Raw genomic sequence first — 54,070 nt, 5'->3', positions numbered from 1 at the left:
GCAGGTCTGACCGACGATCAGTTGACTTCTACCAGTTCGTCGCGATCAACCCTGATGTTGAACTGGCCGAGGACGCCCCGACCGATACGTTCCACATCCCGGCCAACGCTTCGAACAAGGAAGCCGCGCGCGAGTTCCTGCGCTTCGTCGTGTCTCCGGACGTTCAGACCGAAATCAACAACGGTTCCAACCTGGGCCAGCTTCCGGTCAACGCACAATCCTCGGTTGATGACGACAAGTTCCTGCAGCAAGGTTTCACCATGCTGTCCTCGAACAGCCCCGGCGGTGTCGCCCAGTTCTGGGATCGTGACGCTCCAGCGGAAATGGCCAAGGTCTCGATGGAAGGCTTCCAGGAATTCATGGTCAAGCCAGACAATCTGGACAAAATTCTGGCCAAGCTGGAACGCGCTCGTAGCCGTATCTACGACAACTGATCTGGCAGGGGCCGGGTAAAAACCCGGCCTACGCCTTCCTCAAATGCAAGGCGAGCTTCAACTCGCCTTCGCCCCAGATCCGAGATAGCCCATGTCAGCCGTCGACACACTGGAACAGGAAAGCTGGTTCCATCGCAACCAACAACGCATCGCGCCCTGGCTTTTCCTTGCGCCGGGCCTGTTGTTCTTCATGGTCTATGTGATCATCCCGGTCTTTCAGTCCTTCAACCTGTCACTATACGAATGGGATGGGCTTGGCGCCGCAGAATAGGGTTCCGCAACTACGAGGACCTGTACTGGGAGTGGGTTGACCGCGACGCGTTCTACATCTCACTCAAGAACAACCTGATCTGGTTGATCCTGTATTTGGCAGCGATCCCGGCGGGCCTGTTCATCGCCCTGTTCCTGAACCAGACGGTCTGGGGCATTCGACTCTACAAGTCTCTATTTTTCTTTCCGTTCGTGATCTCTCAGGTCGTCGTCGGGCTGGTTTTCACATGGTTCTACGATCCGACATTCGGGTTGCTGAACGAATTCCTGGGTTTCTTTGGTCTTGGTCCGCTGAATGTGCTGGGGGATGAAAAACTGGTCACATACGGCATCATCGTCGCCGGCCTGTGGCCGCAGACGGCCTATTGCATGATCCTGTATCTGACCGGCCTGAACGCCGTGGACCCCGAACAGATCGAGGCCGGACGTCTGGACGGCGCAAAAGGCGGGCGGATGCTGTGGCACATCATCCTGCCGCAACTGCGCCCGGCGACGTTTATCGCCTTTGTCGTGACGATCATTGGCGCGCTGCGGTCCTTCGACCTGATCTCCATCATGACGCAGGGTGGGCCGTTCGGGTCGTCCCGTGCTGGCCTACTACATGTTCGAGGTCGCCCTGTCCGAATACGGCTTCCGCATGGGATATGGCGCCGCCATCGCTGTGATCCTGTTCCTCATCATGCTGTGCTTCATCGCCTACTTCCTGTGGTCGATGTACCGCGAAGAAAGGGGGCACTGAGATGTTTCCCAAACCCATCGAAAAACAACCCCGCGCGGCGCAGATCACCTATCAGGCCATGCTGCCCATTGCCCTGCTGCTGTGGCTCGGCCCTTGCTTGCTGTCGCCTTGTTCTCAATCAAGCCCGAGGCGGATTTCACCAACGCAAACTACTGGGGCCTGCCGTCCCGGTTTGAAGGCGCGGTCAATTACGGGCAGGTCTTCTTCAACTCGGACATGCCGCGATATCTGCTGAACTCATTCATGATCACCATCCCGACAGTGATCGGAGCGGTCGCGCTCAGCTGTATGACCGGGTTCGCGCTGGGGATCTACAAATTCAAGTCGAACCTGTGGATTTTCTTCATGTTCGTAGCGGGCAACTTTGTCCCGTTCCAGATCCTCATGGTTCCGGTCCGCGACCTGACTTTGGAGCTTGGCCTCTACAATACCAAAACCGGGCTAGTCCTGTTCCACATCGCGTTCCAGACCGGGTTCTGCACGCTGTTCATGCGCAACTTCATCCGAGCGCTGCCTTTTGAGCTGATCGAAGCTGCACGCGTTGAGGGCATCAGTGAGGTCCGTATCTTCTGGTACGTGGTCCTGCCCCTGATGAAACCCGCCATCGCGGCCCTGAGCGTGCTGATCTTCACCTTCATCTGGAACGACTATTTCTGGGCCGTGGTCCTGACCCAAGGGGCTGAAAGCCAACCTGTGACGGCCGGGATCACCAGCTTCAACGCTCAGTACCGCGCGGCATATCAACTGATGAGCGCGGGTTCCCTCGTTGCCGCCTTGCCGCCTGTGGCCATGTTTTTCCTGATGCAGAAACACTTCATCGCGGGTTTGACCCTTGGAGCTGTTAAATAACGCCAAACGAGAGTTTTGCAAAATGACCAAAATCACCTTTATCGGCGCGGGTTCCACGATCTTCATGCGCAATATCGTGGGCGATGCGCTGCTGACACCGGCGCTGGCCGACAGCCATTTTGCGTTGATGGATATCGACCCGCAGCGCCTGGCCGAAAGCGAAACCGTAGCGCGAGCCATGATCCGTTCAGTCGGCACCGGAGCTACGGTGACCACCCACACCGACCGCCGCGCGTTGGAGGGGCTGATTTCGTCATCACCGCCTTTCAGGTCGGCGGGTATGAACCCTGCACGGTGACGGATTTCGAGATCCCCAAGCAATACGGGTTGCGCCAGACAATTGCAGACACGCTCGGGATCGGAGGGATAATGCGCGGGCTGCGCACCGTCCCAGTACTGTGGGGCGTGGCACAGGATATGATGCAGCTCTGCCCCAACGCGACGCTGTTGCAATATGTGAACCCGATGGCGATCAACACCTGGGCTCTGGCCGAGCAATTCCCGGACCTGAAACATGTCGGCCTGTGCCATTCGGTCCAGAATACAGTCGAAGAACTTGCCCATGATCTGGACCTGCCCAAGGATGAGATCCGCTACAAGGTCGCAGGCGTGAACCATGTGGCCTTCTTCCTGCGGCTGGATCATCAGGGCCGCGACCTCTACCCGGCCTTACGCCGGGGCTACGCGCACGGTACTCTGCCGAAACCACCTCTGTTGATGCCACGCTGCCCCAACAAGGTTCGGTACGAAGTGATGGACCATCTGGGCTATTTCTGCACCGAAAGTTCGGAACATCTGGCCGAATATGTGCCGTGGTTCATCAAGGACGGTCGGCAAGACCTGATCGAACAGTTCTCGATTCCGCTGGATGAATACCCAACCCGCTGTGTCGAGCAGGTCGCGGATTGGAAAGAACAGGCCAAAACACTGACAGACGGGCGCGATGTCTCGGTTATTCGCAGCCACGAATTCGCAGCGGATCTGATGAATGCCGTCGTCACGGACACGCCCTATACGGCCTATGGAAACCTGCCCAACACGGGTCAGATCCCACAATTGCCCTTGGGCGCTGCGGTGGAAACCCCCTGTTTGGTCGACTCAAACGGCCTTCAGCCCTCAGTCGTTGCCGACATTCCGCCGCAACTGGTGGCGCTGATGCGCACCCAGATCAACGTGCAAGAGCTAACCGTCCGGGCGCTGACCGAGCAAAACGCCGAGTACATCTACCATGCCGCCATGATGGACCCGCACACTGCTGCGGAACTGGACCTGCGCCAAATCCGAAGCCTTGTCACGGACCTTCTGACCGCACATTCGGACTGGCTGCCCGACTGGTGCCGCCCGCTCCGCGCCGCATGATCTTCAATTTATCACGAACCTCAATTCCAGCCCCAGCCAAAGAACCAAAGCCAGAATGACAAAGAAACGCCGCTCATCGCATTGGTACGGAAAACTCGACAAAGACGGGTTCATCCACCGTTCCTGGATGAAAAACCAAGGCTTCCCAGATCATGCCTTTGATGGGCGGCCCATCATTGGCATCTGCAACACCTGGTCGGAACTGACGCCCTGCAACTCGGGCCTGCGTGATCTGGCCGAAGGCGTGAAACGAGGCGTGTGGGAGGCAGGAGGCTTCCCGGTCGAATTCCCGGTCATGTCGCTGGGCGAGACCCAAATGAAACCCACAGCCATGCTGTTCCGCAATCTGCTGGCCATGGATGTCGAAGAATCCATCCGCGCCTATGGCATTGACGGCGTAGTTCTGCTGGGCGGATGTGACAAGACCACGCCGGGGCAGCTGATGGGCGCGGCCTCGGTCGATCTGCCCTCAATCGTGGTCAGTTCCGGGCCGATGCTGAACGGCAAGTTCAAGGGCAAGGATATCGGATCGGGCACCGATGTCTGGAAGTTCTCGGAAGAGGTCCGTGCGGGCGAGATGACCCTGCAGGATTTCATGAACGCTGAATCCGGAATGTCGCGCAGCGCCGGGGTTTGCATGACGATGGGCACGGCCTCGACCATGGCCTCGCTGGTCGAAGCGATGGGCATGTCCCTGCCCACCAACGCCGCCCTGCCCGCCGTTGACGCACGGCGCATGGCACTGGCACACCTGACCGGCAAACGGATTGTCGAGATGGTAGACGAAGACCTCAAACCCTCGGACATCCTGACCAAGGAAGCATTTGAGAATGCCATTCTGGCCAATGCCGCTGTGGGTGGCTCGACCAACGCCGTAGTCCACCTGCTGGCGCTGGCGGGTCGAGTTGGTGTCGATCTGACGCTAAAAGACTTTGAGATCGGATCTGAAATTCCCCTGCTGGTCAACTGCATGCCTTCTGGCAAATACTTGATGGAGGATTTCTGCTATGCCGGTGGCGTGCCCGCGGTGCTGAATGAACTCAAGTCTTTATTGCGCCCTGCCAAAACGGTTCTGAACAAAGATATCTTGGCCCACTACGACGGGACAGAGTGCTACAATCGCGACGTGATCCGCCCCTTCGAAGATCCTGTGAAGTCCGCAGCCGGTCTGCGTGTTCTGCATGGTAACCTGGCGCCGAACGGGGCGATCGTAAAACCTTCGGCAGCAACGGGTGAGTTGCTGGAAACCGAAGCCGAAGCCTTTGTTTTCGAAAGCATCGAAGACCTGAAGGCCAATATCGACCGCGAAGACCTGCCTGTGACGCCCGAGACCATTCTGGTTCTCAAAGGCTGCGGACCCAGGGGCTATCCCGGCATGCCCGAGGTCGGTAACATGCCGATACCGGCGAAACTGGTGAAAGAAGGCGTGCGCGACATGATCCGCATTTCGGACGCGCGCATGTCCGGCACAGCCTTCGGTACAGTCATTCTGCATATCAGCCCCGAGGCGCAGGCTGGAGGCACACTGGCGCTGGTCAAGACCGGCGACCGCATCCGCGTCTCCGCAAGTAAGGGAGAGCTTGAGCTGCTGGTTGACCAGGCGGAACTCGACACCCGCCGCGCGGCCTGGCAACCGGAGGCGCCGCATTACACGCGCGGTTACGCCCGACTTTACATCGACCACGTGCTGCAAGCCGATCAGGGCGCTGACCTTGATTTCCTTGTCGGCAAAGACACACGCCTCGTTACAAGAGAGAGCCACTAATGGACCAACCTGCTGTATTCCAGGACCTGAAAGGGGCCTCAGTCTATATCACCGGCGGCGGCTCGGGCGTTGGCGCTTCGCTGACCGACGGGTTCATGGCGCAAGGGGCCAACGTGGCCTTCATCGGCCGCTCGGACGCAAGTGCCTTCGTGGAAGAAATGCGTGCCAAACACGGTCGCGCGCCCTTGTTCATGCAGGGCGATATGACCGATACGGAACTGTTGCACGCCACCATGCAAAAGGCCGCCGAGGCCCATGGGCCAATCAAAGTGCTGGTCAATAACGCCGCCAACGATCAGCGCCACTCTCTGGAAGAGACAACCTCTGAATTCTGGGACTGGATGATCGAGGTGAACCTCAAGGCCTATTTTTTCGCCTGTCAGGAAGCGGCGCGGCAGATGGAGAATGGCGGCTCGATCATCAATTTCAGCTCGATCAGCTACATGATGGGCAACGCGGGCTATCCGATCTATACGACCTCGAACGCGGGCATCACCGGCATGACCCGCTCGCTGGCGCGCGAGCTTGGACCGAAAGGTATCCGCGTCAACGCGCTGGCCCCCGGTTGGGTTCTGACGCAAAAGCAGATGGACATGTGGGCCACGCCCGAAGACCTGGCGGCACATTTGGATCGCCAATGCCTGAAAGAACATCTAAAGCCCGACGACATGATCGGACCCACCTTGTTTCTGGCCTCGGACGCCAGCCGCGCCATGACCGGACAGTGCATGGTTGCCGATGGTGGCGTCGTGGTAACGGGGTAGAGTTATGAAACCAGAATGGATCGCAGCAGACTGGGGCACCTCGCACTTGCGCGTCTGGGCGATGGAGGGGTCGACCCCTGTTGACCACGCCCAGTCAGACATGGGCATGGCGCGCGTCTCCAAAGGCGGGTTTGAGGACGCCCTGTTGGCATTGATCGAAGGCTGGTTGGGCAGTGCCCCTGTCGACGTCGTCGCCTGCGGCATGGTCGGTGCTCGTCAAGGGTGGGTCGAGGCGCCCTATGCCGCCGTTCCAAGCGCGCCTGTGCAGGGCGTTCCGATCCGCGTGCCCGCCACCGACCCTAGGATCCGTGCTTTTGTCGTGCCTGGTTTGAAACAGGTGTCCCCGCCGGATGTGATGCGCGGCGAAGAAACGCAGATCGCGGGATTTCTGGATACGCACCCCAACTGGGATGGTGTAATCTGCTTGCCCGGCACTCACACAAAATGGGTGCAGGTCAGCGCGAACGAGGTCGTCAGCTTCCGCACATTCATGACCGGAGAACTGTTCGACCTGCTGAGCGGTCAATCGGTCCTTCGACACTCGGTACGCGAAGGTTGGGATGAGGCCGCATTTGCTGAGGCTGTCGAAGATACTCTGTCCAAACCCGAACAGCTTGCCGCCCGCCTGTTCAGTCTGCGTGCTGCAGATCTGCTGCACGGGCAGGATGGCAGCACGGCCCGCGCGCGTCTGTCCGGGCTATTGATTGGGGCCGAACTTGCGGCCTCACGCCCCTATTGGCTGGGTCAGCAGATCGCGATCATCGGGGCCGAGGGGCTATCGGCCGCCTACGCGCAAGCGCTGCAACCGCAAGGCGCGTTTGTCGAGATGGCCGACGCCACCACATCCACTCTGGCCGGGTTGAACAAAGCCCGCAATATGACAAGAGAAACCGTATGAGCCGCCCTATCATTGCCATTCTGCGAGGTTTGACCCCCTCGCACGCCGAGAAAGTCGGTCGCCTTCTGATCGAAACCGGGATCGACCGTATCGAGGTGCCGCTGAATTCTCCGGATCCTCTTGAGAGCATTGGCATTCTGGTCGAGGCATTCGGCGATCGCGCCCTGATCGGCGCGGGTACGGTGCTGACGCCTGAACAGGTTGAGGCCGTTCGGGATGTGGGCGGCAAGCTGATCGTCTCGCCCAATGCCGATCCTGATGTGATCCGGCGCAGTCGCGAACTGGGGCTGCAATCCTGGCCGGGCATCTTCACCCCGACCGAGGCCTTTTCGGCCCTCAAAGCGGGTGCAACCGGTTTGAAGCTGTTCCCCGGCTCCTTGGCAGGCCCCGCCGGGTATCTGCCTTACGGGCCGTCTTGCCGGCTGGCACGCAGGTCTTCGCGGTTGGCGGCGCGGGTACAGACAATTTCGACGATTGGATCGCAGCCAGCGCTGACGGCTTCGGCATCGGTTCGGCCCTGTTCAAACCGGACATGGAGATCGCGGAAATCTCGGAACGCGCCATCCGCATCGTCGCCGCCTATGACGAGGCTGTTGCATGAGCGTCACTTTCGACGACCGCCCGTGTATGCTCGGCGAAGGTCCCCTCTGGCATCCAGAGCGGAAGCAGTTGTTCTGGTTTGATATCCTCGGCAAACACCTACTGACCCGCGAAGGCGAGGCGCAGAAAAGCTGGGATTTCGACGAATATGTCTCGGCCGCAGGCTGGGTGGACCGTGATACTCTGCTGATGGCCTCAGAAACCGGGTTGTGGCGATTTTCGCTGGCCACGGGCGAGAAATCATTGATTGCCCCGCTAGAGGCTGAAAATCCCGTCACCCGCTCGAATGACGGTCGCGCCGACCCGTGGGGCGGGTTCTGGATCGGGACGATGGGCAAAAGCGCGGAGCTCGGTGCTGGTTCAATCTACCGGTTCTACAAGGGCGAGCTGCGCCGTTTGGTGCCGGGTATCTCCATCTCAAACGCGATCTGTTTCGCTCCGGACCGGTCCTCCGCTTACTACGCAGACACCGCGACACGACAGGTAATGCGGTGGGGCCTGAACACTGAGACCGGCTGGCCCGAAGGGGAGCCTTCGGTCTTTCTGGATCTGAACGAAGACGGTTTGAACCCGGATGGCGCGGTGGTTGATACCGCCGGGAACGTCTGGATCGCTCAATGGGGCGCGAGCCGGGTCGCGGCCTATGATCCGACGGGCAAGTTCCTGCGCGCGGTCACCATTGACGCCGCCCATACATCCTGCCCCGCCTTTGGCGGAGACGACCTGACGACACTGTTCTGCACAACTGCCCGCCAAGGGCTGAGCGCGGAAACGCTTGAAACCCAACCCACGAACGGAATGACCTTTGCCGAACTGAACGCAGGCCAGGGCCAACCGGAACACAGAGTCCTTCTATGACCCCGAACTCGGCGTTTGCTACTACCCCGAACACTGGCCCGAGGCTGTTTGGGCCGAAGATGCCGCGCGCATGGTCGAAACGGGCCTGAGCTGGGTGCGCATCGCCGAATTCGCCTGGAGCCGTTTGGAACCCTCCCCCGGCGATCTGCAATTCGACTGGCTGGATCGCGCGGTCGAGGTCCTGGGATCGGCCGGTTTGAAGGTGGTTATGGGGACACCCACAGCGACGCCTCCACGCTGGATGCTGGACAAACACCCCGATATGCTGGCCGTCGACGCCCAAGGTCAACCGCGCAAATTCGGGTCACGTCGGCACTATTGCTTCAGCCATGCGGGCTATGTCGACGAGTGCGTCCGCATCGCCCGGATCTTTGGTGAACGATATGGACGAAACCCGCATGTCGCTGCTTGGCAAATCGACAATGAATATGGCTGCCATGACACCACGATCAGCTACAGCGCACCGGCGCTCGCAGCGTTTCGGCTGTGGCTGGCCGATCAATATGGCAGCATCGACGCCCTGAACGAGGCTTGGGGCAATGTGTTCTGGTCGATGGAATACGACCACTTTGACCAGATCGACCTGCCAAACTTGACCGTGACCGAGCCGAACCCGGCCCATGTTCTGGCCTTCCGCCGCTTTAGTTCAGACCAGGTGGCGGCGTTCAGCAAGGCTCAAGCCGAAGTGTTGCGCCCGCTGACCGATGCGCCGCTGTCGCACAACTACATGGGGCGCGTGCTTGAGTTCGACCATTTCGATGTTGGTGCGGACCTCGATATCGCCACCTGGGATAGCTATCCGATCGGCTTCTTGTCCGACCGATTGGAAGATGATGCCGAACACAAGGCCAAATTCCTGCAACAGGGCGATCCGGATATGCAGGGCTTTCACCACGATCTCTATCGCGCAGTTGGCCGTGGTCGTTGGTGGGTGATGGAGCAACAGCCCGGCCCTGTGAACTGGGCCCCTTACAACCCAGCCCCCCTGCCCGGCATGGTCCGGCTGTGGTCACTTGAGGCCGTGGCCCATGGGGCCGAGGTGGTGAGCTATTTCCGCTGGCGCCAAGCGCCGTTTGCGCAGGAACAGATGCACGCCGGATTGCTGACACCAGACAGCCGCGCGGCCCCCGGTCTGGCCGAGGCACGCCGGACGGCGGAGGAATTGAAGGCCATCGGTCCGGTGCACCAGAAACAGGCGCAGGTTGCGATCCTGTTTGACTATGCCTCAGATTGGGCGTGGACCACGCAGCCGCAGGGCGCAGGTTTTGACTATTTCCGGCTGGTATTCTCGGCCTACCGCGCTCTGCGTCGCGCCGGGCTTTCGGTGGACATCGTTTCACCAAAGGACCTGCCGAAGGGATACGCGGTGATCATTGCGCCAGGTCTAGCCACTATCGATGCCGAGTTGGAAACGCGTTTGGCTGAGGCCTGCGAGCTTGCCATCCTTGGCCCGCGCAGCGGCGCAATCACCCGCGATTTCCAAATCCCTCTGTCGGGTCGCCCGGGCCTTGATACCGTCGATTGCCATGTCGATCTGGTTGAAACCCTGCCGCCGAATGTCAAACGCCCGGTCGCAGGAGGCGGCGCGGCGCAACACTGGATAGATCGCCTGTCCGGAGACGGTGCAGACCTCTTGCAATTTGCTGATGGGACTCCTGCCGTGAAAACGGGGGACGGCGTTTGGTATCTGGCGGGTTTCCCCGACGAGGCGCTCTGGGATCGTCTTATCGGTCTGGCAGCGCACCACACGGGACTGACGTTGCAGCCGATGCCCGAGGGCTTGCGGCTTCGGGAAACGGCCGAGCATACGTTCCTGATCAACTACAATGCCGATCCGGTTGAGTGGAACGGGCAAACCATTGCGGGCTGCGGCGTTGTAATCCTCGAAAACAGTGCGGGCTCGGAGGGCTGATCCGGGCGCACTATTCCGTCCAGACCGCAAGGCTGTGGGGGGCGACCGGGTCTTCTCCGACCAGAAACGTGCGCTTTGAGTTCACTTGCAATGGTTGATCTTGATCGCCGAAATTGAAGGCAAAGCGCAGGTCCCCGCGTTGGGTCAGCCTCAGGTCCTGATGCGTTTCGGTGACCTCCAGCCCCGCCCATTCCAACACGTCGCGCAAGATGTTTTGTAACAACGCGCCGCTCGGGACCATCGCAAGATAGGTCGCCCTGTCCGAGCGAATGACCGCCGGGCTGCCATTCTGGTATCGGCTGGCGAAACGGCCGATAACTTCTGCGCTCGTCTCGACAATTTCGCGCCAACCTGTGAAAGGCAGCGGGTTTTGCTCACCCAACTGCACGGCTTCGTCCGCAAGGTCGGGCAAGGACTCGACTCGCAAAACGCGAACACCTGTCAAATCGCTCAACACCCCCGGCGCTAGGCTATCCGGGCTGTGCATACCTGGCGTCTTGCTGCCCGACCGCGCCCCGATCAACAGTTTCGCTGAGGTCGTCTTAAGTCTTGAGGCCAACCCGTCGCTGACGATCATGCTCTGCGGTAAAACGATCAAAGCATAGCCATTCAGATCATCCTCCGGCCCGACAAAATCCAGATCGACGCCGAAACCGCGCAATCCCGCGTACCAGTCTCGTAGGATGTTCGCATTAGGAAATGCGTCGTCATGCGGCAGGATATCCGCCGCCCAGATCGACGTATAGTCGATCAGAATTGCAACTTGGGCCTTCTGCCTATTGGCCGGCGGCAAAACCGCCCGATCCTTCACCACCTGCGCCAGCTCGACCGCTGCCTGATCCGGGCTGCCGTCAGATCGTAAAAGCGCGGTGTGGAACTGTTCCTGAGCAAACCTCGCCTGCCGCCAGCGAAAGAACATCACCGCCTGCGCACCATGAGCATAGGCTGCCCATGTCCATAGCCGAACCATGCCATCTGCGGGCGACGGGTTCTTTTCCGCCCAATCCACTGGGCCGGGTTGTTGTTCCAACACCCACATGCGCCCGCGTCCCTGCGAACGATAGAGATCGCAGTGAAACCCCTGATAATCCGGTGCCCCGGTTCGCAAGTAGCGGTGCTTGTCCTGATCAGACAGGGACGATCCCAGCAGATTGCCCAGCGGGTAACTGTCGAAGCCAACGATATCCAAGTCGGCGGCCACCGCGTGGTGATCATACTCGAAACTGCCCGCCATGAAGTTATGCGTGATGTCCCTGCCCGGAGAATGTGCCCGAAGAATATCCACCTGAGCCTTGTTGAACAGTCGGACCCGGTCCGAGGAATAACGCGCAAAATCCAAAGATTGCGTCGGGTTCGCGGCCGCGACCAAGCCGTTTGGTAGCTCGATCTGGTCAAAACTTGAATACTGCGTGCCCCAGAAAACCGCACCCCATCTCTGGTTCAATTCTTCAATCGTGCCATAGCGCTCTTGCAGCCATCGGCGAAACCCATGGCGAGCCGGGTCGGAGTAGCTGAGGACGGTGTCATGGTCATTGTATTCATTGTCGATCTGCCACGCGTGAACATGCGGGTTTTGCCCATAGCGCCGGGCATATTCGGTGGCGATCCGTTTGGCCTCCTCCAGATAGACATCGCTGGAGAAGCAATAGTGCCGTCGCGATCCAAAGCCGCGCACGCGACCGTCAGGACCCACGGGCAGAATCTCTGGATACTCGTCGATCAGCCATTTGGGTGGCGAAGCCGTTGGAGTAGACATCATGACCCGCAGGCCAGCCTCACCCAATATCCCGATCACCTCATCCAACCAACCCCACTCGAAGTGACCGCGCCGGGGCTCGATCAGGCCCCAGGTGAACTCTGCAATCCGCACCCAATCGAGGCCCATTTCGACCATACGCGCAGCATCGTCTCGCCATTGGGACGGGCCCCATTGCTCGGGATAGTAGCAAACCCCCAGTTCAAGTTTGCTCATCTGGTGTCCTTCGCAGTTCGCCGCTCGATCCATTTCAGGAAGCTGGCGCAACCCAGAGTAATCACTACATAGAGGATCGCCGCCGTGTTGAAGGGTGCAAATGGCAGGAAACTGGAAGCCTGAAACTCGCGCATGCGTTGGGTCATGTCGCGCACCGACAGGATCGACAGCAACGAGGTGTCCTTGATCATCGCGATGAATTCGTTGCCCAAGGGCGGTGTGACGATCCGCAAGGCCTGCGGCAGCACGATCAGCCGTGCTGTTTGCCAGCGTGACAGACCCAGCGAACTGCCGGCCTCGAGCTGGCCTTTCGGTATCGCTTCGATGCCGGATCGGAAGATCTCGGCCATATAGGCGGAATATCCAACCGAAATGGCGATGATCCCGCGGGTCATGTTGGTCATGTCAATCCCGCCACCAGTGGCATCCTTGACCGCGCCCGCCAGAGGAAGGCCGATATAGAGGATGATCACCAGCATCGGAATGCCTCGGATCGTATCCACGAAAAACTCGGCCCCGACCGCAAGTGGGTGCAGTTTGTGCTGGGATCCACCGACCGTAAGGGTCAGCAAAAGGAAACCGAAAACGGCAAAAGCGAGCCCCGGATTTCGAAACTTGTCTGGCAGAAAGCTGGTCTGCCAGATTACCGGATAGCCCTGTGTATGGGCCTCAACCGGAACAAATGCGCCTGAGACGCTTTCTACGGTCTCAATCTGCTCAATCGCTGATGCCGCGTCCGGAGCGCTTCGGATGCGGATTTGCTGATCGCCGCCACCCTCGAATTCACCGAAGCGGATCACATCGGCTTGCGCCTGAGGGGTGCCGCGCACAATGGCAATGCGGCCCTCGGCATTGCCGACAAGGACATAGCTGACCTGAGGCTGCATGAAAAAAAAGGTGGATACCGCAAGCAACGCCAGACTGATCGCGCCATAGACCATCGTTGTCCGGGCCTTTGGCTTGAATGACTGAAGCCCGACCCAGATCAGGCCAAGGATCGCTGCGAAGATATAAGCAAAGATCGCCGCGCGGAACGTAATCGCGACGCCTGTTGCGAATTGCCAATGGGCCATAAACATCAGGTAGAACAGCGCGGCGCCCGTCAGAATTTCGAACCCAAACTGCACGCGCCCACGTAAAGGTTTGGCCAAACGGCCCGAGATCAGGCAGAGCGCGATGATCACAGTATAGACGGCCAGTAGTATCAGCAGGCCGCTCTGAACTTGTGCAACCACTTCGGGAAACAGAACCCACGTTTGGTTGGAGCGGTCAATCAGGGTCGAAGTGTTCTGACTGAGCGCATGAAAGAAGACGGACTCGGCGAAGGGCATCAGGACATGCGGGGCGACAAAAGCCAGAATGGATAGGCCAACCGCCGCCGGAAACGCCGCCAAAGCGGAAATGCGAAGCCATGCGGGCGCTTGCGCTTCGAACCGGGTGTGGCGGGCGCAAAGATAGCCGAGGATCGCAGTCGCAAGGACCAGCAGGAACCCCACGAATATCGGCCCTGCATTGTTACCGATCCCAAGAATGGCGACCAGAGATCGCAGGTATTTTGACGAGGTGGCAAACAGATAGATGATAAACGGCGCGGCTGCGAGCAACACGAGGTTGCTCGGGCGGATCGAGCTGAGGCGCGACATGGTGTTCTCCGCTAAGTCAAAGCCCCGGCGGCAGAACCCGCCGGGGCTGGAGGGGGTTCAAAGGGTCAGTTGGTGCCCCAGTATTTGGCTTTCAGCTCATCCAACGTCCCGTCTTGCTGAATTGCGGCCAGACCTTCGTTGATCGCATCGACGGTCGGATCACCTTCCTGAAACACGATGCCCAGAGGGTCGGATTGCAGGCCGGTAATGCCCACGGTTAACTCGCCCGCGAACTCCTGCTCATACGCGGTGGCCGAAGTTCCGTCGATGATCACGCCTTCGACGTCAGCATTCTGCAACGCCAGAATGGCGGCAGAGAAGTTGTCATAGAGGCTGACATTCTCGCGCCCGACCAGCTCTTCCGCCAACTGCGCGTTGGTTGTTCCGGTTTGAGCGGCCAGTTTCAGACCTCCGGCCTTGAAGTCATCCAAGGTCGTGTCGCCCTTGTCGACTTGCAGCAGGATGGCCTGGCTGACCACGATATACGGTTCCGAGAAATCCATGGTCTCTTCCCGTTCCGGCGTGATCGACACGCCCGAGATGACCAGATCGAACTCACCTTGCTGAAGGGCTGCGAAGATGCCGTCCCACGCGGTGTTGACGAAATTCGGCACGCAGTTCACGCGTTCGCAAATGGCGTTCATCACGTCGACGTCAAAGCCCACGATCTCGCCCGTTGTCTCATCGACGGTCTCCATTGGCGGATAGGTTGCATCTGTTCCGATCTTCAGAACGCGGCCTTCCAAATCGGCGGCAAAAGCGGCCGGGACCGTCATCGTGGCAACGGCTGCAGCGGCAAGTAGATGTTTGAACATGTTTGGTTTCTCCTTTGTTGGGTCAGGTCAAATCGCCGGGTTCGGCGGAGGTGTGTCAGGTTGCCGCTCGATTAACGTGGCCCTGATCTTCTTTTGAATTTCAGACGGATCGACCCCGTCCAATGATTTTAACATGAACGCGCCCAGCAACCGGCTGGTCTCGTCAATCGGCACGTAGTAGGCGCTGGGCGCGGGCACGAAATACTTGCTGAGTTGGAGGTCATCGGTCGAAATGACCACAACATCGCGCCCGACCCTGATGCCATCTTCGGCGGCGGCGGACAAAACGCCCAATGTCATCGCCTCATTGGCGCAAATGATACCGGTCGGGCGGTCTTTGCGCTGCATCAGGCTGCGAAAAGCCTCTTGGCCGCTTTGCGCCGTTGTGGGGCCGTTGTAGATCAGATCGGGTTGAACGGGCACGCCCGCCGTCTGTAGCGCGGCGGCATAACCAGTCTGACGCTGTCCGGTGTAAACCAAATCGGCGGGTGGGTTGATAAGCGCAATCCGCCGATGACCTAAACGCAACAACCGCTCTGTGGCGTCGTGCGCCGCGCTTTCGCTGTCGAAATCGACATAGGGATGAGGTTCAGAACTGTCGCTCATGCCATAGGTCACAAAGGGGAAGTTCTGGTTTTGTAGATAGGCGATACGCGGGTCGTTATGTCGAGTGCCCGAAAAGATCACCCCATCCGCCGAGCGTTCCTGTACGATCGCGCGCAGGGCGGCCATCGCTTCGTCCAAATCGGCCACGCTGCACACGCTCAGCTCATAACGTGACCCCTGCAAGGCGGTTGAGATGCCAGCCACAATTCGGGTGAACTCGACACCCTCCCACTCCTCGGTTGCGTCGGTGGAGACGCCCACCAGTACCGCGATCCGGTAGGACTTGTTCGTGCGCAATTTCAGCCCGGCAAGGTTTACTTTGTAACCCTGCTCCACGGCCACTTTCTGTATCTCTTCACGGGTTTCGCGTTTGACCGAGTCCTCTCCGCGCAAGGCATTGGAAACGGTCCCGACGGGTAGCCTGTCTGCTTGGCGATAGACTTGATCGTTGCGCGGGCCATTTAGTTGCGACCTTTCAAAAGGTCGGTCAGAAAGCGCCTGCCTATTGTCAGCGTCGTCGCCGGACTCGGCGACTCGTCATGCTCAACGAACAGATCCGAACACGCGGTACGATGCAGCGCGTCAAGAACTGCGTTCCAGTCAATATCGCCCTGCCCCAGATCCCGCCACCGGGCGTCGCCCTCTTGGCTGGGGTCCACGTCCTTGGCATGGACCGAGACCACACGGTCGGCATAGCGCCCAATTATCTCGGCAGGGTCCAAGTTCGCCGCCCCCAGCCAACCGATATCGGGCTGCCAAAAGACGTTCCCTGTTTCCAGGAACATCTCCAACGGCGTCTGCGAGGGATAACCGACCAGATCGAAATCGTGGTTGTGATAGGCCAGCCGAACGCCCGAGCCGGACAATTGCGCAGCCCATTGTGTTAACTGGCCCGACACAGCCTTCCATCCCTCGGCGGTGTCGGGCCGCGCCTCTGGTGCCAGCCAAGGCATGACGGCAACCGGGCACTCCAATCGTTCCAGAAGGTCCTGAATTTCGGGTAAACGCCCCTCGTACTCTTCCCAGTCGAAATGCGCCGAACGCACCCGTAGGCCAGATTGCGCAACGATCCGGGCCATCTGAGGCGCCGTCAGATCGTGCAACCCTATCGTTTCGACATCTCCATAGCCACAGGCCACCGCCAATTGCAGTTGATCGCCGAGATCACCACAATTCCGGACTGTGTATAGCTGCGCAGAAACCCGCATTCGCCACCATTGAAACGTTTCAATAATGGTTGAACGGGGTTGTATGAGTTGTCAAGCGGCTTGAAGCAGCGCGCGCCAAGTCACTTGCGCATGGACAGGCCGTTATGGAACAGATGCACTTTTTCCGGCCGTGCTGTGACCGAAACCTGCTGCCCGCGAAGGTTCCGTTGAATACCGGGCAGTTTGGCGATGACCTGATCCGCGCCGTTGGATTTGGCAAAATAGAGCAGAGTCACTTCACCCAACGCTTCGGTGAAATCAACCTCGCCGCTCAGGATCGGGTCGCTATCCGTCAAAGTGAAATCTTCGGGCCGGACGCCGATGTTTACCTGCTTGCCTTCATCCTCGGGCCCGGTCGGGATCGCGGAAATCGCCATGCCTCCGCCCTCCAAGGCTATCGTCGTCATCTGCCCAGTGCCAGTGATCGTTCCGGGTAACAGGTTCATCGAAGGCGAGCCGATGAACTGGGCAACGAACTCATTGTCCGGGGTTTCATACAGCTCAAGCGGGGTGCCAACCTGGGCGATGCCTTTGTTGGCCAGCACAACGATGCGGCTGGCCAAGGTCATCGCTTCGACCTGGTCATGGGTCACATAGATCATGGTGCTGTCGGGCATCGCCTCTTTGAGGCGCGCAATCTCAATCCGCGTGGCGACGCGCAGCGCTGCATCGAGATTCGAGAGCGGCTCATCAAACAGATAGACCTTGGGGTCCCGCACAATCGCCCGCCCGATCGCGACGCGCTGGCGTTGACCACCAGAAAGGGCTTTGGGTAGGCGATCAAGATATGGGTCCAATTGCAGAATTTGAGCCGCGCGCTCAACAGCAGCGTCAATCTCTGCGGCGGGTCGCTTGGCGATCTTAAGCGCAAAAGACATATTCTCGCGCACGGTCAAATGCGGATAGAGGGCATAGGACTGGAACACCATCGCGATGCCGCGCTGCGCGGGCGGCACGTCATTCATGACCTGACCTTCGATCTCCAGCGTGCCGCCGGTGATCTTCTCCAGCCCCGCAATCATCCGGAGCAGAGTGGATTTTCCGCATCCGGACGGGCCGACAAAGACGATCAACTCGCCCTGCTCGATATCCAGATCAATGTGTTTCAGGACATCAACTGGTCCATAGGATTTCGCCACATCTGTGAGTTTGAGTTCCGACATGACTTACCCCTTGTCCCTGCGCATCAGGCAGAATTCGGCAGGTTGCAGCGTGACGCGACCTTCACCCGTGACACTGCCAATGTCCTCACCAATTGCCTGCCAGCTGCCCGAGGGCAGATCGACCTGCCCCGCCCCTCGTCCCAGATTAAAGGCGCAAAACACCTCCTCGCTGGCGTTTTCGCGGCGGAACATCAGGATCGGGCCGACTTGCACCATCTCTGATTGCGCCCCCGCAGCCAGCGCCGGATGCGCATGTCGCAGAGCAATCGCGCGGCGATAGTGGTGCAGCATGGATTGGTCGTCCGCCTCCATACGATCAACCGCACGTTCGGACTGCGTATCACTAACAGGCAACCATGGCTCGCCGGTGCTAAAGCCCGATTGTTCATCCTGAGTTGCCCAGACCATTGGCGTCCGGCATCCGTCACGGCCTTTGAACTCAGGCCAGAATTCAACGCCATAGGGGTCTTGCAAGCGTTCGAAGGGCACGTCGGCCTCAGGTAGGCCCAATTCCTCGCCCTGATACAAACAGGCCGAACCGCGCAGGCACATCATCAGAACCGCGTGCTGACGCGTTGCCGCATCGCTGAGGTTCCAGCGGGAGGCATGGCGTTGAACATCATGGTTCGAGAACGCCCAGCAAGGCCAGGCATCTCCGGCCTTGGCCTGAAGCTGGTCAAACACCTGCTTCGCGTAAGACGCTGTCAACGCGCGTTTTTCCAGGAACTCGAACGCATAGCACATGTGCATACGCGCATCACCCGAGGTGTACTCCCCCATGATCTCAAGCCCGCGCTGCGCGTCGCCGACCTCACCCAGACAGGCGCGTCCTTCGTATTCGTTTGTCAGCGCCCTCAGCCGCTCCAGGAAGGCGATGTTTTCCGGCTGACTTTTGGAATAGAGATGGTTCTGGTGGTTGTATGGATTCACTGCGGGTGCAATCGAGGCATTGCGCTCCTCAACCGGCAGCGCGGGGTTATCGCGCAACTGCTTGTCGTGGAAATAGAAGTTGATCGTGTCCAGACGGAAGCCATCGACCCCAATCTCCAGCCAGAACCGGGCCACGTCCAGCAGCGCGTCCTGTACCTGTACGCAGTGGAAGTTCAGGTCCGGCTGCGACGTCAGGAAGTTGTGCAGGTAGTATTGCAGGCGGCGCGGGTCCCACTGCCAGGCAGACCCTCCGAAGATCGACAACCAGTTGTTCGGCGGCGTCCCATCTGGTTTGGGGTCAGCCCAGACGTACCAATCGGACTTCGGATTTTCCGTTGAAGCACGGCTTTCGGTGAACCACGGGTGTTGATCCGAAGTGTGTGACAGCACCAGATCAATCATCACTTTCAAACCCTTGGCGTGGGCCTGATCCAATAGTTCTTGGAAATCCTCAAGCGAGCCGAACATCGGATCGACATCACGATAATCGCTCACGTCATAGCCGAAATCCTTCATCGGCGACTTGAAGAAAGGCGAAATCCAGATCGCATCGACGCCGAGCGAGGCGATATAGTCGAGCCGTTGGGTGATCCCCTTCAGGTCACCAATCCCGTCGCCATTGCTGTCCTGAAAGCTGCGCGGATAGATCTGGTAGATCACGCCGCCCCGCCACCAGTCTGACGGCGCTCTGGTTGAGTTGGATAGGTCTACGGTGTTTTGCACGTTCATCAGACGCCTCTATTTGACGGATCCGGCCAGTAGGCCCCGGACCAGGTATTTTTGCATTGCGAAGAACACGACCAGTGGCACAAAGATCGATACGAAGGCCGCCGTCGCGAGGATTTCCCAGTTGCCGCCTCTTGTGCCCAAAAGCTCGACGATGCGGTTGGTCATAACGGTGGTCTGGCCGGTCGCATCGATCAGGAATACCTTGGCGACCAGAAGGTCGTTCCATGTCCACAGGAACTGGAAGATCGCAAAGGATGCGAGTGCCGGGAAGCTGAGCGGCAGGATCAGCTTAGTGAAGATCTGGAACTCGGTCGCGCCATCGACGCGAGCATTCTCGATCAGATCCCGTGGCAACCCGGCCATGTAGTTGCGCAGCAGGTAAATCGCCAGTGGCATACCAAAGCCTGTATGGGCCAGCCAGACGCCCAGATAGCCTTTCCCGATCCCGATATTCAGGTGGAATTTCAACAGCGGTATCAACGCCAATTGCAATGGCACAACCAAAAGCCCAACGACGGCCGCGATCAGCAGCGCACGGCCTGGAAACTCCATCCAGGCCAGTGCATAGGCTGCGAAGGCCGCGACGAGGATCGGGATGATTGTTGCCGGGATTGTCACCGTCAACGTGTTGAAGAACGCTTTGGCCATACTGTCCGAACTGCTCTGATCCAGCAGGACTTTTCGGTAGTTGTCCAACGTGAATTCCGGCGGCAATTCGGCCGTGACGAACACACGGACACCTCGGTTTCCGGTGAACTCCTCAGTGTTCTCCATCCTGTAGGCGCCGTCCGCATCAACGGTGATCGTGCCGCCTCGACGCAGTTCAGCGGTGTCGCCGGGAACAAAGGCGTCAACCTCACGAGCACTGATACCCCAGTTCGAGATCTTCACCTGCTCGTCATCCCCGAAAAGCTGACCTTCGATTACGTAGAGGCCGTTCTTCAGCACCTGCGTTTCAGGTGCGGCGCTGCGCAGGGTCAGGTTCTGCTCGGACGGAAAAACCGACCGCCACCAACCACTGCCCGAGATCTGATCCGCAGTCCGGAAAGATGAGATCAGCAGACCGAGGGTCGGAATCACCCAAAGCACCACCAGAAAAACAACCGAGGCATGGACAACCCAGCGCAGTGCCGGTTTGGTTCCTGCAATATCGCTCATGGCCTACTCCATTTCCTTGCGCGCGTTGCGCACGTTCCAGATCAGGATCGGAGTGACCAACAGCATGATCACCATGGCCGAGGCCGACCCCACCCCCCAATCATTGGCGCGGAACAGCTTGTCGTACATGTAGTTGGCCAGCACCTGCGTCTCCCATTGGCCATTGGTCATGGCAAAGACGATGTCGAAGACCTTGAGGACAGTGATCGTGATCGTCGTCCAGACCACCAGAATGGTTGTTTTGATCTGAGGTACTTTGATCTTGAAGAAAATCTGGAACGGGTTTGCCCCGTCCAGAATAGCGGCCTCGACCGTTTCCTCGGGGATGCCACGTAAGGCCGCCGACAGGATCACCATGGCAAATCCGGTCTGAATCCAGACCAAAACGATCATCAGAAAGAAACTGTTCCAAAACGGAACGGTCAGCCATGTCTGCGGTTCAGTCCCGCCGAAGAAGATGTACAGGGCGTTAAGAATACCGATCTGATCCTGTTCCGCCGGCCGCGCGTCATAGACCAGTTTCCAGATCACCGAGGCCCCCACGAAGGAAATCGCCATCGGCATGAAGATCAGCGATTTGGCAAAATTGCCCCAGCGGATGCGATCGGTCAGCTGCGCTACGAGCAGACCAAAACCCGTTGACATCGCGGGCACCACGATTAGCCAGAACATGTTGTTGCGCATGGCTTCCCAGAATTTCGGCTCTGCCGCCATCTGGGTGTAGTTGTCCAGACCAACCCATCTGTACCCGCCGCCAGGCACGCGCTCCGTGAGTGAAAGGCGCAGCGTCTCAACAACCGGATAAGCCAGATAGAGGCCAAGCGCCGCCAGCGCAGGGAACAGGAACAGCCAGGGCCGGATCATGTTCGCGCGGTTGATATTGCGCCCTGCGTTCGGCCCGCGCGGCGGGAACAGGACTTTGTCCAGAAATTGGTTCGAGAGGTAGAAGTAGCCCACGCAACCCGACACACCGATGATGATGGTCAGCAGGCCCTGAAGTGCCGGTGTCATGATGCCCTCGTCGGTTTGGAAACGGGGCAGCCTAATAGCCGCCCCGAAGCGTCAGTTACTTCGCGGCATCCCACGACGACTGGATTTCACCCGCAACAGTGGCCGCGTCCTTCGCGCCCGAGGAATAGTCGACCATGCCGGTCCAAAACGTCCCCGCGCCGACCGCACCCGGCATCAGGTCTGAGCCGTCAAAGCGGAACGTGGTGGCGTTGGTCAGAATCTCACCCTGACCGCGTTGCGTGTCATTGGCATAGTTCTCGGGGTTTGCCCCCAGATGCGGCGTCAGGAACCCGTCCTGAGACATCATGATCTCATGCGCAAATGGAGTTTTGAGGAATTCCATAAACACTTCAGTCGCCGGGCTTGGGTTTGTGATAGTGAACAAGGTGCCCGCGCCCAGAACCGGTGTGCCCAGATCTTTCTCAGCGTAGGCCGGGAAATAGAAGAAATCGGCATCCACGCCCAGCTCTGTCCCTTCCGGGAAATAGGCCGGTATGAACGAGGCCTGGCGGTGCATCATGCAGGCAGGCGGACTGTCGAACAAGCCCTTGGGGCTGTCGCGAAAATCGATCGCGGCCGTGTCGTCTGCGTTCCCAACCACATAGTCGTCATTGCGGGTAAAGCTGCCATATTCCTCAATCGCGGCAATCACGCGCGGGTCGTCGAACTTCATCTCATTCGATACCCACTGGTCGTAAACCTCTGGCGATTGCGTGCGCAGCATCAGGTCCTCAACCCAATCCGTCGCAGGCCAACCCGTCGCGCCACCGGATGCTAGGCCGACGCAGAGCGGGGTCTCACCGTCTTCGACCATCTGATCCATAAGCGCTTTGAACTCTTCCATGGTCTCAGGGACCTCGTAGCCGAAGTCCTCGAAGTTCTCAGGGATGTACCAAACCAGAGACTTGACGTTCACGTTGAAGAAGAAACCGTAGAAATCCTTGGCTCCGTCTGCGTTCTCAAAAGTTCCCAGATCGACCCAGGACTGACCGGCTGCGAAATTGTTCTTGATCCAGTCCGCCGATCCATCAGCAAGCGGCGTCAAATAGCCGTTCTTGGCCATGTTCGCCGCAAGGCCGGGCTGCGGGAAAACCGTCAGGTTTGGCGCTGATCCGGCTGCTGCGTCGATCAAAATCTGCTGTTCCAGCGAGTCCGAGCCGACATAGCTGGAGCTTGCGCCTGTTGCCTCATCGAAATAGGCGACCAGATTTTCGAAGGATTGTCCCTCACCCGCAAGCCAGGGGCCGAAAATGGTCAGGTCCTGACCGCTCAGATCATGAGCGTCTGCAAAAGCCTGGAACCCATCCCAGTCAAAGCCGCCCTCTCCAACGGGGTGGATCATTTGACCCTGTGCGTGAACAACCCCGGCAGTCAGGGCAAACGTGGCCACACCTGCGTACAGCGTGCGTTTCATGAAATCTCCTCCCAATACTCTCCAGCGCCTTCGCTTCACGTTTTTCAAAGCGCTTTGAATGATTATTGTTATCCGCTAACATTTTTACTCTGTCAATGAGTCGTATTTTCGAATAAGTCAGAAAAACATGCTTGTCTGTTATCACAACAGGTTGGCCGGCGCACAAAACAGGACCTCACCAGTAAAGCCTTCGATTTGAAGGCGCTTTGACTACCTATGAACCTCAAGCAGCTCTCTGAAACACTGGGTCTTTCGCAAACCACGGTCAGCCGGGCACTAAACGGCTATCCTGAGGTCAACGCTGAAACACGTCTGCGGGTCGAGGCTGCAGCGGCCAAACATGGCTACCGCCCCAACAGCCGCGCCAAGGGGTTGGCGACGGGCAAGTCCATGGTCATCGGTCACGTCATCCCCAGCTCATCAAGGCATGAAATGGTGAACCCGATCTTCGGAGATTTCGTTGCCGGAGCGTCAAAAACCTATGCCGAGCATGGCTATGACATGATGTTTACTAACGCCGATGACACATCGATCGAGGCGGCCTATCGCAACCTGTTTCAACGCGGGGCGGTCGATGGCGTCGTGCTTCAAGGCCCAAAGGTCAACGAGCCAAGGATCGAGGTTTTGACGCGGATGGCAGTGCCGTTCATCGTTCATGGCCGCTCAACCGGTGTGCAGGCTGAATATGACTGGATTGATGTGAACAACAAAAGTTCGTTCCAGCGCGCGACGCAGTTTCTGATTGATTTGGGCCACCGTCGCATCGCCCTGATCAACGGGTTGGAGGATATGGACTTTGCCCAACGCCGTCGCGCCGGATATTTGGACGCTCTGAAGCAGGCCGGCTTGACGCCTGATGCCGCCTTAATGCGCAGCGCCGAAATGACCGAGGTCTATGGCCATCGGGAAACCCATCAGATGCTGCAGATCGAGGAACCTCCGACTGCGATTCTGGCCTCGTCGATGATCACAGCCATAGGCGTGCGCCGCGCGCTAGAAGAAGCCGGGCTGCAGATGGGGCGAGATATTTCGGTCATCGCCCATGACGATGATCTTTCTTATCTGAAAAATGGTCAGGATGTGCCGATCTTCACTGCAACCCGATCCTCGGTTCGGGACGCTGGCGAAATGGCCGCCGAGATGCTGATCCAGCGGATCAAATCTCCGGCTGCGCCAGTGCAAATGAGGTTGCTTGAGGCCGAGCTGGTCGTCGGGCGGTCAACCGGGCCTGCGCCTACTGGGGTTCGATGATGAAATACACACGCAAAGACTTCCCCGACGATTTTCTATTCGGCGTCGCTACATCCGCCTACCAGATTGAAGGCCATGCACAGGGCGGTGCGGGTCGGACGCATTGGGACAGTTTCGCGGCCACGCCCGGCAATGTCGTTGGCGGGGAAAATGGCGCACTCGCCTGCGATCACCTGAATCGGTTCGAGGAAGATTTTGATCTGGTTCAGGATGCAGGGTTTGATTGCTACCGCTTTTCAACCAGTTGGGCGCGCGTGCTGCCCGAAGGTCGTGGGTCGATCAACCAAGCTGGGCTCGACTATTACGACCGCCTGGCGGACGCGCTGCTTGAACGTGGCATCCGCCCTTGTGCCACGCTCTACCACTGGGAGCTACCTTCGGCGCTGGCCGATCTGGGGGGCTGGTGCAATCGGGATATCGCCGGGTGGTTCGCCGATTTCACCCAAGTGATCATGGGCCGGATCGGAGACCGCATGTATTCGGTCGCGCCGATCAACGAGCCGTGGTGCGTCAGTTGGCTCAGCCATTTCGAAGGCCACCACGCGCCGGGTTTGCGTGATATTCGCGCGGCTGCACGTGCGATGCATCATGTTCTTCTGGCCCATGGCAGCGCCATTCAGACAATGCGCAGCCTCGGCATGTCCAATCTGGGCGCTGTCTTCAACCTTGAATGGGCTGAACCTGCGGATGACAGCGCCGCCGCACAGCAAGCGGCCGCACTCTATGACGGGATCTATAACCGGTTCTTTTTGGGCGGCGTGTTCAAAAAAGCCTACCCCGACAACGTGCTGGAGGGACTGGAGCCTCATTTGCCCGAGGGTTGGCAAGATGATTTCGAAACAATCGGGGCACCGGTCGATTGGTGCGGCTTGAACTACTACACCCGCAAGCTGATCACCTCGGCAGACAGTGCATGGCCAAGCCTGACCGAAGTACCCGGCCCTCTGCCCAAGACCCAGATGGGTTGGGAGATCGACCCCGACGCCCTGACCCGTTTCCTGAAAAGAACCGCAGAAGACTATACCAGTGATCTTCCGATCTATGTTACAGAGAACGGCATGGCGAGCGCCGAGCGCCAGCAGGATGATGAGCGCATCGCCTATCTGGACGATCACTTGACGGCGGTGCAACAGGCTTTGGCTGCGGATGTGCCCGTTAAGGGGTATTTCATCTGGTCTTTGCTGGATAACTACGAATGGGCTTATGGCTATGAAAAACGGTTTGGATTGGTAGACGTGGATTTTGAAACGCTGGACCGCAGACCCAAAGCCTCCTTCGCTGCCGTAAAGGCCGCACTTTCCGAGGGCGCCGCCGACCGGCAGGCCTATCGCCAGCCGTCCGGGTCTTTGCGTCCACATTGGACATTGGTGGCCGATATCGGCGGTACGAATACGCGTCTGGGCGTTGTCTCTGATGGTAGGCTGACGGCATTGCACAAGCACCCAACGGGGACCCTGCCTGATCTGCTAAATGCGTTGCATGATATTCGGGATGAGATCGGCACCGCGCCACAAGCCGTTGTCGCGGCTGGGGCCGGACCGGTGCGAGACGGGCGCATCCAACTGACGAACGCGAATTTGGACCTGTCCGAGGACGCTCTGGCCAATGCGACAGGGGCCGCTAACACCTATGTGATCAATGACTTCACCGCAGCAGCGTGGTCTGTGGCCGAAGTGACAGAGGCTGACGTATCCGTGCTGCAAGGCTCTGCCACTCCGCCGATGGGCACGCGATTGGTCGTGGGGCCTGGAACCGGTTTGGGCGTCGGTGCGCTGCTCTACTCCGAAGGGCATTTCCACACCGTGTCAGGCGAAGGCGGCCATGTTGGCCTGTCTCCGCGCACGCGGGATGAAGTCGATATCTTCGACGCCGCGCGCCATCTGGCACCCGAATGCTTTTTCGACAACAGCCTCGTACTTGAGGCTGAGATGTTCCTCAGCGGAACTGGCTTGCCAATCTTGTATCAGGCCGCAGGCATGGCGGCCGGACAGGCTCAACCTCCGGTTCGCACCGCCCGGGATATCCTGCAGGACGCACGCGACGGCAAAGACCCGATCGCCGGTCGCACTGCAGAATTGTTCATCAGCCATCTGGGTGCGTTGATGGGTGACATGGCCGTCACCGTGATGCCTGCCGGTGGCGTCTTCCTTGTTGGTGGCGTCGCCGAGAAAAACCGCTGGATGTTTGGCGAAACCTTCTGCGACGCGTTCAATGCAGGCGGGCGTTTCAGCGAGTTGCGGCAGTCGATGAACCTTTATATCTCGGAACAGGCCGAATTTGGCATTGTTGGCGCTAACAACTTCTGTAAAAATGCGCTTCAGCGATAACTGAGCGTATTTTGGAAGAGGGTGTGGGATGATCCTGTGTTGTGGAGAAGCCCTGATCGACATGATTGCTGAGCCGACCCTGTCCGGGCAGGACGGTTTCGTTCCCCATTCCGGTGGCGCTATATTCAATACCTCTATCGCTTTGGGCAGGTTGGGCGCGCCCGTTGGGCTGCTGACTGGCCTGTCCTCGGACATGTTCGGGCATCAATTGGCCGATGACCTGCGGGCCAGCCATGTAGACACGACACATGTGATTGCCTCGGACAGGCCGACCACGCTGGCGTTTGTTCAACTGAAGGACGGCCACGCGACTTACACGTTTGTCGATGAAAACACTGCGGGTCGGATGCTGCGTGCAGAGGATATGCCGCGCCAACTTCCCGCGGTTTCAGCGCTGTATTTTGGTGGCATCAGCCTTGCCTGTGAGCCTTGCGCGGATGCCTATGCCGCGATGCTGGCGCAACATGGCGCGAACTGTGCTGTGATGTTGGACCCCAATATCCGACCCGGTTTCATACAGGATCAGACCCGCTACCGCACGCGGTTGAACCAGATGATCGAACAGGCCGATATCGTCAAAGTCTCGGATGAGGATCTGGACTGGATCATCCCCGGCCCGGAAAACCACGATCAGAAAGTCCCTTTGCTGCTTCAAGCAGGCCCCTCCGCGGTCATCGTCACCCGTGGGAGTGAGGGCGCCTCGGGCTACCTGGCCAACGGTGCTGTGGTCTCAGTCCCTGTCAAAAGGGTGCAAGTTGTGGATACGGTTGGTGCGGGGGACACGTTTAACGCCGGGGTTCTGGCCTCGCTGGAACGGGCTGGCCTGCTGACAAAGCCGGGCTTAAAAGCACTGTCCGCGGATGCGCTACGCGACGCCTTGACCTTGGGCGCAGAGGTGGCTGCTGTGACCGTCTCACGCGCCGGAGCCAACCCGCCCTGGTCGCATGAAATATAGCCCTACGAAGAGTCCGAGATGAAACGATCCGAAATCAACCGTATCAAGACCGAAGCCCAGGCATTCATCAGTTCATTTGGTGCCGTTCTGCCACCTTTCGCAGATTGGACACCTGACCAGATGCGCAGCGCCCAGGCGGACAGTATTCGTGCCCATGGGCTAGGTTGGGATATCACCGATTACGGTCAAGGCAAGTTTGATGAGCTTGGGTTGTTTCTGTTCACCCTGCGCAACGGTAACGTCAGCGATCTGAGCCGGGGACGCGGTATGCTCTATGCCGAAAAACTGCTGATCTCTCGCGACAAACAGCTATCGCCGATGCATCGCCATATCGTCAAAGCCGAGGACATCATCAACCGTGGGGGCGGCGATCTAGTTATGGAAATCTATGCGTCGGACCCCGATGGCGGTATCGACCGCGACAACGCGGTCACCGTTCCCAGCGATGCCTGCCCTGTATCCATACAGCCCGGAGAGCATCTTCGCCTGAAGCCAGGCCAGAGCGTGACCTTGATGCCCGGCATCTGGCACGCCTTTTGGGCGGAAGGTGCGGATTGTTTGATTGGCGAAGTCTCAACCGTGAATGACGACCGGACGGACAACGTATTTGAAGACCCGATCCCCCGCTTTGCAACAATCGAAGAAGACACAGCCCCGGATTTCCTGTTGGTTGCCGATTACTGACTTCATTTGGAATTTCACGCTTGCCTTTTCTGACTATTTTTGTCAATTAACAGCCGGCCCAGTCAGATTCCGTTGGAAACATCGCCCGGTCCCATTTTTGCGACCGAAAGATAACCTGACATGCGAAAATCCCTCGCCGACCTGTTGGCCATGGACGCCGTTGCCAGCCGCTATGGCTGCGCATTGAGACCAAAACTGAGGCAGGCGATCGAGGCTGATCTCACTTTTCCAGCTCGCGCCGCATCACCGCGCCCTTAAACGCCGGTTGATCCCAACACACTTCCGTTAAACGTCCACCCATTGGTTGCGAAAGCCCTCGACCCCAAAAGGGAACGCGCATGAAACACTCGGCATCCGACCACACATTGCCATTCGCCGATTTTGACGGTTTCGAACGCGGTTTGCTGCCTGTCATTCGGCACTTCATCCTTAGCTTCACCGAGCCGGAAACGCAGGCTTGGCAACATGCTTTCACGGTTGCAACCGAACGCTGGGGGCGCGATCAGGGGCTGGTTCTGGCGCAGATGGTCTTCAAAGTCATCAAGGCCACGTTATACATCCGGCCTAGGGGACTAGCCTTCAACGACCCGCTTTGTGTTGAGACGCGGCACGAGCTGACATGTGACGAACGCGCCCTGTTGCGGATGCTGCATCACATGCGCCGCGACGAAACTCCGGCGGCACGCGATGCCTTGAACGAATTGACCGGAGGCTACCCGGACGCGCACCTGATACAGGCCGGTTTGACCCTAGCCAGCCAGTTCCCAACAAATGGCGCCGGACCGGGCCAACCCGCCCGCAGGCCGACCTTACGCGTGGTCGCTTAGCGCGATTCCTGCGCTTGACAATAGGAGCGTGAGCAGACTAGCTGCTTTCGATGGTTCCCGACGGCCTGTGCCTTAGGGATGAAAATGGGAATACGGTGCGGCCCAAAGGCCAATGCCGTGACTGCCCCCGCAACTGTAAGCGGAGAGCGACGCCACAAAACCACTGGCCCCTAAGGTCGGGAAGGTTGGCCGAGCAATGACCCGCAAGTCAGGAGACCTGCCATCACAGATTAACCAACCCGGGGCGGGGTGTCCCGGAAGGAGGCTCGATGGCACATCTGCGTGCTGATGCAACTCATGGCTTTTGCCTTCAATCGGCTTTTGTTCAAGTCGGCGACGCGTGCCATGGCTGATCATTTCGTCCTGATATGCGGCACCTGCAAAGGGCCGATCCCTCCGCACGAGGCGAAGGAAGCGCTGGACGGCCAGCTGCCCGAGGGGTTCTCGACACGTCTGATCGACTGTATGGCCGGGTGCGACCGCCCGATGACAGTCGGGCTGCAGGCCAAGGGCAAGGCACAATACCTGTTCGGCGACATTCAATCCCCTGCCGATCTGAGCGCATTGGCCGAGTTCGCCCATCAGTTTCGGGACAGCAAGGATGGTTGGACCAGCGCCTCGACCCGTCCTTTGGCGCTCTACACCAAAACCCTGTCGCGCATGCCCTGCCTGCCACCGGAGGGCACGGCATGAGCTTTCTGGTCGCTGAAAATCTGGAATACTACGCCCTGAACGGCGATGTTCTGCTGCGCGACACCTCGTTTACGCTTGAGGAAGGCGCGATATTGGCCGTTGCCGGCCCGAACGGGGCGGGCAAAACGACGCTGCTCAACCTCTTGTGCGGCGTCGAAAGGCTGGCTCTGGGGGATGTGCGCATTCAGGGCCAAAGCCTGCGGAAACTGTCGTCGCTGGAAAGGGCCAGACGGATTGCCGTTGTCGGCCAGCAGGAAACCCCCGATGGGCGGCTGCAACTGCGGGACTATGTGGCGTTGGGACAGATCCCGATCAGGGCCGACAAATCCGCCGAGGATCATCAGGCGGACCTGCAGCGCGTTCTCGACACCACCGAACTGTCTCATCTGGCGGACAAACAGATGGCAAAACTGTCGGGCGGAGAGCGCCAACGCGCCCATATCGCACGGGCTTTGGCGCAGAACCCCTCGCTGCTGTTTTTGGACGAACCGACCAACCATCTGGACCCGGATGCCAAGGGGCACATGCTGTCTCTGGTCGCCGAGTTGGGCGTGACGGTTGTGATGATCGTCCACGATCTGGTCATGATCCCCGAATTCGCCAGCCACGTCGCCCTGATGAAGAACGCACAGCTAACGGCCTTCGGCCCGGTCTCCGAGGTTCTGACGCCGGACCGCGTGCGCGAGACATTTGGTGTTGACTATTTGTGTTTCCAGCACGAAGGACGCGTGATCCCCGCGCTGGACATCCGAAAACGAAAGCTTTCATCTTAACAGGAGAGATTGATGAAACTGAAACTCTTGTCCGCTGCGGTCCTAAGCGCGCTGGCGGGCGGCGCTGCCGCGCAAGAGATCACCGTCGACAATTGCGGTGAACCTCTGGTGTTCGACAGCAAGCCCGAGCGGATCGTGGTTCATGACATGAACATGACCGACATGGCCTTTGCGCTGGGTCTTCAAGACAGCATCGTTGGCCTGACCGGCATCACCGGCTGGTACAAAACTAGCCCAGATTTCGACGCGCAGCGCGGTGACATTCCCGAGCTCGCTCCGAAATACCCGACGGTCGAGAACCTCGTTGCGGTCGAACCCGACATGTTCTTCGCCGGTTGGTACTACGGCATGAAACCCGGCGGTGACGTCACCCCCGACACGCTGGAGCCCTTTGGCATCAAGACCATGGTGCTGACTGAAAGCTGCATTCACCTGACCACAGACCGTCCCGAAGCCAGCATGGACCTGCTGTTTGATGACGTTCTGCGTCTCGGCACGGTCATGCATGTCGAACACAAGGCGAACGCGCTGGTCTCGGGCTGGAAAGACCAACTGGCCGCGATCGAGGCCAAAACCGCCGATCTGGAAAAACCCCGCGTCTTCCTGCTGGACGGCCCGGCCGATGCGCCCTTTACCGCAGGCAAATATGCCATTCCCGACGCGATGATCGCAGCGGCTGGCGGCGTCAACGTTACCCATGACATGGACACTAGCTGGGGCCGCACCTCGTGGGAGGCTGTCGCCGCCTCGAACCCCGAATTCCTTGTCCTGCTGGACTATCAAACCGGCAACGGCGCGGCGGATACCTTCAAGTTCCTGCAGGAACACCCGGTGATGTCGCAGACCGATGCAGTCAAGAACGAGCGCTGGATCGGCCTGCGTTACGAAGAGCTGACACCGGGACCGGCAAACATCGAAGCGATCGAGAAGATGGCAACGGCAATGCACCGGGGTAACAGCTAAGATGACGAAAACGGGCCGGGCGGTCCTGTTAGGGGCGGTCATTCTGACCGCCCTTTTGCTGCTTTCGACGATCTACGGAACTACCCCGATCCCCTTGGCCGAGGTTTTCACCGCGATTGGGCTGGGTACTGGCGTATCTGAGGGCGACATGTCCCCTCTGCACCGGATCGTCTTTGACCTGCGCCTGCCCCGCGCGTTGTTTGCGGCAGTGATTGGGGCCGGGCTGGGTGTTGTCGGGGTCGTTTTACAAACGACAACGCGCAATGACTTGGCTGACCCGTTTCTGTTTGGCCTTTCGTCCGGGGCCGCTGCGGGTGCCGTCTTGGTCATCACTGTAACAGGCGATGTTCTGGGCATCTGGACCCTGCCACTTGCGGCCTTTTGCGGAGGCCTGATCGCGTCCGGCATTGTTCTGGCCCTGGTTCAAAGCCTGCGCACCAGTGCGCCAGAGAAACTGATCCTTGCAGGCCTGGCTGTATCTTTCCTGTTTTCGGCCATCACCAACTATCTGATTTTCGCAGGCGACAGCCGCGCCGCGCATTCCGTCATTTTCTGGATGCTGGGCGGCCTTGGTCTGGCCCGGTGGGAGACCTTCCCCCTTGTCGTGCTAGGGCTGACCCTGATCCTGGGCTATTCCCTCTATCGCAGCCGCTGGCTCGACGCGCTTCTGACGGGGGATTTTACGGCCTCAACACTGGGTATTCCAGTGCAAGGCCTGCGGTTTCGGATGTTTCTGGTCGCCGCCTTGGCCACGGCCAGCTTTGTGTCGGTGGCAGGCGTGATCGGCTTTGTCGGCCTGATGGTTCCGCATATCGCCCGAGGCATTGCCGGAACGCTCCACCGCAATCTCTTGATCACATCCGCCGTCGTCGGAGCCATCCTGCTGACGCTTTCAGACATTCTGTCTCGGCTGCTTCTGGCCCCGCAAGAGTTGCCGGTGGGGATCGTTACAACCTCGATCGGGTCGCTATTCGTGTTCCTCTACCTGTTCAAATCTTCACGATCTGACTAGCACGGCCGTCATCCCAAGTTTTGCCGACGCTCAAGCCAGCTTCCCAACTCTTTTTCTGCCGAAAAGATGCTCTCACGGTTCAGTATCTGAGAGGTCATGGCCTTGGAAACCGCACGCACGCGTTTGTTGATCGCGATATCGTTGCCATCCACCGGCAGATCGCCCACATCCAGCTTTTCATAGATCGACAGCAGTCGGTTCTGCACCGTCCTCAGGGCCAGCTTGCGACGCAGCGCGATGGTCTTGTCGGGCAAACCAAGGGCGAGATCGGACAGGATTGCCAGCTCAACCTCCGTCAGCGCCTCGCCTGAGCGGCTCTGTTCCCGCTGGATCTGGTGGATTTCCCGGTCCACCATGATCTGCGCCTCGATCAGAACGGCGCGTAAGGCCAGATGCATTCGTGAGGGGCTGGCCGTCTTCAAAACATAGCCGTAGGCGGCCTCTTTCGGAACGATCCGTGCAATGCCGCGCAAATAGGCCTCATCCGAGTAGTTGGACCAGAACAGAATGCGGGTTGCAGGTCGTTCAGACCAAATGGTCCGCGCAGCCTCGATCCCGTTGCGCTCTTTCATGCGCAAGTCCATGACGATGGCTTCAACACCATTCTGTCGGGCCTGCTCTTCCCCTTCCCGGCCGTTCGAGGCGAGGCTCAGATCGGTCACCTCGGGCAAGGCATCCTGAACCAGCTCCCGCAGGTAGTTCGCGTGCATTGCATCGTCTTCGACCAGCAGAACCTTCATGCCAACACCTCGGTTTTCGGGCATTCAGAAGCCGGTAGGCAGACCGTAATCTCGGTCCCGCCATTGTAGCGGATGTCAAACTGCGCCGCGATCAGCCGGGCGCGGGTGCGCATATGCGTCAACCCGCCCGAGGCCTGCCGGATTTCAATCGCTCCCATGCTGCGCCCATTGTCCCGCACGCGAAGGCACAGCCCGTCCTGACATACAATCTCGACCTCAATCCGACTGCCCGAGGCGTGCCGGACCGCGTTGTTGATCGCCTCTTGCGCGATACGGAACAAGGCGATGCGCTTGGTTTGCGGCAGCCGGTCGACCATTCCGCCGGACAGGTCACGCACGTCAATCTCGACCCCTTCATCCGGATCAATCGCGCGTTCAAGATGGGTTCGCACGGCGTGTTGAAAGCCGAATAGCTCCAGTAGGGACGGAATTGAGGTGTCGATGATCTCACGCAATCCCTGGATGCAGTTCCTCATACTGCTGCGCAGCCCGTCCAGATCCTGAGGCGTTTCGCACCGCTCCAAATCCCGGCTAATCCGCGTCATGTCGGCCAGAGTTTGATCGTGCAAATCCATCCCGATCCGTTGGCGCTCCAGCTCTAGCGCGTCTGTCAGGCTGAGCGCCCCAAGCCGCAGCCCTTCTTCCCGCGCCTGCACCTCGGTCCGCATGATCGCCTCACGCCGAGCCTGTTCGTTCGCACGCAGAGCATAGAAATACGGGGCCAGTATGTCGGCAATATTGCGAACCTGTTCGACGGCCTGTTCATCATAGAAATCAAGCTTTTGGGATGAACAATTCAACGACCCGATCGTGCGGCCCAGAACTTTCATCGCCACATTCACCCGGCTGCGCATATTGTGTTTGAGGATGGGATCATAGTCTCCTCCTTCGAAAACATATCGCGGGTCCTCCGGCGCGTTTCCGGTCAACATGTAGTCGCAATCTCCCCGCAGGATATCGCGCACGGGCGAGACCTCGACCGGGGCGCGGGTGCGGCTCCAACTGGTGCGCAGGCCGACCTCATAGCTTGTGTTAAGCCGCCCTTCCTCGTCGATCAGGCAAACATCCAGATGGTCAATTTCCAGAATGCGCACGATCTCGGATTTGACCGACCGCAATGCGGATTTGATATCCAGATTGCCCGCCAGATGGTTCGAAATCCGCAAGTAATAGGCAAGATCGGCCATGTGTTCTCTTTCGCAGCGCCAGCCTGCCGCAACCGGCATGGGCGAGTATATCGACCAGCGGATCGAGTGTCATGCGGGTCGCCGCAGCCTATTTGCGGGAACCCGCAAGGAATGCGCGCGTCCTACTCTTACTTTGCGCGTGTCCTTTAGGAATTTTAGGCAAGTCGGCCCCGTCAGGCTGGCACCAAAATCGTGCGGCGCTTGGGCCGCTTTGGGAGGAAAACATGACACTAAAGGCCATATTGCTCGGCGCTGCGGCCGGGATCATCACCCTGACAGCCCCGGCTGCCGAAGCGGATACATCCGACAAACGCATTGCCCTGTCGAACAACTATGCAGGTAATTCGTGGCGACAAGCCATGCTGGAAAGCTGGCAGAAGAACGGAGATCAGGCCGTCGCGGATGGTGTTGTCGCCGCTGCTGACGCCTTTACGACCTCGGAAAATCAGGCCACTGAACAGGCGGCTCAGATCCAGAACATGATCCTGCAGGGCTATGATGCCATTGTGATCAACGCCGCCTCACCCACCGCAATCAATGGCGCGGTCAAGGCTGCATGCGATGCGGGTATTACGGTTGTATCCTTCGACGGCATCGTTCAGGAACCCTGCGCGTGGCGCATTGCGGTCGACTTTCAGCAGATGGGACGCGAGCAGGTGAAATACCTGGCCGAGCGCTATCCTGATGGCGGCAACCTGCTGGAAATCCGCGGTCTGGCCGGAGTGTTCGTCGATGACGAAATCAGCGCCGGTATTCATGATGAGGTGAAGAACACCAATTTCGAGATCGTGGGCTCGGTCCATGGGGATTGGGCGCAGGATGTGGCTCAGAAGGCCGTCGCCGGTATCCTGCCCAGCCTGCCCGAGATCGTGGGCGTCGTAACCCAGGGTGGTGACGGTTATGGGGCCGCGCAGGCCATCGGGGCTACGGATCGCCCGATGCCAACCATTGTGATGGGCAACCGTCAGGACGAACTTCAGTGGTGGTCAGATGAGCAGGACGCAAACGGATATCAGACAACCTCTCTGTCGATTGCGCCAGGCGTCAGCACGCTGGCCTTTTGGGTCGCCCAGCAGATTCTGGATGGGCAAGAGGTTCCGAAGGACCTGACCGTACCCTTCCTGAGAATCGATCAGGCAGATTTGAAGGACGCCCTGAAAACGACGCCTAAAGGCTCGGTCGCCAACGTGGAATACACGCAGGATCAGGCCAAAGACGTCATCGCGTCGGCCCAGTAAGCGCGTGAAGACTGACGAGAATACAGGACCCGGAGCCACTACCGCTCCGGTTGTCTCTCTGGAGCAGGCCCATCTGTCCTATGGGCCTGTTCTTGCCCTGCGTGATGCAACGTTGAGCATCAGTGCAGGAGAATGTGTTGGACTGGTCGGCCACAATGGGGCCGGGAAATCCACGCTGGCGAATGTGATAAACGGCCGCCTGACGCAAACTCAGGGCGCCGTCCACCGTCGGAACGCAGATCCCGCCCTGCGCAATAGTCAAAACGCGCAGAATGCAGGTATTCGCAGCGTGTTTCAGGAGCTGTCGCTCTGCCCGAACCTGACCGTGTTGGAGAACCTGCGCATTCCCTATCGCAACATGCCGCGCAAAGGCTGGCGGCGGGTTGCTCGACAAAAGATGCTCGACGCTTTGGATCTAGTCTTTCCCGGCCATGGCATCCACGCCCGTGTAACGGTCGGAAACCTGACCATAGCCGAACGACAGATGGTCGAGATCGCCATCGCCTTTGCCGACCGCGACCGAGAACCCACCCTTGTTATTCTGGACGAGCCAACCTCGTCCCTTGACGCCGCCATCGCGCAACAATTGCTGGACCATATCAAAAGGTTCTGCGCCAAGGGCGGCGCTGTGCTGTTCATCTCGCACATGATGGGTGAGATTTTCGAAGTCTCGACTCGGATCATCGTCATGAAAGATGGCCAGATCGTTGATGACCAACCTGCCAGGCAGTTCACCCGCGCCTCGATTGTGGATGCGATGGGGCATGTCGCGCCTGATGACGACGCCTCGGGCGCCGGACGGGCAGATCGGACCCTTGGGGCCGAGGTTGTTCGGGCGGCAAATGGGCTGAACGCCCGTGCGGGTGAGATTGTCGGTCTTGCCGGGCTTGCGGGTCACGGACAGGCCGAAGCACTGGCGCAGATCTATTTCGACCACGCTCCAAAATGGAAATCCGCACACCAACCCGAAGTGGTCTTTGTCGCCGGCGACCGTGCCCGCGACGGGTTGATGCCGCTCTGGTCGATCCTGCGAAACCTCTCGCTGACCACCCTGCCCGAGTTCAGCCGGAAAGTGATGGTGGATCGCAGCAGCGAGGCAGACATGGTTCAGACCTGGAAAGACCGTATCGGCATTCGCACTGGCAACCTGATGAACCCGATCCTGTCCTTGTCGGGCGGCAACCAACAGAAGGTTCTGTTTGCCCGCGCGCTGGCCTCCTCCGCGCCGATTGTGGTGATGGATGACCCGATGCGCGGCGTGGATGTGGGCACCAAGAAAGACGTCTATCAAATGATACAGGCAGAAGCCGCAAGAGGCCGCAGCTTCCTGTGGTACTCGACCGAGACCGACGAAATACTCGAATGTGACCGGGTCTTCGTGTTCCGCGCCGGTCAGATTGCCGCCGAGCTGGAAGGGGACGAGATCACCGAAGAGAACATCCTGAACGCCTCTTTCCAGATGCAGGAGGCCTGAGATGACCAGCGACCGTTTGCGCCTTTTGTTGCCCGTTCTGTCTCTGGCCGTCTTGTTGGGGGCCGTTTTCTACCTGCAACCCCGCGCGATGAGCTATTTTGGCCTGAACCTCCTGTTCAATCTGGCGATCCCTGTGGCCCTGGCAACCATCGCGCAGATGATGATCATCATGGTCAACGACATCGACCTGTCCATCGGCACTTTCGTCAGTTTCTGCGCCTGTGTCACAGCCACATTCGTGCATGACACGCCTCTGCTGGGCTATGGCATTCTGGCCGCTGCGATTCTGGCCTATGCCGCGCTGGGGGCCTTGATCCAACTGCGCGGATTGCCCGCAATCGTCGTAACCCTCGGCATGTCTTTCGTTTGGGGCGGTCTGGCGGTGCTGATCCTGCCCTCACCCGGCGGAGCGTCGCCCGAGTGGCTGAAAACCCTGATGAATTTCAAAACCCCACTGGTGCCGGTTGCGGTGATCGCTCCGCTGGTCGTGGCCTTAGCCGTGCATCTGTTGATCAAACGGTCCTGGGTGGGCGTGGTTCTTCAAGGCGTTGGCGGCAATGAACGCGCGATGGAGCGCGCTGGCTGGTCTGTCGTCCGCCTGCGGGCCTCTGCTTACGGGTTGGCGGGCCTGTTCGGAGTGCTGGCCGGTATGTGCCTCGTCGGCCTGACCACGGCGGCGGATGCCAATATCGCGTTGCGCTATACGCTGTTGTCGATTGCTGGCGTGATCCTTGGCGGAGGCGAATTTGTCGGTGGCCGCGTCTCGCCCTTCGGGGCCGTCATCGGCGCGCTGACCCTGACCCTCGCCGCCAGTTTCCTGTCCTTTCTGCGCCTCTCGCCAGATTGGCAGATCGGAGCACAGGGCGCGATCCTGATCCTCGTTCTGGCCGTGCGACTGTTCTTTGTCCGCAAGGCGGTCTCGGCATGAGCGACCAAACCACTCCTGAGACCGGACACAATCCCTTGCGGGCACTCCTTCAGAAACCGTGGCTCTGGGCTTATCTGGCTGCGGGGATCACCTTTGTTGCCACCAGCCTGCTGGCCGGATCCGGTGCGGGGTCGCTGCTCTATGCAGCGCTGACTTTTGCCTCCTTCTCGGCCATTGTCGGCATCGGGCAGATGCTGGTGATCACTCTTGGACCCGGCAATATCGACCTGTCTGTTCCGGCTACGATGACGTTAGCCGCCACGCTTGCGCTAAAGTTCATGGACACGCAAACCGCGCTGATCCTGCCAGGTTTGCTGATTGCAATCGGGATCGGGATTGGCTGTGGTATCGTGAACTTTGCGCTGATCCTGGTACTGCGCATCCCGCCCATCATCGCAACCCTGTCCGCCTCGTTCCTTTACCAATCGCTGGCGATCTGGTCGAACCGCGGGCTGCGTATCAAGCCGCCGGAACCCCTGGCCGAGTTCGCCTCGGGCGGGACGTTGGGGGTTCCGAATGTCGCCTGGGTCGGTATTGCGCTGGCCGTCTGTGCATGGCTGTTGCTCGAACGCGCGATTGCAGGGCGGTGGATCTCGGCCATCGGGCAGAACCTACGTGCCGCAAGGCTCAGCGGAGTTCCGGTGAACGCGGTGCGCTTTGGCATCTATGTCAACTCGGCCGTTTGTGCCGCCTTGGCGGGGTTTCTTCTCGCCAGCTTCTCAGGCGGGGCCAATCTGAACATGGGCACCGAATACATGCTGATGTCCATTGCAGTCGTCGTCATTGGCGGGTCGTCCATCGGCGGAGGCAATTCGAACGTACCCGGCATCTGGGGGGCGGCGCTGTTCATGTTCCTGATCGTCTCGATGCTGAATTCATACGGTCTGGGCGCCGGAATTCGCCTGATTTTGACCGGGCTTGTGATTGTGGGCGTGGTCACGCTGGCCAGCCGAAAGGGATATAGCGCATGAGTCATTCGCAGACATATGAGGTCATCCGTCCCGTGTTTCGGGACCTGATCCACTCCAACCTCACGCTGGCGCGGATCGCAACGGGCCATGTCTGGACAGAGGGGCCGGTCTGGTTCCCCGCGCATGAAACGTTGCTGTTCTCGGACATACCAAACGCCCACATGTATCGCTGGACCCCGCATGGCGGCACCAGCCTGTTCCGCCAAAACTCGAACTATTCCAACGGCAACACGCGTGATCGCGAGGGGCGGCTGCTGACCTGCCAGCATGCGACCCGCTCGGTGGTCCGGACCGAACATGACGGGCAACTGACAACAATGGCTGACCATCATGATGGCCGCCGATTGAATTCGCCCAACGACGTGATCACCCGTTCGGATGGTTCGATTTGGTTCTCGGATCCGACTTACGGCATTCTCTCTGATCTTGAAGGTCACAAAGCCACGCCCGAACAGGAGGGCAGCTTTGTCTTCCGCCTTGATCCGGACAGTCCGGAACCCACCATCGTTTCGCGAGATTTCGTACAGCCGAACGGGCTTGCGTTCTCGAAGGATGAAAGTCGCCTGTACGTCGCCGAATCCGGCAGCAGCCATGATCCGAACGTCCCATCAGTTCTGAAGGTTTTCGATGTCCAGCAGGACGGCCATCTTGGCGAGCCCAGCGATTTTACGGCGATTGATCAAGGTCTACCCGACGGGCTGCGTGTGGACCAATACGACAACGTCTGGTGTTCGGCGGCGGACGGGGTGCATGTGTTCTCGCCCGACGGCGAGCTGCTCGGCAAGGTCAAGACGCCCGAGACCGTCGCGAACCTGTGTTTCGGTGGCCCACGCGGCAATATGCTGTTCATCACTGCAACCACCAGTGTCTACGCAGTTCACGTGAGCACCAAGGGCGCTGTTGGCTAAGCAAATTCTGGACTTCCGATCCTCGCCTAGACATGGTGGCGATGTGCGCAAACCCCCTCAAAAGGGTTTGCCCGAAACACGCCACCAACGAAGGTCCACCTGATGAACCAGCCCCATACGACGCGCATGAATGGCGCGCAGATCATCCTGAAAATGCTGGAGCTTCACGGCGTTTCCCATGTTTTCGGTCTGCCCGGTGAGACAACGATTGGTTGGTACAAGGAATGGCGCGCCAATAGCGGGATCGAGTTCGTGCTGACCCGCGATGAACGCACTGCGGCTTTCGCGGCTGAGGCCTATGCAAAGATCACAGGCCGCCCTGCCGTGCTTGAAGCGCCCAGCCCCGGTGTGACCCATTGCACTCCGGGCATTACCGAGGCGTTCCTCAGCTCGGTGCCGGTGATCTATTTCAGCTCGGACATCCCAATCAATCAGGACAAGAAGCACGGACTGACCGGCGTCGATCAGACCAAGCTCTATGACAGCATCTGCAAGGAAAGTTTCGTACTGACCAATGCGCGCGACATCCCGTTCCTGATCCGCAGGGCCTTTCGCGTGGCAACCTCGGGCCGTCCAGCGCCTGTTCATATCCGCGTGCCGATCAACATTTTTGGCGAGGAGGCCGAGATCACCGACCTGTATGCCGAACCGGACTACAGCACCTATCCCGCGCACCGGCCGGTCGCGGATCACAGCAAGATCCGCGCTGCAATCGACGTCCTGTTGGCGGCGCAAAAACCTGCGATTGTCTGTGGTCAGGGCGCGCTGATCTCAAAAGCCTCTGACGCGATTCTTGAACTGGCTGAACGGCTGCAAATCCCGGTCGGCACCACCACACCTGGCAAAGGCACCATCCCAGAGGATCACCCGCTGGCCCTGCGCGTCATCGGTGGCCGCGGAGGTATGGAGTATTCGAACCAGTACCTGCTTGAGGCCGACACAATCTTCTTCGTCGGCTCAAATACCGACAGCGCCGGAACGGATCACTGGAAACTCTATGGCGATCCCTATGCCAAAAACTTCCTGCACCTTGATATTGCAGAGGCTCATGTCGGAAACACCTTCCCGCTGAAGGTTGGCCTTGTTGGTGATGCCCGCGCTACGATCGAATATATGGTTGAAATTCTTAAGGCTGAGCATCCCGACCTTCAACGGACGCCATTGGATTTGAACCCGATAAAACAAACCGCGCTGGACAAGGTCTTCAACTCGAACATCCCGATGCCCGAAGGCACGATCTCACCGGTCAAGCTGTCTCAGGTGTTGGACCAGATCATGCCCGATGACGCGATTGTCACTTCTGAGCCCGGCGTCAGCGCGATCTATCCTTCGGCGCTGCTGACGTTCCGCAAACCGGGGCGGCGCTACATCACCAACTACTCGATGGGTGCGCTGGGATATTCGGTGCCTGCCGGAGTCGGCGCGATCTATGCCCATGACGGCCCGGTCATTTCCTTCACCGGAGACGGATCGTTCGGGTTCGTCATTGGCGACATGGAGACCCTCAAGCGCAGCGGCAAGAACATCACCGTTATCCTGACCCGCAACGACACGTTCGGCTGGATCAGGGGTGAGGCGATCCTGCTCGACGATGTGGATGAACCTTGGACCACCGATTTCGGACGCGTCGACTATTGCAAAGTCGCCGAAGGGTTCGGGTTCAAAACCGCCCGGATCACCTCCGAGGTCGATATCGAACCCATCCTGTCCGACGCCATCGCCAATCCCGGTGCGAATTTCATTGAGATGATGGTGCCCTCACAAGACAAGATCATCCCCTTCGTGCCCAATTGGGTCCGCGTCGCCCGCGCCAAGAATCTGCCCCATTTCTATTGAGGCAGGCTATAGGTCAGCAACTCCCGCACCAACGGGTTGGGAAAACGACGTTTGAAGGTGACAGCGTGAAAGCTTTCCTTGATGCGGGGGTGCTCCTCGGCCTCGACCAGACGGCCCGAGGAAAGCTCATCCTGCACAACGATCGGGGCCACCAACGCAAGCCCGATATCCTCACGCGCGAGCAGGCGCATCATCGCCATATCATCCACTTCGGCCGCGATCTGAGGCCGGACTGACATGCGGCTGGCCATCGAATCAAACGCCGTGCGGACGCTGTTGTTTGTAGTTGGCAGGATAAAGGGCTGCTCTTCCAACAGGTCCCGGATCGGGCGCTTTGGATCCAATCGCGCCGGCGTGCCGACGATACTGACGGGTTGTTCCGCCAGATGGTGCGTTTCAAAACTGGTCAGGCTGTCACTGGCGGGCTCATGATTCATGAGAACCAGGTCGAAATTCAGCGTCTCCAGCCCCTCAAGCAACTCGCTGGGATTGCCTGATCGCAGGATCACCTCGACATCTGAGCGCGCCAGCATCGAGCGCAGAAAGCCGATCTGAAAGTTCCGCGACAAGGTCGCCTGCGCCCCAACTCGTAGCGCAGTACGAGCGTTGCCTTCATCCTGCAGAGTGGCCACAAGTTCTTGCCCTGTCGCAAAAATTGCGTCCGCATGGTCCAGCGCGATACGCCCGGCCTCAGTTAGATGCAGCTTGCGGCCACGACGTTCAAACAGGGGGTGACCCAGCCGCTCCTCGAGCTCTTTGATCTGAACAGACAGCGCGGATTGCGACAGGTTCAGCCGTTGGGCTGTCCGGGTCAGGTTGCCATCATGGGCGACCGCCCAGAAGTAACGCAGGTGATGATAGTTCAGAGGCATATCGTTCTAATTAGTAGAACGTAATCTCTATAACAATGTATTTTTCATACTGACGAAGGCGCAATATGTCCTGCTCAACCGGCCAAAACAGGCTGGACTCACAAGGAACGCGCATCATGACCTACCTGTTTCTACCCCTGCTCAGCCCGCTGATTCTGCTGGCATCGGCCTACTATGCCAGCCGCAATCCGGGACTGCGGCCAAACCACGTCGTCAGGCAGTCGGAATGGGCTGCATTGGCGGCTTTCGGAGGCGCCGCACTGTCGGCCCTTATGCTGGTTCTTCACGGCCCCGGCACCTCGGGGTTGATCGGGTTCTGGGGTGTTGGCCTCTCCGTGCGACTTGATGCGGTCAGCGCCATCATGCTGGTTCTAGTCTGCTTCATCGGATGGATCGTCCTGCGCTACTCGGCCACCTATATGGATGGAGAGGCCCGGCAGGGTGCGTTCACCGGCTGGATGTCGGCAACACTCGCCTCGGTTCTTTTGTTGGTGATGTCGGGCAACCTGATCCAATTGCTGGCTGCGTGGATTGCGACCAGCCTGCTGTTGCACCAACTGCTGCTGTTCTACCCCGAGCGGACCACCGCTCAGCGGGCAGCGCGGAAAAAGGCCGTTGTGGCACGTATCAGTGAAGGCGCGCTGGCCCTCGCGGTGGTCCTGTTGATCGCAACCTATGGCACCACGGACATTGCCTCAATCCTGTCTTCGGCTGAACCCTACGGACTGACCATCGCCGCTGCCCTTCTGATCGCTCTGGCCGCCATCATGGCCTCGGCCCAGTTCCCGGTCCACGGCTGGCTGACCGAGGTGATGGAGGCCCCGACCCCAGTCTCGGCCCTTCTGCATGCTGGCGTCATCAACGCCGGAGGGTTCCTCCTGATCCGCTTTGCCGATGTAATGCTGGCGGCACCGGGCATCATGGCGCTGCTGGTGATGCTGGGTGGGTTTACCGCGCTGTTCGGCGGTCTGGTGATGCTGACACAACCTGCGGTGAAAACCTCGCTGGCTTGGTCGACCATTGCGCAGATGGCCTTCATGATCATGCAATGCGGGCTAGCCCTGTTCCCGCTGGCGCTGCTGCATATCGTGGCTCATTCGCTCTACAAGGCGCATGCGTTTCTCAGCGCGGGCGAGGCCGTGCGCAACGTCGCTGCAATTCGCCGGCCCGGCCCAGTCGCTGTGCCAAGTGCGCGGAACGTGCTGCTGGCCTTTGCCACCGGCATCCTGATCTACGGCATCGTCGCCATGACGTTCGGCGTAGACGGCAAATCCGTTCAGGCGATTGCCCTTGGCGTGATCCTGATCTTCGGCGTCGCCTATCTGCTGGCGCAGGGCTTTGCTGATGCCGCACCCGGCGCGTTGACCCGCCGCACTGTTGTCTATGCTGGCGTAACCTCGATCAGCTACTTCGTCCTGCAGATCATCGCCGTGCACTTGACCAAGGGCACCCTGCCCGCAGCGCCTGCACCCGGGCCGTTGGAGTGGACATTGATCATTCTCGCCCTGATCAGCTTTGGCGCGGTCGCTCTGGCGCAATCCACCTTCCCGCTTTGGGCCTCGCACCCGGCGGCGGCAGGCATTCGGGTGCATCTGTCAAACGGGCTCTATGGCAACGCAATCTTTGACCGGCTGCTGGACGGATGGTCCAAGCGCCAGACCGTTTAAGAGGGGTTTCTCAAAATGTATATGAAGCACGAAAGCTATCCTGCAGCCCTCCTGGAACTGGTCGCACTGGCCAATGACGCGGTGCGTCAAATCCCGCCGCTGTTCCCGCTTGCCTCCAACGTCGCGGTGAACCCATTTCTGGGGCAAACACAAGAGACGCTGGCTGTGACGTCCGCCCGGTTGGCACGGGTTGCGGGCACGCGGATCACTCCGAACCGGGCTGTATTTGCGCAGAAACTGGCAAGCGAAGAGATTTCTGAGGTCGATCTGCGGGATGCCCTCGCCAACGTCGAAAGCCGCTTTGACGCGCCCAGTTTTGAAGATCTGCAAGCCGCGCTCGGGTCCGAGACCGCGAAGCTGTCCCCGCTGCCCACGGTTGCCGATCTGGCTGCCGAGGTCTCCGGTATCGACTGGCCCGGTCTGATTGACGAACGGATCGGGGCCTGGGCCGCCAGCCATTTCGATCAGGGTCAGGCCCTGTGGCAACCCAACCGCACAGGCGGTGCCTATAGCGCTTGGCGCGAGTTCGCCTCACGCGATCTGACCCCTGAAATCCACGGTCTGAAAGGGTTCGGAGCTTTTGTCGCTGGCACCAACCGCTCGCAATGGCGGGCGATTGGACGCGCCTCTGAGGCACTGGGTGTCACCCCTGAGGCGGCCAGTACGGCCTTCCATCGCTGGCTGATGACACTGGGCGGTTGGGCGCAATATGCCCGCTATCTGCTGTGGCAGGCCGAGTTGGAAGGGCAGACGGACACTAGCACAACCGAACTACTGGCCATTCGCATGGTGTTCGAAGAGGCACTGTTCGGTCTCTACCACGATCAGATTGCCGATCGCTGGGCTGAAACCATTGCCCAACATGAGGCCCCTATCACGCCGACCCGTGATCTGGTGATCGACGCTGTGCTGCAGGACGCCTCGGAGCGCGCGCAACAACGCAAGCTGGCGCAAACCCTCAGCGCACGTCAACCGCGCAAGGTCGAAGGCCGTCCCGAGGTGCAAGCGGCCTTCTGTATCGACGTCCGCTCTGAAGTCTTCCGCCGCGCGCTGGAATCGCAGGACAGCGGGATTGAGACCATTGGTTTTGCTGGCTTCTTCGGCCTCGCCAGTGCCCACAAGGCTGCCGGTTCCGACGTGACCGAGATGCGGGGACCGGTCCTGTTGAACCCGAACGTGTGTTCCCATGCGGCTGAGGGCGCGCAGGCCGACCTGAATCGCCGCTACACCGCACGGGCCAAACGGGCCTGGGGCCGGTTCAAACTGGCCGCCGTCTCCTCATTCGCCTTTGTCGAGGCAACGGGCCCGGTCTATGCGGGCAAACTGTTGCGGGATGCTCTGGGCAAGGGCCACGGATCTGCGAAGTTCGACCCCGCGCCGAAGCTTGACGACGGGATCGACCTGCCGACACGTGTTGCCTCGGCCAAGGCCATCCTTGGGGCGATGTCTCTGACCAACAACTTCGCTCGCGTCGTGATGCTGGCCGGTCATGGCGCGGATGTGACCAACAACCCCCATGAAAGCGCCCTGCAATGTGGCGCATGTGGCGGTCATGCCGGAGACGTCAGCGCCCGCCTTCTGGCCGGATTGTTGAACGATCATGCGGTGCGTGAAGGGCTGCGCGCCGAAGGCATCGACATCCCGGCGGACACGCTGTTTCTGGCGGCGATGCACCACACTACGACCGACAAGGTCTCTCTGTTCGATCAGGATCAGGCGACAGGTCAGTGGGCCGCGCAGATCGCGCAATTGAAAACCTGGCTGACCTCGGCCGGACAACTGGCCGGATCCGAGCGCGCCGCGCGTCTACCGCGTGCCAAAGGGGCCAATGACATCGCCCGCCGCGCCACCGACTGGGCTGAGCTGCGCCCCGAATGGGGGCTAGCCGGATGCCGCGCCTTCATTGCCGCGCCGCGGTCCCGAACCGATGGCACGGGTCTTGCGGGCCAGTCCTTCCTGCACAGCTATGATTGGCGCGCAGATAAGGACTTTGGCGTTCTGGAACTGATCATGACCGCTCCGGTGGTGGTCGCCAGCTGGATCAGCCTGCAGTACTACGGTTCAACCGTCGCGCCCGCCCTGTTTGGCGGCGGCAACAAGCTGCTGCATAACGTGGTCGGCGGCATCGGCGTGGTCGAGGGAAACGGCGGCGCGCTGCGCCCCGGCTTGCCTTGGCAATCCATACATGACGGAGAGTCGTTCCAGCACGACCCGCTGCGCCTGTCGGTCATCATTGAGGCCCCACGAGAGGCGATGAATGACATCCTCAGACGCAACGAAACCGTGAAAGAGCTGTTCGACAATCGTTGGCTGCACCTGATCGCCATGGATGAAAACGGCGATCTGGCCTGGCGCTACACCAAGGATTTGGAATGGGTCGCGATGGCGCGGGCCGAGATCAGCGCCATGGCGGCTGAGTAACAACTGGAAGGCCCGGCGAGGACACCCGCCGGGCCGTCTTGCCTAAAGCGCGGCGTGGAACAGCTGAGTAAGGTTCTCTTTCGTTAGCTCAATCGGATTGCCCCCGCAGGAGGGGTCTATGATCGCGCCTTCGACCAGCTCGGGAATCCGGTCCTCGGTCACCCCCAGTTCCGACAGCTGACGCGGGATCCCAAGCGCATCGTTGAACTCCTGCACGAAGGCGCGGAAGCCGTCGAAGCCGCCCTCAATCCCCAGATAAGCGGCAGCCTGTTGGAACCGATCCGCGATGGCGGGTGCGTTGAGTTCCAGCACTGCGGGCATGCAGACCGCGTTTGTCGTACCGTGATGAGTGTTGAATACTGCGCCAATCGGATGGCTCATGGCGTGGATCGCGCCGAGGCCCTTCTGGAAGGCTGTGGCCCCCATCGCCGCCGCGCTCATCATCTGCGCGCGCGCCTCAAGATCAGTGCCATCCGCATAGGCGCGCGGCAGATAGTCCTTGACCAACCTCATGCCCTCAAGCGCGATGCCTTGACTCATCGGGTGGTAATGCGGGCTGGAATAAGCCTCGACACAATGGGCAAAGGCGTCCAGCCCGGTGCCTGCGGTGATGAATTTCGGCATGCCCACGGTCAGTTCCGGGTCACAGATCACCACGGTCGGCAACACCTTCGGGTGAAAGATGATCTTCTTGGCGTGGGTCTCGGAATTGGTGATGACACTAGCACGCCCCACCTCGGACCCTGTCCCGGCCGTGGTCGGCACCGCAATGATCGGCGCAATCACATCCGCATTCGCGCGGGTCCACCAATCCCCGATATCTTCAAAATCCCAAACGGGTCGGGTTTGACCCGCCATGAAGGCAGCCATCTTACCAAGATCCAGTCCCGAGCCGCCGCCGAAGGCAATCACCCCGTCATGCCCGCCGGCATTGAAGGCCGCGACACCGGCATCGAGGTTCTTTTCATTCGGGTTCGGGTCCACATCGCTGAACAGACCGCGACCCAGACCGGCGGCCTCAAGAATGTCCAACGTCGCCGTCGTGATTGGCAAATCGGCCAACCCCTTGTCCGTCACCAGCAGAGGGCGCTTCATCCCCGCCGCCGCACAGGCCTCAGGCAGTTCCTTGATGCGGCCAGCACCGAATTTGATCGCGGTCGGGTAGGACCAGTTTCCAACAAGGCTCATGATGTTACCTTCTTCAGATGGTAGGATTTTGGACGGGTCAGGTTATGATACCCGATGACCGACAGGCCACCACCCCGCCCTGTATTCTTGCAGCCGGTCCAGCACAGACCCGGGTCCAGATAGTCGGCCCGGTTCATGAACACAGTGCCGGTTTCGATCAGGTCACCCACACGCGCAGCCCGGTCCACGTCGCGGGTCCACAGACTGGCGGTCAGGCCGAATTCGCTGTCATTCATCAGAGCGATTGCCTCTTCGTCCGAGGACACTTTCATTATCCCCACGACAGGCCCAAAACTCTCATCCCGCATCACGCGCATATCATGGGTGACATTGGTGAGGATCTGAGGCGTCAGATAGGCACCACCGTCATCCTCAGCGAATGTCTCGATATGGGCCGCCGCGCCATCCGCCACAGCCTCGGCAACCTGAGCGCGCACTTCATCGGCAAAGCTCACATTTGCCATCGGGCCCAGTGTCGTCTCAGGGTCCAGAGGATTGCCCAGCTTGTAGCCCTTCACGATCTCAACCGCCTTCGCAACGAAGTCGTCGAAAAGGCTTTCATGCACATAGATCCGCTCAATTCCGCAACAGCATTGACCCGAGTTGAACATCGCCCCGTCGATCAGAGTATCCACGGCGGCATCCAGGTCGGCATCCTCCATCACATAGCCCGGATCTTTTCCGCCAAGCTCGGTCCCGACGCCTGTGAAGGTGCCAGCGGCTGCACGTTCCATAGTCCGGCCACCACCGACCGAGCCAGTGAAGTTCACGAAATCAAACGCATTTCCGGCAATCAGATCATTGGTCACATTGTGGCTGAGGAAGACATTCTGAAACACATCCTCGGGCACACCGGCCGCGTGGAACGCCTGCGCCATCCTCTCGCCCACCAACAGCGTCTGAGTGGCATGTTTCAGGATTACGGTATTGCCAGCGATCAGCGCCGGAGCCACCGTGTTGATCGCGGTCATATAGGGATAGTTCCAAGGTGCCACCACAAAGACCACCCCATGCGGAACGCGCCTAATGTACCGCCGAAACGTCTCATCCTCGCCCACGGCGATATCGGCAAGCGCGCTTTCAGCAATCTCCGCCATATGGCTGGCGCGTTCATTGAACCCACCAAACTCACCACTATAGCGCACGGGCCGACCCATCATATGCGCAAGCTCAGGCACGATCTCATCATTCATCGCACCAACAGCCGCCACACCGGCCATTACCAGATCAACTCGCTCCTGCAAGGACCGCGCCGCCCAAGCCGCCTGCGCCGCGCGCGCCCGAGCCGCCACCTCAAACCCCGCGTCCCGAGATAGCACCTCCCGCTCCGCATAAACCGACCCATCAATCGGCGAGACACATTTCAACATTTGCCCCATAGTCACTCCATTTCCGGTAAAAACAGCAGCCCTGCTTCTTCTGTTCAAAAATACCTCGGGGAGCGCGAAGGGCTGGCCCCTCGCTCCTGCCCTCTAAGCGCGCTCAAACCCACGAGCAACTTCCCAATCGGTCACCACACGCGCAAATTCTTCGATCTCCACCTCAGCGGCCCGAGCGTAGTGATCCACCACCCCATCCCCCATCGCCGCGCGCAACATGGCCGAACCACGCAAAGCGCTCAATGCTGCACCAAGATTGCCGGGGATCATCCCCGTATAGCCCTGGTAAACGTCGCCGGTTGCCGCAGGTTGCAACTCCAATCCTTCCTCAATGCCGGCAATTCCCGCCGCCAGCATACCGGCCATCACAAGATACGGGTTCATGTCCGACCCGGGGATCCGGCATTCCACCCGAATGGCCTTGGTACCATCTCCACACAGGCGGAAGCCAGCCGTGCGATTGTCCACCGACCAGATGATCCGTGTCGGCGCAAAGGTGCCCTTCATGAACCGTTTGTAGCTGTTGATGTAGGGCGCCATGAAATACGTGTAATCCGGGGCATATTTCAGCAGGCCAGCCAAATAGCTTTTCATCACATCGGACATGCCAAGCGGATCATTCTCATCGTAGAAAGCAGGTGCGCCGTCCTTCCACAGGGATTGATGTACATGGCTGGAGCTGCCGACCTTGTCGTGATGCCATTTCGGCAGGAACGTTGCCGCATGACCATGCTGCCAGGCAATCTCTTTCACCGCATTCTTGGCGATCGAGTGGTACTCGGCCGTGTCCATCGCAGGCGCGTATTTGATGTTCAGCTCTTCCTGCCCAGTTTCGGCCTCACCTTTCGAGTTCTCAACCGGTATCCCCGCATCCCACAAATGGTTGCGGATCGGGCGCATCACATGCTCTTCCTTGGTGGTTTGGAGGATATGATAATCCTCGTTGTAACCGGAAATCGGCTCCAGATCTCGAAAGCCGTTTTTGCGGATTTCGTCGAAACTCTTCTCGAAAAGGAAAAATTCCAGCTCCGTCGCACACATCGCCTCGTAGCCCATGGCCTTCAAGCGGTTGACCTGCGCCTTCAACATCGCCCGAGGCGCATGCGGCACCTCTTCATGCGTGTGATGATCGAGAATATCGCACATCACCATCACAGTGCCCTCAAGCCACGGCACCGGGCGCAGGGTCGCAAGATCGGGTTTCATAACGTAGTCGCCATACCCCCGCTCCCAACTGGTCGAGGCGTAGCCATCCGGTGTGCCCATCTCAAGATCGGTGGCCAGCAAGTAGTTGCAGCAATGGGTTTCTTCCCATGCGCCCGCAACGAAATGACCCGCGTGAAAGCGCTTGCCCACCAGACGGCCCTGCATGTCGACAAAGCACACCAGAACGGTGTCTACCTCACCCGCTGAAACCTGCGTTTTGAGATGTTCGAATGTAAGTGTCGCGGTCATTCTGCCCCCTCCTTCAAATTCCTGATGGCGGGCCACAGCAACGCCAAAATCTCAAATGCTACCGTGGCGACCTGTGGCCGCGAACGCAACAGATCATTGCGACGTTTCGGTATGAGATTTCACAATCTGCGCCTGAGTGCCTGCAAACGCTGAAAAGACGGACGCGAGGTAGTAACCGCGAGGTCTCAGACCTGCGGCTTGCGCGCGACGATCCAGACGGGATGATAGCTGAGAGAGACGCCGTTTTCGGTCTGAAACCGGCGTGTGTACTCTGCCTCGAACCGGGCGAGTGTGGATTTGGTCCAGACGCTCTGCGCACGCCCGTTGACGCCGGTCTTACGCAGATGGCGAAGAACGTGGCGCGGGGTGGCGAAGTACGAGGGACGAAGGGCCTCGCCTGTCGAAAGCACCTCCAGATGCGCCCTAACTGCAGCGGCCATTTGGTCGGGGCCGCACAAGCCTGGTGCGCGGGCCGCGGTACCTATTTGGCTCAGTTCCCTGTATTGTTGCGGCCCGAAGCCCGAAATCACCAACCAGCCGCCCGGCGCCAGGGACCTCGCCGCCCGTTCCAAAAGCGCCAGCGGATCTTCCATCCACTGGATCATCGACGCCGAGGCAAAAAGATCGGTTTTCTCGGGCCAGATCACCCGCCGCGCATCTCCGCAGATGAACTGCGCGCCCAACTCATCTGCCGTTTGGCCAGCTTCGGGTGCGATATCATTCAGGGTGAGGCTGTCAAAACAGTGGGCCTGACGCAGAAGCCGTGTGAAATGCCCGGTTCCGCACCCCAATTCAAATCCGCGTTCAAACTTGGTCGGGGCGCCGTGTCGGCGCATCTCTTCCACCAGTTTCTCGGCGACCCAGGCCTGTTGGCAGGCGGTGTCGTGATAGCTTTGAAAGCTGCGGCTGAAGCTACGCTGAACCCGGTCCGAGAGTTGCACTGTCATGCCAGCCACTCCGCCCAGCTTTGACCCGCGCGGAACGGGACATGAGGACCTTCGATCTTTCGAACCCTATCAGCGCGTGAAGCCCATGCGGCCTGTTGCGCGTTTGTTGGCACGATGCGGTCGCGGGTGGGAATCCAAATACGATCAAAACCGGGATCTTCAGCTGGGCCACGATCGATTACCGCAAGTAACTCGGCCCGAGCAGATGGGATATCCAGTTCGTCAACATCACCGCTGAGGCCCGCACGGCGGCAGAATTTGGCAAAGCTGGCCTGAGACAATTGATCTGCAGTCGCTCGGATCATATCGGGTGCGATCCCATGCTCGGCGCTTGCAGGGTTCAGCGTGCCGCTGACGGCAACCAAGCGATCTGGGCGCATCCCCGTTTGGTTCAGCCAATGCGCGGCCGAGGCGACGCCGAAAGAGAAGGCCAGCAAGTCTACGCGATCGAACCGCGACAAGTCCGGCAGCGGGTCATCCAGTCGGGTATAGCCCTCAACAAACAGCACATTTTCCCCACCTGTGAGGCAGGAAAACGGCGTAGGACCCAACGCCCATCCCCCGAACACGAGGATCAGGTTTGTGCTATCCGAGCGTGCCAGCCAGCGATGCCTCATCCGGCACCTCCGGCGAGATCGACCATGGCGGCGGTGACGCGGCTCAGCTCATCTGGCGAGATGATGTAGGGCGGCATGCAGTAAATATTATGCCCAAACGGACGCAACCAGACGCCGGTTTTTGGGGCGAGGCCATGGGCCACGGCAGGGTTGACACGGTCCTTCATCTCAATCACGCCGATGGCGCCCAGAACCCGTACATCCGCCACACCGGGCAACTCACGAGCCGGAGCGAGTTCGTCCTGCATCTGTTGCGCAATCCCTGCGACTTCCGCCCGCCAGTCGCGTTGGACCAATTGATCGAGACTGGCAACACCTGCAGCGCAGGCCAGAGGGTTGGCCATATAGGTTGGGCCATGCATCAGCACCCCGGCCTCGCTTTCGCCTATGCCCTGCGCAACTGCCTCGGTCGCGATGGTGGCGGCCAGTGTAATGTGTCCTCCGGTCAGGGCCTTGCCGAGGCACAGTATGTCGGGCACCACGCCTGCGTGATCCATGGCAAACAGTTCTCCGCTGCGGCCAAACCCGGTGGCGATTTCATCGAAAATCAGCAGCACGTCATGCGCGTCACACAGCGCCCGCGCTCCCTTCAGCCAATTCGGGTGGTAGAAATACATCCCTCCCGCACCTTGCACGACAGGCTCCAGGATCAGTCCCGCGATCTTGTCGCCTTTTTCGTCCAACAACTGCTCAAGTGCCATCAGCCCGTTTTCGGCGGCATCCTCCGACCAGTCCTGATCGAACCGGTTGGTCGGGCGTGGCAGGAAATGCTGGATGGACAGAGCCCCCTTGAACAGCCCATGCATCCCATTGACCGGGTCGCACACGCTCATCGCTTTCCACGTATCACCGTGATAGCCGCCCCGAATGGTGGCGAACTCTGACCGCGCGCTTCGGCCTTTTGCGATCTGGTACTGCACCGCCATTTTCAACGCGACTTCGATGGCGACCGAGCCGCTGTCGCTGTAGAAGATGCGATCCAGACCCTCGGGTAGCAGTCCGATCAGCCTGCGACCCAGCTCAACGGCGGGTGCGTGAGTCAGGCCTCCGAACATGACATGCGGTAGTTGCGCCAGTTGGGCCTGCATCGCCTCTATAATAGCCGGGTGACGATGGCCGTGAACGGTACACCACCAGGAGGACATGGCGTCGATCATCTGCCCACCGTCCTCACGCGTCAACCAGACGCCCTCGGAGCCGGTGATCAGATGCATCGGGCCCGGATCCAGCACATGGGTGTAGGGGTGCCACAGGTGTCGGGCGTCAAATTCCAGCGGGGTCATAGAGCCCTCCGGATCGCATCAAGGTCGATGTTTTGGAACGCATCGGCCAGGTTTTCACGGGTCAGGTCCGAGAGATAGGGCAAACGCCCCAGATGCCGGACCTTGCACATCTGCGCGATGGTTTGTTCGACCTCTGGCTCGGGGTCGCCGACAAATGCAACGCCAACGACATCGCACCCCGCATTGCGCAACGCCATCAGGGACAGCGCCGTGTGGTTGATCGTACCAAGCGCGGTGCGCGCAACCAGAACCACCGGGGCTTTCCATTGCGGGAAGAGGTCCAGATAGAACACCTGCCGGTTCAGAGGGACCATCACCCCCCCTGCCCCTTCAACGACCAGAGGGCCATCGACCTGCGGCAGTGCCAGTTGGGCAAG

Annotated in this window: 43 protein-coding genes, 6 pseudogenes and 1 riboswitch (1 of these 50 running past the window's edge); of the genes and pseudogenes, 29 read left to right on the top strand and 20 right to left on the bottom strand. The window is 59.5% G+C overall.

What is annotated here, in order from left to right:
* From ACR3FB_RS23265 to ACR3FB_RS23215, 11 genes and pseudogenes are all read left to right on the top strand, one after another.
* Positions 1 to 434, top strand: a pseudogene (locus ACR3FB_RS23265) (carbohydrate ABC transporter substrate-binding protein); the annotation flags it as partial.
* Positions 435 to 525: 91 nt separating this feature from the next.
* Positions 526 to 1,443, top strand: a pseudogene (locus ACR3FB_RS23260) (carbohydrate ABC transporter permease).
* Between the two features lies 1 nt (position 1,444).
* Positions 1,445 to 2,292, top strand: a pseudogene (locus ACR3FB_RS23255) (carbohydrate ABC transporter permease).
* A gap of 22 nt (positions 2,293 to 2,314) precedes the next feature.
* On the top strand, positions 2,315 to 2,590 hold the full coding sequence (locus ACR3FB_RS23250) for a family 4 glycosyl hydrolase (RefSeq protein ID WP_480566923.1): 276 nt from the start codon (positions 2,315 to 2,317) through the stop codon (positions 2,588 to 2,590).
* Entirely contained in the window at positions 2,587 to 3,651 is a 1,065-nt protein-coding gene (gene melA, locus ACR3FB_RS23245; RefSeq protein ID WP_480566922.1) for an alpha-galactosidase, read from the top strand. Before ACR3FB_RS23250 ends, melA begins: the two co-directional genes overlap by 4 nt.
* Positions 3,652 to 3,706: 55 nt before the next feature.
* Entirely contained in the window at positions 3,707 to 5,416 is a 1,710-nt protein-coding gene (locus ACR3FB_RS23240; RefSeq protein ID WP_480565720.1) for an IlvD/Edd family dehydratase, read from the top strand.
* Entirely contained in the window at positions 5,416 to 6,180 is a 765-nt protein-coding gene (locus ACR3FB_RS23235) for an SDR family NAD(P)-dependent oxidoreductase (RefSeq protein ID WP_480565718.1), read from the top strand. The genes ACR3FB_RS23240 and ACR3FB_RS23235 overlap by 1 nt, the downstream gene beginning before the upstream one ends.
* Before the next feature lie 4 nt (positions 6,181 to 6,184).
* Entirely contained in the window at positions 6,185 to 7,078 is an 894-nt protein-coding gene (locus ACR3FB_RS23230; RefSeq protein WP_480565717.1) for a 2-dehydro-3-deoxygalactonokinase, read from the top strand.
* Positions 7,075 to 7,679 (top strand): annotated as a pseudogene (locus tag ACR3FB_RS23225) (2-dehydro-3-deoxy-6-phosphogalactonate aldolase). The gene ACR3FB_RS23230 and the pseudogene ACR3FB_RS23225 overlap by 4 nt, the downstream one beginning before the upstream one ends.
* Positions 7,676 to 8,536, top strand: coding sequence for an SMP-30/gluconolactonase/LRE family protein (locus tag ACR3FB_RS23220; protein ID WP_480565713.1), 861 nt, complete (start codon positions 7,676 to 7,678; stop codon positions 8,534 to 8,536). Before ACR3FB_RS23225 ends, ACR3FB_RS23220 begins: the two are co-directional and overlap by 4 nt.
* A 7-nt stretch (positions 8,537 to 8,543) precedes the next feature.
* Positions 8,544 to 10,448: pseudogene (locus tag ACR3FB_RS23215) on the top strand (beta-galactosidase); the annotation flags it as partial.
* 10 nt (positions 10,449 to 10,458) lie between these two features.
* Here the strand turns inward: ACR3FB_RS23215 and ACR3FB_RS23210 are convergent.
* From ACR3FB_RS23210 to ACR3FB_RS23165, 10 genes are all read right to left on the bottom strand, one after another.
* On the bottom strand, positions 10,459 to 12,420 hold the full coding sequence (locus ACR3FB_RS23210; protein ID WP_480565709.1) for a beta-galactosidase: 1,962 nt from the start codon (positions 12,418 to 12,420) through the stop codon (positions 10,459 to 10,461).
* On the bottom strand, positions 12,417 to 14,063 hold the full coding sequence (locus ACR3FB_RS23205; RefSeq protein ID WP_480565707.1) for an amino acid ABC transporter permease: 1,647 nt from the start codon (positions 14,061 to 14,063) through the stop codon (positions 12,417 to 12,419). The genes ACR3FB_RS23210 and ACR3FB_RS23205 overlap by 4 nt, the downstream gene beginning before the upstream one ends.
* Positions 14,064 to 14,128: 65 nt before the next feature.
* A complete protein-coding gene (locus ACR3FB_RS23200) occupies positions 14,129 to 14,878 on the bottom strand; it encodes a basic amino acid ABC transporter substrate-binding protein (RefSeq protein WP_419740815.1) in 750 nt (249 codons plus the stop codon).
* 27 nt (positions 14,879 to 14,905) lie between these two features.
* On the bottom strand, positions 14,906 to 15,877 hold the full coding sequence (locus tag ACR3FB_RS23195) for a LacI family transcriptional regulator (protein ID WP_480566921.1): 972 nt from the start codon (positions 15,875 to 15,877) through the stop codon (positions 14,906 to 14,908).
* A 68-nt stretch (positions 15,878 to 15,945) separates the two neighbouring features.
* The gene (locus tag ACR3FB_RS23190) at positions 15,946 to 16,692 is read right to left on the bottom strand and encodes a sugar phosphate isomerase/epimerase family protein (protein WP_480565705.1); all 747 of its coding nucleotides are present in this window, start codon (positions 16,690 to 16,692) and stop codon (positions 15,946 to 15,948) included.
* An 80-nt stretch (positions 16,693 to 16,772) separates the two neighbouring features.
* Complete coding sequence (locus ACR3FB_RS23185) at positions 16,773 to 17,855, bottom strand: sn-glycerol-3-phosphate ABC transporter ATP-binding protein UgpC (protein ID WP_170702136.1); 1,083 nt, start codon at positions 17,853 to 17,855, stop codon at positions 16,773 to 16,775.
* Positions 17,856 to 17,858: 3 nt separating this feature from the next.
* On the bottom strand, positions 17,859 to 19,514 hold the full coding sequence (locus ACR3FB_RS23180; protein ID WP_480565703.1) for an alpha-glucosidase: 1,656 nt from the start codon (positions 19,512 to 19,514) through the stop codon (positions 17,859 to 17,861).
* Between the two features lie 9 nt (positions 19,515 to 19,523).
* On the bottom strand, positions 19,524 to 20,672 hold the full coding sequence (locus ACR3FB_RS23175; protein WP_480565701.1) for a carbohydrate ABC transporter permease: 1,149 nt from the start codon (positions 20,670 to 20,672) through the stop codon (positions 19,524 to 19,526).
* A gap of 3 nt (positions 20,673 to 20,675) precedes the next feature.
* Complete coding sequence (locus tag ACR3FB_RS23170) at positions 20,676 to 21,683, bottom strand: carbohydrate ABC transporter permease (RefSeq protein ID WP_170377422.1); 1,008 nt, start codon at positions 21,681 to 21,683, stop codon at positions 20,676 to 20,678.
* A gap of 55 nt (positions 21,684 to 21,738) precedes the next feature.
* A complete protein-coding gene (locus ACR3FB_RS23165; RefSeq protein WP_480566919.1) occupies positions 21,739 to 23,097 on the bottom strand; it encodes an ABC transporter substrate-binding protein in 1,359 nt (452 codons plus the stop codon).
* A gap of 216 nt (positions 23,098 to 23,313) precedes the next feature.
* Here ACR3FB_RS23165 and ACR3FB_RS23160 point away from each other — a divergent pair, with 216 nt between their 5' ends.
* The 10 genes and pseudogenes from ACR3FB_RS23160 (at position 23,314) to ACR3FB_RS23115 (ending at position 32,582) form a co-directional block, all read left to right on the top strand.
* A complete protein-coding gene (locus tag ACR3FB_RS23160) occupies positions 23,314 to 24,348 on the top strand; it encodes a LacI family DNA-binding transcriptional regulator (protein WP_425085367.1) in 1,035 nt (344 codons plus the stop codon).
* A pseudogene (locus ACR3FB_RS23155) lies at positions 24,348 to 25,649 on the top strand (GH1 family beta-glucosidase); the annotation flags it as partial. The gene ACR3FB_RS23160 and the pseudogene ACR3FB_RS23155, both read left to right, overlap by 1 nt.
* A 66-nt stretch (positions 25,650 to 25,715) precedes the next feature.
* The gene (locus ACR3FB_RS23150) at positions 25,716 to 26,675 is read left to right on the top strand and encodes a glucokinase (RefSeq protein WP_480565752.1); all 960 of its coding nucleotides are present in this window, start codon (positions 25,716 to 25,718) and stop codon (positions 26,673 to 26,675) included.
* 28 nt (positions 26,676 to 26,703) lie between these two features.
* Positions 26,704 to 27,630, top strand: coding sequence for a carbohydrate kinase family protein (locus ACR3FB_RS23145; protein ID WP_480565699.1), 927 nt, complete (start codon positions 26,704 to 26,706; stop codon positions 27,628 to 27,630).
* Positions 27,631 to 27,648: 18 nt separating this feature from the next.
* On the top strand, positions 27,649 to 28,314 hold the full coding sequence (locus tag ACR3FB_RS23140) for a D-lyxose/D-mannose family sugar isomerase (RefSeq protein WP_480565697.1): 666 nt from the start codon (positions 27,649 to 27,651) through the stop codon (positions 28,312 to 28,314).
* A 338-nt stretch (positions 28,315 to 28,652) separates the two neighbouring features.
* Positions 28,653 to 29,141, top strand: coding sequence for a hypothetical protein (locus ACR3FB_RS23135; protein WP_480565693.1), 489 nt, complete (start codon positions 28,653 to 28,655; stop codon positions 29,139 to 29,141).
* A 34-nt stretch (positions 29,142 to 29,175) separates the two neighbouring features.
* Positions 29,176 to 29,380: riboswitch (cobalamin riboswitch) on the top strand.
* A gap of 106 nt (positions 29,381 to 29,486) precedes the next feature.
* Complete coding sequence (locus ACR3FB_RS23130) at positions 29,487 to 29,834, top strand: DUF1636 family protein (protein ID WP_480565692.1); 348 nt, start codon at positions 29,487 to 29,489, stop codon at positions 29,832 to 29,834.
* Positions 29,831 to 30,607, top strand: coding sequence for an ABC transporter ATP-binding protein (locus ACR3FB_RS23125; RefSeq protein ID WP_480565690.1), 777 nt, complete (start codon positions 29,831 to 29,833; stop codon positions 30,605 to 30,607). The genes ACR3FB_RS23130 and ACR3FB_RS23125 overlap by 4 nt, the downstream gene beginning before the upstream one ends.
* Positions 30,608 to 30,619: 12 nt before the next feature.
* Positions 30,620 to 31,570 carry an ABC transporter substrate-binding protein gene (locus tag ACR3FB_RS23120; RefSeq protein ID WP_480565688.1) on the top strand — a complete coding sequence of 317 codons (951 nt, stop codon included), beginning with the start codon at positions 30,620 to 30,622 and terminating at the stop codon, positions 31,568 to 31,570.
* A 1-nt stretch (position 31,571) separates the two neighbouring features.
* The gene (locus tag ACR3FB_RS23115) at positions 31,572 to 32,582 is read left to right on the top strand and encodes a FecCD family ABC transporter permease (RefSeq protein WP_480565686.1); all 1,011 of its coding nucleotides are present in this window, start codon (positions 31,572 to 31,574) and stop codon (positions 32,580 to 32,582) included.
* Positions 32,583 to 32,590: 8 nt separating this feature from the next.
* On the opposite strand, the gene ACR3FB_RS23110 is transcribed toward ACR3FB_RS23115, so the two are convergent.
* Positions 32,591 to 33,346, bottom strand: coding sequence for a response regulator transcription factor (locus tag ACR3FB_RS23110; RefSeq protein ID WP_480565684.1), 756 nt, complete (start codon positions 33,344 to 33,346; stop codon positions 32,591 to 32,593).
* Positions 33,319 to 34,509: a GAF domain-containing sensor histidine kinase gene (locus ACR3FB_RS23105; RefSeq protein WP_480565682.1), complete on the bottom strand. Its 1,191-nt coding sequence runs from the start codon at positions 34,507 to 34,509 to the stop codon at positions 33,319 to 33,321. The genes ACR3FB_RS23110 and ACR3FB_RS23105 overlap by 28 nt, the downstream gene beginning before the upstream one ends.
* A 224-nt stretch (positions 34,510 to 34,733) precedes the next feature.
* Between ACR3FB_RS23105 and ACR3FB_RS23100 the strand changes: the two genes are divergently transcribed.
* The 6 genes from ACR3FB_RS23100 (at position 34,734) to ACR3FB_RS23075 (ending at position 41,864) form a co-directional block, all read left to right on the top strand.
* Complete coding sequence (locus tag ACR3FB_RS23100; RefSeq protein ID WP_170641301.1) at positions 34,734 to 35,747, top strand: substrate-binding domain-containing protein; 1,014 nt, start codon at positions 34,734 to 34,736, stop codon at positions 35,745 to 35,747.
* A gap of 4 nt (positions 35,748 to 35,751) precedes the next feature.
* A complete protein-coding gene (locus tag ACR3FB_RS23095; RefSeq protein ID WP_480565680.1) occupies positions 35,752 to 37,221 on the top strand; it encodes a sugar ABC transporter ATP-binding protein in 1,470 nt (489 codons plus the stop codon).
* Position 37,222: 1 nt separating this feature from the next.
* Positions 37,223 to 38,149, top strand: coding sequence for an ABC transporter permease (locus tag ACR3FB_RS23090; RefSeq protein ID WP_480565679.1), 927 nt, complete (start codon positions 37,223 to 37,225; stop codon positions 38,147 to 38,149).
* Positions 38,146 to 39,120, top strand: coding sequence for an ABC transporter permease (locus ACR3FB_RS23085; RefSeq protein WP_480565678.1), 975 nt, complete (start codon positions 38,146 to 38,148; stop codon positions 39,118 to 39,120). The genes ACR3FB_RS23090 and ACR3FB_RS23085 overlap by 4 nt, the downstream gene beginning before the upstream one ends.
* On the top strand, positions 39,117 to 40,028 hold the full coding sequence (locus ACR3FB_RS23080) for an SMP-30/gluconolactonase/LRE family protein (RefSeq protein WP_480565677.1): 912 nt from the start codon (positions 39,117 to 39,119) through the stop codon (positions 40,026 to 40,028). The genes ACR3FB_RS23085 and ACR3FB_RS23080 overlap by 4 nt, the downstream gene beginning before the upstream one ends.
* Before the next feature lie 102 nt (positions 40,029 to 40,130).
* Positions 40,131 to 41,864: a thiamine pyrophosphate-binding protein gene (locus ACR3FB_RS23075; protein ID WP_480565676.1), complete on the top strand. Its 1,734-nt coding sequence runs from the start codon at positions 40,131 to 40,133 to the stop codon at positions 41,862 to 41,864.
* Here ACR3FB_RS23075 and ACR3FB_RS23070 read toward each other — a convergent pair.
* The gene (locus ACR3FB_RS23070; protein WP_480565675.1) at positions 41,858 to 42,736 is read right to left on the bottom strand and encodes a LysR family transcriptional regulator; all 879 of its coding nucleotides are present in this window, start codon (positions 42,734 to 42,736) and stop codon (positions 41,858 to 41,860) included. The genes ACR3FB_RS23075 and ACR3FB_RS23070 overlap by 7 nt on opposite strands.
* Before the next feature lie 116 nt (positions 42,737 to 42,852).
* Between ACR3FB_RS23070 and ACR3FB_RS23065 the strand changes: the two genes are divergently transcribed.
* The gene (locus ACR3FB_RS23065; protein WP_480565673.1) at positions 42,853 to 44,403 is read left to right on the top strand and encodes a proton-conducting transporter transmembrane domain-containing protein; all 1,551 of its coding nucleotides are present in this window, start codon (positions 42,853 to 42,855) and stop codon (positions 44,401 to 44,403) included.
* A gap of 15 nt (positions 44,404 to 44,418) precedes the next feature.
* Positions 44,419 to 46,824, top strand: a complete 2,406-nt coding sequence (locus tag ACR3FB_RS23060) for a YbcC family protein (RefSeq protein WP_480565672.1) — start codon at positions 44,419 to 44,421, stop codon at positions 46,822 to 46,824.
* A gap of 42 nt (positions 46,825 to 46,866) precedes the next feature.
* On the opposite strand, the gene ACR3FB_RS23055 is transcribed toward ACR3FB_RS23060, so the two are convergent.
* The 7 genes from ACR3FB_RS23055 to bioD form a co-directional block, all read right to left on the bottom strand.
* On the bottom strand, positions 46,867 to 48,012 hold the full coding sequence (locus ACR3FB_RS23055) for an iron-containing alcohol dehydrogenase (protein ID WP_480565671.1): 1,146 nt from the start codon (positions 48,010 to 48,012) through the stop codon (positions 46,867 to 46,869).
* Positions 48,009 to 49,391 (bottom strand): aldehyde dehydrogenase family protein, encoded by a 1,383-nt coding sequence (locus ACR3FB_RS23050; protein WP_480565670.1) that lies wholly within the window; start codon positions 49,389 to 49,391, stop codon positions 48,009 to 48,011. The genes ACR3FB_RS23055 and ACR3FB_RS23050 overlap by 4 nt, the downstream gene beginning before the upstream one ends.
* Before the next feature lie 93 nt (positions 49,392 to 49,484).
* Positions 49,485 to 50,846: a glutamine synthetase family protein gene (locus ACR3FB_RS23045; protein ID WP_480565669.1), complete on the bottom strand. Its 1,362-nt coding sequence runs from the start codon at positions 50,844 to 50,846 to the stop codon at positions 49,485 to 49,487.
* Positions 50,847 to 51,031: 185 nt separating this feature from the next.
* Positions 51,032 to 51,793: a methyltransferase domain-containing protein gene (locus ACR3FB_RS23040; protein ID WP_480565668.1), complete on the bottom strand. Its 762-nt coding sequence runs from the start codon at positions 51,791 to 51,793 to the stop codon at positions 51,032 to 51,034.
* Positions 51,790 to 52,410: a pimeloyl-ACP methyl esterase BioG family protein gene (locus ACR3FB_RS23035; RefSeq protein WP_480565667.1), complete on the bottom strand. Its 621-nt coding sequence runs from the start codon at positions 52,408 to 52,410 to the stop codon at positions 51,790 to 51,792. Before ACR3FB_RS23035 ends, ACR3FB_RS23040 begins: the two co-directional genes overlap by 4 nt.
* Positions 52,407 to 53,693 (bottom strand): adenosylmethionine--8-amino-7-oxononanoate transaminase, encoded by a 1,287-nt coding sequence (gene bioA, locus ACR3FB_RS23030; protein WP_480565665.1) that lies wholly within the window; start codon positions 53,691 to 53,693, stop codon positions 52,407 to 52,409. Before bioA ends, ACR3FB_RS23035 begins: the two co-directional genes overlap by 4 nt.
* Positions 53,690 to 54,070 carry the 3' portion of a dethiobiotin synthase gene (bioD, locus tag ACR3FB_RS23025; RefSeq protein WP_480565664.1) on the bottom strand. The gene runs 240 nt beyond the window's last position, so 381 of the gene's 621 nt are visible here — the last part of the coding sequence; its start codon lies beyond the right edge, outside the window; the stop codon is at positions 53,690 to 53,692. Before bioD ends, bioA begins: the two co-directional genes overlap by 4 nt.

This window comes from Ruegeria sp. AO1 (assembly GCF_056535985.1).
Note: the sequence above shows the minus strand (reverse complement) of the source record. Positions and strands in the feature narration are given on the sequence as shown.

Excerpts from the sequence above, each read along its gene's own strand:
- ACR3FB_RS23200 (WP_419740815.1), bottom strand. The coding sequence starts at position 14,878 with ATGTTCAAACATCTACTTGCCGCTGCAGCCGTTGCCACGATGACGGTC.
- ACR3FB_RS23110 (WP_480565684.1), bottom strand. The coding sequence starts at position 33,346 with ATGCCCGAAAACCGAGGTGTTGGCATGAAGGTTCTGCTGGTCGAAGAC.
- ACR3FB_RS23080 (WP_480565677.1), top strand. The coding sequence starts at position 39,117 with ATGAGTCATTCGCAGACATATGAGGTCATCCGTCCCGTGTTTCGGGAC.
- ACR3FB_RS23045 (WP_480565669.1), bottom strand. The coding sequence starts at position 50,846 with ATGACCGCGACACTTACATTCGAACATCTCAAAACGCAGGTTTCAGCG.
- ACR3FB_RS23180 (WP_480565703.1), bottom strand. The coding sequence starts at position 19,514 with ATGAACGTGCAAAACACCGTAGACCTATCCAACTCAACCAGAGCGCCG.
- bioA (WP_480565665.1), bottom strand. The coding sequence starts at position 53,693 with ATGACCCCGCTGGAATTTGACGCCCGACACCTGTGGCACCCCTACACC.
- ACR3FB_RS23075 (WP_480565676.1), top strand. The coding sequence starts at position 40,131 with ATGAACCAGCCCCATACGACGCGCATGAATGGCGCGCAGATCATCCTG.
- ACR3FB_RS23105 (WP_480565682.1), bottom strand. The coding sequence starts at position 34,509 with ATGGCCGATCTTGCCTATTACTTGCGGATTTCGAACCATCTGGCGGGC.
- ACR3FB_RS23115 (WP_480565686.1), top strand. The coding sequence starts at position 31,572 with ATGACGAAAACGGGCCGGGCGGTCCTGTTAGGGGCGGTCATTCTGACC.
- ACR3FB_RS23210 (WP_480565709.1), bottom strand. The coding sequence starts at position 12,420 with ATGAGCAAACTTGAACTGGGGGTTTGCTACTATCCCGAGCAATGGGGC.
- ACR3FB_RS23240 (WP_480565720.1), top strand. The coding sequence starts at position 3,707 with ATGACAAAGAAACGCCGCTCATCGCATTGGTACGGAAAACTCGACAAA.
- ACR3FB_RS23220 (WP_480565713.1), top strand. The coding sequence starts at position 7,676 with ATGAGCGTCACTTTCGACGACCGCCCGTGTATGCTCGGCGAAGGTCCC.
- ACR3FB_RS23230 (WP_480565717.1), top strand. The coding sequence starts at position 6,185 with ATGAAACCAGAATGGATCGCAGCAGACTGGGGCACCTCGCACTTGCGC.
- ACR3FB_RS23165 (WP_480566919.1), bottom strand. The coding sequence starts at position 23,097 with ATGAAACGCACGCTGTACGCAGGTGTGGCCACGTTTGCCCTGACTGCC.
- ACR3FB_RS23140 (WP_480565697.1), top strand. The coding sequence starts at position 27,649 with ATGAAACGATCCGAAATCAACCGTATCAAGACCGAAGCCCAGGCATTC.
- ACR3FB_RS23250 (WP_480566923.1), top strand. The coding sequence starts at position 2,315 with ATGACCAAAATCACCTTTATCGGCGCGGGTTCCACGATCTTCATGCGC.
- ACR3FB_RS23055 (WP_480565671.1), bottom strand. The coding sequence starts at position 48,012 with ATGAGCCTTGTTGGAAACTGGTCCTACCCGACCGCGATCAAATTCGGT.
- ACR3FB_RS23130 (WP_480565692.1), top strand. The coding sequence starts at position 29,487 with ATGGCTGATCATTTCGTCCTGATATGCGGCACCTGCAAAGGGCCGATC.
- ACR3FB_RS23065 (WP_480565673.1), top strand. The coding sequence starts at position 42,853 with ATGACCTACCTGTTTCTACCCCTGCTCAGCCCGCTGATTCTGCTGGCA.
- ACR3FB_RS23035 (WP_480565667.1), bottom strand. The coding sequence starts at position 52,410 with ATGAGGCATCGCTGGCTGGCACGCTCGGATAGCACAAACCTGATCCTC.
- ACR3FB_RS23040 (WP_480565668.1), bottom strand. The coding sequence starts at position 51,793 with ATGACAGTGCAACTCTCGGACCGGGTTCAGCGTAGCTTCAGCCGCAGC.
- ACR3FB_RS23160 (WP_425085367.1), top strand. The coding sequence starts at position 23,314 with ATGAACCTCAAGCAGCTCTCTGAAACACTGGGTCTTTCGCAAACCACG.
- ACR3FB_RS23125 (WP_480565690.1), top strand. The coding sequence starts at position 29,831 with ATGAGCTTTCTGGTCGCTGAAAATCTGGAATACTACGCCCTGAACGGC.
- ACR3FB_RS23145 (WP_480565699.1), top strand. The coding sequence starts at position 26,704 with ATGATCCTGTGTTGTGGAGAAGCCCTGATCGACATGATTGCTGAGCCG.
- ACR3FB_RS23135 (WP_480565693.1), top strand. The coding sequence starts at position 28,653 with ATGAAACACTCGGCATCCGACCACACATTGCCATTCGCCGATTTTGAC.
- ACR3FB_RS23120 (WP_480565688.1), top strand. The coding sequence starts at position 30,620 with ATGAAACTGAAACTCTTGTCCGCTGCGGTCCTAAGCGCGCTGGCGGGC.
- ACR3FB_RS23070 (WP_480565675.1), bottom strand. The coding sequence starts at position 42,736 with ATGCCTCTGAACTATCATCACCTGCGTTACTTCTGGGCGGTCGCCCAT.
- ACR3FB_RS23170 (WP_170377422.1), bottom strand. The coding sequence starts at position 21,683 with ATGACACCGGCACTTCAGGGCCTGCTGACCATCATCATCGGTGTGTCG.
- ACR3FB_RS23175 (WP_480565701.1), bottom strand. The coding sequence starts at position 20,672 with ATGAGCGATATTGCAGGAACCAAACCGGCACTGCGCTGGGTTGTCCAT.
- ACR3FB_RS23185 (WP_170702136.1), bottom strand. The coding sequence starts at position 17,855 with ATGTCGGAACTCAAACTCACAGATGTGGCGAAATCCTATGGACCAGTT.
- ACR3FB_RS23190 (WP_480565705.1), bottom strand. The coding sequence starts at position 16,692 with ATGCGGGTTTCTGCGCAGCTATACACAGTCCGGAATTGTGGTGATCTC.
- ACR3FB_RS23060 (WP_480565672.1), top strand. The coding sequence starts at position 44,419 with ATGTATATGAAGCACGAAAGCTATCCTGCAGCCCTCCTGGAACTGGTC.
- ACR3FB_RS23090 (WP_480565679.1), top strand. The coding sequence starts at position 37,223 with ATGACCAGCGACCGTTTGCGCCTTTTGTTGCCCGTTCTGTCTCTGGCC.
- ACR3FB_RS23050 (WP_480565670.1), bottom strand. The coding sequence starts at position 49,391 with ATGGGGCAAATGTTGAAATGTGTCTCGCCGATTGATGGGTCGGTTTAT.
- ACR3FB_RS23100 (WP_170641301.1), top strand. The coding sequence starts at position 34,734 with ATGACACTAAAGGCCATATTGCTCGGCGCTGCGGCCGGGATCATCACC.
- ACR3FB_RS23205 (WP_480565707.1), bottom strand. The coding sequence starts at position 14,063 with ATGTCGCGCCTCAGCTCGATCCGCCCGAGCAACCTCGTGTTGCTCGCA.
- ACR3FB_RS23235 (WP_480565718.1), top strand. The coding sequence starts at position 5,416 with ATGGACCAACCTGCTGTATTCCAGGACCTGAAAGGGGCCTCAGTCTAT.
- ACR3FB_RS23085 (WP_480565678.1), top strand. The coding sequence starts at position 38,146 with ATGAGCGACCAAACCACTCCTGAGACCGGACACAATCCCTTGCGGGCA.